Origin of the sequence: Anabaena sp. FACHB-1391 (genome assembly GCF_014696755.1) — a bacterium.
GTDB lineage: Bacteria > Cyanobacteriota > Cyanobacteriia > Cyanobacteriales > Nostocaceae > Dolichospermum > Dolichospermum planctonicum.
On record NZ_JACJQS010000011.1, the window covers coordinates 57,672 to 115,342 of the forward strand.

A 57,671-nucleotide genomic window follows, 5' to 3' on the forward strand; every position below is an offset into this window, starting at 1 on the left:
CTGCGGGAATTACTCGCACTTCCTGAAATTATCGTTATTCCCGGTGTTTATGACTGTTTGAGTGCAAAATTGGTAGAAAAAGCGGGTTTTGATGTCGCTGCTACTAGCGGTTTCGGTATTGCTGCTTCTACCTTGGGTTTACCTGACTATGGTTTTCTCACGGCTACGGAAAATTTTTACAGTATCGGCCGGATAGCTAAGTCAATTAATATACCTTTAATCGCCGATTGTGATACGGGTTATGGTAACGCTTTAAATGTCATGCGAACCGTCCAAGATGCGGTTCAATTGGGTTTAGCAGGAATAATTTTAGAAGACCAAGAATGGCCGAAGAAATGCGGTCATTTTGCAGGTAAACGAGTGATTTCTATGACTGAACACGCGGGAAAAATCCGGGCTGCGGTAGAAGCGCGAGGTGATAGTAGTTTGGTGATTATAGCCCGAACTGATGCCCGCGGTCCTTTGGGTTTAGCAGAAGCTATTGACCGTGGTCAATTATATATTAATGCTGGTGCAGATGTGTTGTTTGTGGAAGCTCCCCAATCTGTGCTAGAGTTGCAAACTATAGCCGCTGCTTTTCCTCATGTACCATTAGTTGCAAATATTGTTGAAGGTGGTAAAACTCCGCCAATTTCTCCTCAAGAATTGCAAAATTTGGGGTTTAAAATTGTCTTTTTTCCTCTCACTGCACTCATGGCTGTCACTGAAGTCATGAATGTGTGTTTCCGTCATTTGAAGGCACAGGGAACTACTGATAATTTACCGGGTTTGATGAATTTCCAAGATTTTCAAGAACTCATGAATGTTCCTGAATATTTAGCTATAGAACAGTCATATCAACCATGATTTAATATTAGTAACCTTGACTACTTTTAGTATTTTTTTTAGTGTTCTCAATAAACGGCAAAACATATTATAATATTGTTACATATTTGTTAAGAAAGGTTACACGACTCTTAACAAAAGGAAATATTGTTTATGGTTGTTCCACGCGAGAATAATGCACCACATCAGGTTGTTATCATTGGTGGTGGGTTTGGTGGATTGTATGCGGCAAAGGCTTTGGCTAATACCAATGTAAATGTGACTCTGATTGATAAACGCAATTTTCACTTATTTCAGCCGCTTTTATATCAAGTTGCCACAGGTACATTATCACCTGCTGATATTTCAGCACCATTACGATCTGTATTCAGCAAAAGCAAGAATACAAAAGTGTTTTTGGGAGAAGTAACTGATATTGACCCCAAAAAACAACAAGTTATTTTAGGCGATGAAACCATACCTTATGATACATTAATTGTAGCCACAGGTGCTAACCATTCTTATTTTGGTAAAGATCACTGGAAAGAATTTGCTCCTGGTTTGAAAACTGTGGAAGATGCAATAGAAATGCGGCGGCGGATATTTTCAGCATTTGAAGCAGCAGAAAAAGAAACTGATGCCAAACAACGCCAGGCTTTCTTGACTTTTGTGATTGTAGGCGGAGGTCCAACCGGTGTAGAATTAGCCGGTGCGATCGCCGAATTGGCATACAAAACTCTTAAAGAAGATTTCCGCAACATTGACACATCAGAAACGAAAATTTTACTATTACAAGGGGGCGATCGCATTCTCCCACATATTGCCCCAGTATTATCCAAAGTAGCAGTAGAATCTTTGCAAAAGTTGGGTGTGGTTATTCATACCCAAACCAGAGTTACGAATATTGAAAATGACATTGTTACCTTCAAGCAAAACGGTGAATTGACAGAAATTCCCTCAAAAACTATATTATGGGCAGCTGGTGTTCAAGGTTCGGCTCTGGGGAAAATCCTCGCAGAACGTACAGATGTAGAGTGCGATTTCTCTGCAAGAGTCATTGTAGAACCTGACTTAACCATCAAGGATCATAAGAATATCTTCGTCATTGGAGACTTAGCCAACTTCTCCCATCAAAATGGTAAACCCTTACCCGGTGTTGCACCCGTAGCCAAACAAGAAGGAGAGTATGTAGGTAAACTCATTCAACTCCGACTTCAAGGTCACACTTTACCACAATTTAATTACAACGACGTGGGTAGTTTGGCGATGATTGGGCAAAATTTAGCTGTTGTAGATTTAGGCTTCATTAAACTCACAGGTTTTATTGCTTGGGTATTTTGGTTAATAATTCACATCTACTTCTTAATCGAGTTTGACACTAAAATAGTAGTCATAATTCAATGGGCCTGGAATTATATTACTCGTAATCGTCGCTCTCGATTGATTACAGGGAAAGAAGCTTTTTTAACACCGCAAACTGTTAACAATAGTAGTCATTCTCCGACTACAGGAAAAAAGCAACCAGTCAATCTCTAAGATTTGTGGTTTTTAGTACCACCGCATTAACCTGGATTAAAAAACCCGCCATTCCTCTCAACACTGAATCCAATTAGGTGAGGTGGATGTTGGGTTTCCTTGCGTCAACCCAACCTACAGGGTAAAATCAAGATTATTATGATACTTTCATCAGATGAATCAACCAATTTTTCACATACAGCAGTTCCCAGTATTATCAAGTACAGATATTAATAATAAAACTCTTGTGGTGCGGGCATACTATGGCTAACGCCACGCTACGCGAACGACCAATCTCAGTACAAGTCTTGCCCGCACAAGGTGTACCTCACTCAAAGCTACTTGCTGTAAATTATCAAAATCAAGTTGAAAATCAAGTTGAAAATCAAGTTGCATGAGTTCAAAAGCCTCAGACAATTTTCCTTCTTCTATATAAAAAACTTCCCTATCAAATGACATATCTAAATTCCAGTAATAATACTTTTATACATAATTTCAACTCTCTCAAATATCCCTCTGTCACCAGTTTCTGGATTATCAGGATGATATATTTTAGAAAGTCTATAATAAGCAGATTTTATTTCTTCTTTTGTAGCTGTCTTTGGATCTAGTCCAAAAACCTGCCAAGGTTTGAAGTAGTTAAATATACAGCGTTTTCCGCTCTGATGAAGTACAAAGTTGAATCATGAAACTCTTGTGGTGCGGGCATCTTGCCCGCTAGATATGTACCTCATAACACCGGGAAGTGCTGTATTAATCCCATTAATACAGCCATATCCTTGTTGATTTTCTTCTCCTGATAAAATACCAACAAATTTACGATATAGCATTTCTCATGTTAATTTTAAAGCGAAAGTCAATCTTTTCCATCCCATCTGTTGCCATTATAAAAGCACCACAATTCTTTAATTCCTGCGTATTTTTCACATTAAATCTATAATATACAGCTTGCTTTAATTCCTCTATTTTAAGTGATACAACAGTTATTTTTGATTTTGGTTGAGAACTTTGGATAATAAAACAAGCAAATTGCTCCAAGATTTTAGTATCAACCCGACTCACCTTGGAAAGACGAATAATTTCATCATGTACTTGTTGGTTTAGAAGTAGTGGAGTCATTTCTTTTCGGCTACATCTTTTAACTCCGGGTTTCCATTCAATCAATGTCCCCAGTAGGGGCGAACGGCAGTTCGCCCGTACAAACACATCGTTTCCATTCAATTAATGTCCCCAGCGAGTGGCGACAAGCCCTGTAGGGGCTTTCCTGCCGTTCGCCCTACCCCTATGCTATTACTATGAAGTCTGCCGCCGTTAAAGTTGTCGGTATATTCAACAAATCCGCAAAAGTCCCACCAGTTCCTAAACCCGCTGCAATCCCATTTTGATTGTAGAATAAGTAACCAGTCTCACTACTATAAACAATAAACGCAGCTTGAGTATCAACTAAAGCATCATCAATAACCACCGCCAAATCACTAATTTGACTCAAACCAGTATTTGGATTTACAACACTTTGAAGAGCATTAAAAGTGGTTTTACTCAAGACAAACTTATCTCCCGTAGTAAAATCAGAAATCAGGTCTAAGCCAATATCACTAGCATCATAGGCTCTACCACTACTATAAATAAATCGGTCAGTCCCCGCATCACCAGTGAGAATATCATCACCCACACCTCCCGTTAAACTATCATTACCGCCATTACCTCGCAGATTATCATTCCCTAATCCTCCCACTAAGCTATTATCAAGGGGATTACCCGTTAACCTATCAGCACCATTACCACCAATAATATCTTCTATAACATTATTAGCAGCAAGAGTTAAACGAAGATTATTAGTAACAACCGTTTGAGTTGTTGTTACTCCTAAATTCAGAGTAGCAGCCCCAGTTGTACCAGTTAAGTCAATAACATCAACTCCACCCGTTGGAGTTTCCTGAATAGTATCACTACCCAAGGGTGTGGTGGCATCAAAACGATAGGTATCATTCCCATCACGACCTTCTAAAGTGTTGTTATTACTGTTTCCTGTGAGGATATTGTTACCTATATTCCCAGTGCCATTAATAGCATTAGCACCAGTAAGTTGCAGATTTTCTACATCAGCAGGTAATGCGAAAGATCTACTGTCTTCCATGGTATCCGTAATAGTGATCACAGTATTAGCATTAACAACCACAGCCCCAACAGGATCAGACAATACTAAATTAAATGTTTCATTGGGTTCGTTGAAGCTGTTATTAACAATGGTAATATCACGAGGTTCCGTAGTTGCACCCGCAGGAATAGTTAAAGTCCCACTCACAGGAATATAATCACTATTGGCTGTGGCTGTACCCGCAGTGATACTGTATTTAACGCTAACATCTTTATTTGAAGGGGTGCTAAGGGTGAAAGTCATAGTTGCTTTACTATCACGTCCTTCCACAACAGTGAGATTATTCACAGTTAAAGTTGGAACATCATCATTCGTAATCGTACCGGTACCTACTCCAACTCCTATGGTGGCATTAACAGGGTTTGAAAGATTGACTTTAAAAGTTTCGTTGTCTTCTACCAACGTATCCCCATTAACAATAACAATCAGAGGTTTAATGGTTTCACCGGGGTTAAATGTAATTGGTCCCGTTTGGGTAATATAATCAGTACCAGCAACAGTATCAACGTCACTCGTTTGATAATCAACGGTAATGGTTTGACTACTGGGGTTAGAAAGAGTCACCGCAAAGTTAAAGGTTGTTGTCCCACTATCACCTTCCATTAAAGTCACATCACTAATACTGATTTGCGGTTGGGGGTCATCATCAGTAATGGTAACTGTAGCAGATTGATCCGTGCCTAGACTATAACCTGTACCGGGGTTGAGGGTGAGAATAACATCTTCATTACCTTCAAATATGTTATCATCCGTTGGAGTTACATTGACAGTTGTGGTATTGCTATTTACCCCAAAAGTTGCTGTTGCGGGAGAAGTGTAGTCAGTGCCATTAATTCCCGTTCCTGTTAAACTAAAGTAGACGGTGAGGGGAATGTTAGTTACGCCTTGACGAGTTATGGTAAAGACTCCAAGGTCGGGAGTAGTACCAGGTGGGGTTTCTGCCGCGTCCGCATCAGTCGCAATGACGGTTATAGCAGTATCATCATTGTGAATTTTACCGTAACCTTCTCCATCTTTAATCAAAGCCCCAGCAGGATTTAAGAGGTTGACTTTAAAAAGTTCATCGTTTTCTGCTGACGTATCCCCATTGACGGTAATATCCACAGTCTTACGAACTTCACCGGGGTTAAATATAATTTGTCCGTTTTTAATAAGATAGTCAGCATCAGCAACAGTAGCATCAAGGTCACTCGTTTGATAATCAACAGTAATAGTTTGGCTACTGGGGTTGGTAAGTGTCACTTCAAAGGTCAAGGTTGTTGTCCCACTATTACCTTCTGTGACATTCGCATCATTAATACTGATTTCCGGTCGGGGGTCATTATCAACAATGGTAATAGTAGGACTATTACTCGTTCCCACTGTGTAACCAGTACCCGTTAACAGGTTGAAAATTACCGTTTCATTAACTTCAAAAATTCGATCATCAGTAGGATTAACAAAAATAATGGCTGTACTACTCCCAGAGGCAAAGGCAGCAACACCGTTTAATGTACTGTAATCTGTACCATTGGTAGCTGTTCCTGATAAGCTGTAATTAACAGTAAGAGGTCTAGTAGTGCTACCCGTGCGGTTGAGTTGGAAAATACCCGGAGCTCCTGACTCCGTAGCTTGAGTATAGATGGGAGTAACAGTCACACCAGGCGAGTCATCGTTTCTAATTATGCCGATACCTTCATTTTTTCCCAAAGTAGCATTAACAGCATTGGTCAACAGAACAGTAAAGGCTTCGTTAATTTCACCAACTGTATCACCATTAATGGTAATCGGTAGGGTTTTAGTTGTTTGTCCAGGAGTGAAAGTAATAGTTCCGGTTGTGGCTACATAATCATTATTAGCAGTTGTGGCATCATCATCAACGGTTTGGTAATTCACGCTGATAGTTTGACTGCTGGGGTTAGAAAGACTGACAGTAAAAGTAGCATTCCTTGTACCGCTATTGCCTTCAGTGATAGCGACATCATTAATAGAGACTTGGGGAATAGCGTCATTATCAGCTATAGTTACCGTGGCTGTTTGAGGAGTTCCCAGAGTATAACCAGTGCCAGTAGCCAGAGCCAGAGTTACAGTTTCGTTACCTTCAAAGATGAGGTCGTCCGTAGGTGTAACCGTAATGGTTGTAGTCGTACTTCCAGCGGGAAAAGTAGCAGTCCCCGTTAATCTCAGATAGTCTGTACCATTAGTAGCCGTACCGCCAATAGTATAATTAACCGTTAGAGAACCACTAAAATTAGAACGACGCAGAGTAAAACTCCCAGGTGTATTATTTTCGTTGGCGTTAATGGGTGTACTTACCACAGAAATTACGGGCAGATTTTGTTCTATTGCTACTGCTTGTCCAGCTAAAGTAACTACAGCCTGGTCATTCTCAGTTTGCAAACGAGCGATATCCCACGGACTCAAATCTTCTCCCATTACCACCGCAGCAAAATATTCACCTTCATCTCCGGCGGTGTCTTGGTAATTCAGGATACTATCAAGATAATGCCCGTATTCTTCCAGAAATACCGCTGTAATAGCGTTTAAATCAGCGGTTTTGATTAATTCCTCCGATAAATAGAGGGTATTGGTAGCCGCCGCAAAAGCACCTCTAGCGTTGTTTATTTGACTACTAAGGATAATTTCTAAATTGGGTAACGTGCCAAAATTCCCAGTTAACCAAGCCTGTTTTAGTAGTACAGTGTCTTCTCCTGTAACACCAAATATTTTTTGTAATGAAATATCAAAATCAGTACGACCAGCAAACTTACGTAATTTAGTCAGAGCGGTTTTAAGGATAGATTGCCAATTATGATTAGTCATGACAGTATACACCTGATAAGTTGTTAATATTCTAAACTAGTAGTTAGTGATTTTTCCAGAAGCAGATCAATAATTTCCCGTATTAACGATTATCTATAGCTGCTTATTAGCATATACAGTCATAAACAATAGTTGTAGAATGCGTCAGATATCAACAAGGATACCCAAGGAATGGGAGAAGAAGGACTTGTTACCACATATAACTCTGGGTTTCCATTCAATTAATGTCCCCAGCGAGTGGCGACAAGCCCTGTAGGGGCTTTCCTGCCGTTCGCCCCTACCCCTATGCTATTACTATAAAGTCTGCTGTCGTTAAAGTTGTTGGTGGATTAAACAAATTTGCAAAAGCCGCACCAGTTCCTAAACCCGCTGTAATCCCATTTTGATTGTAGAATAAGTTACCACTCCCACTACTATAAACAATAAACGCAGCTTGAGTATCAACTAAATCATCATCATCAACTACCGCCAAATCACTACCTTGACTCAAACCATTACCTAGGATGCTTTGAAGAACATTAAAAGTAGTTTTACTCAAAACAAACTTATCTGTTCCTGTAGTAAAATCTAAAATCAGGTCTAAGCCAATATCACCAGCATCATAGGCTCTACCACTACTATAAATAAATCGGTCAGTCCCCGCATCACCAGTGAGAATATCATTACCCACACCTCCCGTTAAACTATCATCACCGCCATTACCTCGCAAATTATCATCCCCTAATCCTCCCACTAAGCTATTATCAAGGGAATTACCCGTTAACCTATCAGCACCATTACCACCAATAATATTTTCTATAACATTATTAGCAGCAAGAGTTAAACGAAGATTAGTGGTAACAACCGTTTGAGTTGTTGTTACTCCTAAATTCAGAGTAGCAGCCCCAGTTGTACCAGTTAAATCAATAACATCAACTCCACCTGTTAAGGTTTCCTGAATGGTGTCATTACCTAAGACTGTGGTAGCATTAAAACTATAGGTATCATTCCCATCACCACCTGCTAAAATGTTGTTAGCACTGTTTCCTGTGAGGACATTGTTACCTGTATTCCCAGTGCCATTAATAGCAGCAGTACCAGTCAGAGTGAGGTTTTCCACACCAGCAGGTAATGTCAAAGTTGTAATACTTTGGATGGTATCCGTAATAGTAATCACAGGATTGGGATTAACAACCACAGCCCCAACAGGATTAGACAATGCTAAATTAAATGTTTCATTGGGTTCGTTAAAGTTGTCATTAACAATGGGAATAGAAAGAGTTGCCGTAGTTGCCCCCGCAGGAATAGTTAAAGTTCCACTCACAGGAGTATAATCAATATTGGCTGTGGCTGTACCCGCAGTGGTACTGTAATTAACGCTAACCCCTTGGTTTGAAGGGGTGCTAAGGGTGAAAGTCATAATTGCGTTGTTGTCAACCCCTTCCACAACAGTGAGATTATTCACAGTTAAACTCGGAACATCATCATTATTAATCGTAGCAATACCTTCTCCATCTGCTATAGTGGCATTAACAGGGGTTGAAAGATTGACTTTAAAAGTTTCGTTGTTTTCTACCAACGTATCCCCATTGACAATAACACCCACAGTCTTACTGACCTCACCAGGGTTAAATGTAATTGTTCCCGTTTGGGTAATATAATCAGTACCAGCAACAGCAGAAACGTTACCTGTTTGATAAGCGACGGTAATGGTTTGACTACTGGGGTTAGAAAGTGTGACAGCAAAGTTAAAGGTTTTTGTGCCACTATCACCTTCTGTTAAAGTCACATCATTAATACTGATTTGCGGTTGGGATTCATTATCAGTAATGGTAATAGTGCTACTATTACTCGTTCCCACCGTATAACCAGTACCCGTTAACAGGTTGAAAATTGCCGTTTCGTTACCCTCAAATCTCGTGTCTTCAGTAGGATTAACAAAAATAATTGCTGTACTACTCCCAGATGCAAAGGTAGCAACACCGTTTAATGTACTGTAATCCGTACCATTGGTGGCTGTTCCTGATAAGCTGTAATTAACATTGAGAGATTTAGTTATGCTACCCGTGCGGTTGAGTTGGAAAATACCCGGAACTCCTGACTCCGTAGCTTGGGTATAAATAGCAGTAACAGTCACACCAGGCAAGTCATCATTTCTAATTATGCCGATACCTTCATTTTTTAACAAAGTAGCATTAACAGCATTGGTCAACAGAACAGTAAAGGCTTCATTAGCTTCACCAACTGTATCACCATTAATGGTAATCGGTAGGGTTTTAGTTGTTTGTCCAGGAGTGAAAGTAATAGTTCCGGTTGTGGCTACATAATCATTGTTAGCAGTTGTGGCATCATCATCAACGGTTTGGTAGTTCACGCTGATGGTTTGACTATTGGGATTAGAAAGACTAACAATAAAATTAGCACTCCTTGTGCCACTATTGCCTTCAGTGATGGTGACATCATTAATAGAGACTTGGGGAATAGCGTCATTATCGGCTATAGTTACCGTAGCTGTTTGAGCAGTTCCCAGAGTATAACCTGTGCCAGTAGCCAGAGTCAGAGTTACAGTTTCGTTACCTTCAAAAATGAGGTCGTCCGTAGGTGTGACGGTGATAGTCGTGGTGGAACTTCCAGCAGCAAAAGTCGCAGTCCCCGTTAATTGCGAATAGTCTATACCGTTGGTTGCGGTGCCAGTAATAGTATAGTTAACAGTCAAAGAATTGATATTGCTTTCGCTACGAGTCAAGGTAAAAACTCCTGGGTTGGGAGTAGTACCTGATACGGTTTCTCCGGCATTAGCATCTGTAGCAGCAACGGTAATTTGAGGAATAAAATTAGCTTGATATATCTCATAGTCTGTACCATCCAAGCCATACCAAACTATGTTACGTGAAATTTGGGGAACAGAATCTTCATAGCTGTTATTGGTGAGTTGAATGGTACTTGTACCATTGTAAAGGTAAATCTCATAGTCTGTACCATCGTAGCCAGACCAAACTACATTGTTACCTGAGATTGCGGTAGCATAATCATTATAAGGGTTATTGGTGAGTTGAGTGGTACTTGTCCCATTGTAAAAGAAAATCTCATAATCTGTACCATCCCAGCCATACCAAACTACATTGTTACCTGAGATTTGGGGATAATAATCATTAATGCTGTTATTGGTGAGTTGGATGGTACTTGTCCCATTGTAAAAGAAAATCTCATAATCTGTACCATCCCAGCCATACCAAACTACATTGTTACCTGAGATTTGGGGATAATAATCATTAATGCTGTTATTGGTGAGTTGGATGGTACTTGTCCCATTGTAAAAGAAAATCTCATAATCTGTACCATCGTAGCCCCACCAAACTACATTGTTACCTGAGATTGCGGGAGAATCATCATTGTAGTTGTTACTGCTGAGTTGAGTGGTACTTGTCCCATTGTAAAAGAAAATATCACCGCCACCAGACCAAACTACATTGTTACCTGAGATTTGGGGTGCAGAATCATCACGGCTGTTACTGGTAAGTTGATTGGTACTTGTCCCATTGTAAAAGAAAATCTCATTGTCATAGCCATCCGAGCCAGACCAAACTACATTGTTACCGGAGATTTGGGGAGAATCATCATTGTAGTTGTTACTGCTGAGTTGAGTGGTACTTGTCCCATTGTAAAAGAAAATCTCATCGTCATAGCCATCCGAGCCATACCAAACTACATTGTTACCGGAGATTGCAGGACTAAAATCACCACGGTTGTTATTGGTGAGTTGAGTGACTACAATATCGTTATCTGTAATCGTTAGAGTAGCAGTACTATTCGTCCCCAGGGTATAGGTTGTTCCCGTTGCCAAAGTCAGAGTAACGGTTTCGTTCCCCTCATATAAATTATCATTAATAGGGTTAACTGCCACTGTGGCAGTTGCACTTCCCGCAGCAAAAGTCACTGTTCCTGATAAACTACCATAATCTGTACCATTGGTAGCCGTACCGCCAATAGTATAATTAACCGTCAGAGAACTACTAAAATCACCAGTACGGCTGAGAGTAAAAACCCCAGGTGTACTATTTTCAATAGCATTTGTAGGAGTAGTTCCCACAGAAATCACAGGCAGATTTTGTTCTATTGCTACTGCTTGTCCAGCCAAATTAACTACAACTTGATCATTCTCAGTTTGCAAACGAGCAATATCCCACAGACTCAAATCTTCTCCCATTACCACCGCAGCAAAATATTCACCTTCGTCTCCAGCGGTGTCTTGGTAATTCAGGATACTATCAAGATAATGCCCGTATTCTTCCAGAAATACCGCTGTAATAGCGTTTAAATCAGCGGTTTTGATTAATTCCTCTGATAAATAGAGGGTATTGGTAGCCGCAGCAAAAGCACCTCTAGCGTTGTTTATTTGACTACTAGGGATAATTTCTAAATTGGGTAACGTGCCAAAATTCCCAGTTAACCAGGCCTGTTTTAGTGGTACGGTGTCTTCTCCTGTAACACCAAATATTTTTTGTAATGAAATATCAAAATCAGTGCGACCAGCAAACTTACGTAATTTAGCCAGAGCAGTTTTAAGGATAGATTGCCAATTATGATTAGTCATGACACTATACACCTGATAAGTTGTTAATATTCTAAACTAGTAGTTAGTGATTTTTCCAGAAGCAGATCAATAATTTCCCGTATTAACGATTATCTATAGCTGCTTATTAGCATATACAGTCATAAACAATAGTTGTAGAATGCGTCAGATATCAACAAGGATACCCAAGGAATGGGAGAAGAAGGACAAAAATTAGGATTTATTAGCTACAACTTGCTTAATTGTTGCTCTTAAGAGATTGCGCCAATCAGGGATTTGTTTTAATTCAATTAAATCCGACATCTCAATTTTTATTTTTAGGTAGAAACTTTCTAAGAGCTTACTGTTTTTTTTGGTTGGTATAGCAACTATCAAGCTATAGAAGCCTAGAATTTTTTTTCTATTGTTAGAATACAGCAAACAGCATCATATTATGATGATGCTTATTATTATGGTGAATATAATTTTATTTGATATGCCAAAAAAAACCCGCGGGTGCAGCGCGGGAATTAAATTGTTTTTATTGATTAATAATAGTATAGCAAAAGTAGGTAAATTATGCAAGACAATTTCTAATAATTTTTTATTTTCCCATAAATCCATTATACACAATCCCGATAGAAGTTATCAAGATTCCAGACCTCATCTTTGGGCGTTTTGAGGGCGTTTCCATTCAATTAATATCCCCGACTTTGTAGGGGTGAACGGCCGTTCACCCCTACCATTTGCGGTTCCATTCAATTAATATCCCCAGCGAGTGGGGACTTTTGTTGAAACCATAACTAAGGATATAAACCTCTATCGGTTAAGGCTTGGGCGACCCTACCTACACCTAAAGTATAAGCAGCTAACCGCAAATTTACCCCCCTTACCTTTGACTCATGAATCACTTTACGGTAAGCCTGAACCATTAAATGTTCCATTTCTTTGTTAACTCGTTCTTCGTCCCAGAACAGGTAGGAAAGACCTTGTACCCATTCTAAATAACTCACTACCACACCCCCAGCATTGGCTAAAATATCTGGTAAAACGGTAACACCACGGGCTTCTAAAGCTCGGTTAGCTTCTAAAGTTACCGGACCATTAGCAGCTTCCGCGATAAATTGCGCTTTGATTTGATTAACATTCTCTTGAGTAATTTGGTTTTCTAATGCAGCGGGAATTAGTACATCACAGGATAAAGTTAGCAAATCTGCATTACTAATAGGTTTACCTTGGGGAAATCCCACTACACTGCGGCGGTTTTCAGCAGCGTAAGCCTTAACAACGGGAATATCAAGACCAGCTTCAGAAAATATACCTCCAGCACCACTGGAAACAGCGATAATTTTCGCTCCTGCTTTATGTAGCAATTCTGCCGCAGCACCGCCCACATTACCGAAGCCTTGAATCGCTACCCGCGCTCCCGCCAAGGATTTACCATGATCTGCTAGGGATTCACGGATGATAATCATTACACCGCGTCCGGTAGCCATTTCTCGTCCTAATGAACCACCAATAGATAGAGGTTTGCCTGTAACTACTCCTGGAACAGAATGACCCACATTAACAGAGTAAGTATCCATCATCCACGCCATTTCCCGCGCTGATGTTCCCATGTCTGGAGCAGGTATATCTACCGATGGTCCAATGTCTTTAATTAATTCACTAATATAACGGCGGCTAATTCGTTCTAATTCCCCGACAGTGAACTTTTTGGGGTCTATGGGAATTCCCCCTTTCCCACCACCGTAGGGAATACCTAACAATGCACATTTCCAAGTCATGAGCATGGCCAGGGCGGAAACTTCCCGTAATGTCACCGCCTCATGGTAGCGAATACCACCTTTATATGGTCCTAAAATATCCGAATGTTGTACCCGGTGTCCGGTCAAAACCCGCACATCTCCATTATCCATTTTCACAGGTATGGAAACTGTGACAACTTTGCGGGGATAACTAAGTATTTCTACGATACTTGCATCTAATTTCAATTCTTTAGCAGCCCATTGTAAATAGCTACAAGCTTGATCATAGGGGCAAATATGCGCCGGAGAATCACTTTCCATAAGTGGGAGAGAGGTTGTTACCATAATATTTATTCCTGAGTATAGTATCTTGTCAACTGGATTCATAAGGTTAGCTTACCCTGTTTTTTGAGAAATATATAAATTTTGTAGTTTTTGTTACAATTATATTTTTTAATTATATTTTTATTTGTATGATCTTGTTGGGTTTCGTCAACCCAACCTAGGTTAAATGAATACAGCAGTTTCCGATATTATAATGATAAAACTCTTGTGGTGCGGGCATCTTGCCCGCACAAGGTGTACCTCATAAAAATGAAATCTGCTGTATGATCTTGTTGGGTTTCGTCAACCCAACCTAGGTTAAATGAATACAGCAGTTTCCGATATTATAATGATAAAACTCTTGTGGTGCGGGCATCTTGCCCGCACAAGGTGTACCTCATAAAAATGAAATCTGCTGTATGATCTTGTTGGGTTTCGTCAACCCAACCTAGGTTAAATGAATACAGCAGTTTCCGATATTATAATGATAAAACTCTTGTGGTGCGGGCATCTTGCCCGCACAAGGTGTACCTCATAAAAATGAAATCTGCTGTATGATCTTGTTGGGTTTCGTCAACCCAACCTAGGTTAAATGAATACAGCAGTTTTCGATATTATAATGATAAAACTCTTGTGGTGCGGGCATCTTGCCCGCACAAAGTGTACCTCATAAAAATGAAATCTGCTGTATGATGTTGTTGGGTTTCGTCAACCCAACCTACATTAAATGAATATTTCTGGTGTAAAACTCCCATGTAAACCGTAGGGAATATGATGTTTTAGACCTAGTTTTGCAATTCTACCTTTTGCCAAATTCTGAGCATCTAAAATCACTATCTCTGAACGATGATTTTCTGCATTGTAAACTACAACTATAATCCAACCATCATCTTCTTGTTGAGAATGTGCGCGAGGAACAAAAATTGGTTCTCCTACAAATCCTCGCGGTGCTGTACTCCAAAGTTGTTTTGTTCCTGATTCTAAATCTACCTTAAAAATGGCTTGTAATGGTGCATTCAATGTTGATTGATGAGCCGCAGCACTGTATAAATAACGGTATGGTTTACCTACGTGACGCGGGTGTATGGTGGGAAATTCAGTGGTACGAGTATCTATTAACTGATTTTGGACTTGATTCTCTAATAAATTGAGATGAAATCTCCATATTTGCGGAGGTGAATTTTTATCAAAATCAGTTTTTCGATAATCGCTATTGGGTTCAACTTCCATTAATGATTCATAACAAATAGAATCAACGATAATTTCATTTTCTAGTTCAAAAGCATTAACATGATGGAAAATGAAACCTGCTTTGGTCTCTAAAATTTTGACTTTTTCCATGGGTGTATTTGTGGTGCGAGGAATAATGATGATTTTTGTGGGTTGATTTTTTTCAACTTTAATACATTCCGCTGCACCACATATTCCTAAAGCAAAAGGTATGGGGTTAAATTTAACGGGATTTTGGAAAAAGATACAGTAATTTTCTGTAATTACAAAATCATGAATAAAACAAAAACCAGGAACTTGATGATTTTTTTTGCTGGTAACTTCTCCCTGGGTATTCAATTCAAAGATGGTAATTGTGGTTGATAATCCCGGTTTTATGGCAAAGTTAACTAATATCCCACGGGGATCAATTCGTGGGTGGGCGCTAAAGGCTTCTCCCTGGGACAAGACACCGTTAAAATATTCATTTCCTAAGGTTTCTAAGGTGTGAGGATTGAGTAAATAGGGTTCAGCTGCTTCCCATAATGCTAGGAGTTTTTTACCCCAATAAATAACGTTGGTATTGGCAATATTTTTGAGTTTAAAATCGAAAATATTAGCTAACCAACCACCGGGTTTTTGTGTGCCGAAAACCCCCCGATAAAGAATTTTTTTTGCTTTTTGTTCTGCTAAATAACCTGCTGTTTGTACAAATCGGTTACGAAAATGAGCGCGGCCATTGATAAATGTAATGCGGCTGATCATACCGTCACCATCAAAAGGATGGTGTAATCTTTCTCCATTTATATCTAATAAACCTGATCCATTTCTAAATAATGTTCCCGCTAATTCTGGGGGTATTTCTCCTTCGATATCATCAATCCAATAGTCATATTCTTCGGGAAGGGATTCATATCCACCTTGCCAATCTTTGATGGTATAGGATTTTTCTACAACTTGGTGATCTTGTTGGTGATCTTGGGTTTCTAATGTTTGCATTTTTTTGGTTGACTGTCCTGAAAGACTATATTGATGAACTATCATCAATTTCTATTGTACCATCTGGTAGCCAATTAATGAAAAATATGGGAATTAAAGAACTCAAGTTAGTAATGATGATTAGTAACCATAATAAATCAAATTGATTTTCTGTGATTCCTAACCATTTCATCATCATAGACCCTAACCAATAGGAAACTGTTCCTCCTAAATTAAATATAGACATTATTAAGGCAAAAAATGTGGCTTCTATGCCGGGAGGACAAAGCTTTGTTGCCAAGACTAGGACGGGCATAAATACAATTTGTCCAATCACTGTAATAACTAAATTATCACCTAAACTAAACCAATGATCATTTATTCCTAAAAGTCTATTGGTATGAGTTACTAATAATAAGGTTGTCATTCCTAAAGCGGTGGATATAAGAATACCCCAAGTAAAGATAATTTTAAAGGAGATAGTTTTAAAGTAACGCTGAAAAGCCCACACTCCCACTAAAGAAGCAAAACTTGTTATTAATCTCACTCGTCCTAAAAATTCTGGTTGAAATTGTAGTTCGTTGGTTGTAAAATAGAAAAACGCTGATTCGGCATTTGGTGTAGCGTGCCAAACAAATATAAATACTGTTGGTAGTAAAACTGCTTTTTTTGTGATTGCTTGACGTATTTGTACTAATTGATATTTAATATGATCGTAATTGTTTTTTTGATCATCTTTGTTCATGGGTTTTTCTGTAATTAACCAAGCGACAAATGAGGTGATTATAGGAAATAATGCCGTGATTAAAAATACTGTACGAGTGGTAAAGTATTCTAAAAGTAGGCCGCTAAAGTAAGCTGTACATAAGCTACCAATGGCTGAAATAGCCCAGCAAAGAGATTGTAAAGAACCTAATTTTTCTGCTGATTCTGATCTGGCTCTTTCCACTACTATGGAATCAACTATCACATCACTAAGAGCAACGGAAAAAGAAGAAAGGAGAATCATCATTGTTGCAATTGAGCCACTATTAACTATTGTTCCTAAACTCAACCAAGCTGCACTACCGATAATTCCCGATAGGAATATATAAGTTTTTCTATGGTAGCCAAATAATGGTAAAATATCAGCAATAAAACCATATAATGGTTTAATCATCCAAGGTATGGTACTGATACCGATAATTGCGGACATTTGTACTGGACTTAATAACAATTCATCTTTGAGAAAAAAGCTAACAGCTAACCGGGATAACATTAATATCCCTTGGACAAAATATATAGTCAGAATTGCAATTAACTCAGGAGTAAGTTTATTTCCTAAAAGAATTTGCTCAATTAGTGAATCTTTAAGTTTTGGCAATTTGGCAGATTCATTTAACATTGAAATCAATATTTTTTAATTTTCATTTACTTCTATATCATATCGAGATTTTTAAAATATTGTCTAAATTGTCTAAATTGTCTAAATTGTCTAAATTGACCTTAATTACATTCCACAAATCTCAAAGCATATTTGCAAGGTTATAAACTATACTAAAATCCCTGTTTCTGCCCCTCTTTTACCTCTTCATTGTCACAAAACAGACCTTTTGCCTCTCCTCGCAAGCAAGCAGGGCGTTTTCATTCTCGAAGGTAAAGAAGAAAAGAATAGTGATCTTTTCTTGATCAAATCAAAAAGAGATCACTAGTGTTTCAATTTTTAAATAGTGAATTGCTAAGTATCTTTTCCTTAACCTAACCTACAAGATCGGCGAACTGCTTGCAGCAGCGCAACGCTTACGCACTTTTTGGTAGGATGTGTTAGCGATCACGTAACGCACAAATATTAAGATCAAAATGCGCTGCTTTGGTACAAAAAACTGAAATTTTGGATGATAATTCTATTTAATCCAGATTTCTAAGCTTGTTGTTGGGTTAGGGCAATGATTGTCTCTACTGTAAAATCAGAAATGTTATCTAAAGTAGGAAGTTGATCATTTCCTGCATAAATTAAGGGTAATTCCTGTTTTTCCCAAACCCAAATTTGTCGGCGTTGAATGTCAATTAACCAAGCGAGTAGAGTTCCGTTACTTAGGCAATGCAAAATTTTACTTTGTAGATCTAACATACTTTGATTGGGAGAGCGAATTTCAATTAGCCAGTCGGGTGAACCTTGAAAGGGTCCATCTTCATCGGAAAGTCGATCCCGTTGAATGATAGCAATATCAGGAACAGGAGAAAGGGGCGGAACAATGCAACGGAGTTCTTGAATGGCTTCGTAGGATTGGGTTCGGTTGTTAATTTGGTTAACTAGGTTACGTTGAAGACGGGAATGAAAAAGGGTGGGCATCGGTTTTTGTTGGGCTTTCCCTTGAATAAACTCCCAGGCGGGTGAGCTTTCAATGTTGGGTTGTTGGAGAAAGGCTTCTAGGTTGTCTAAGGTGTTTGTACGAGGAGGAGATTGCATTGTAAATTTATGATTTTACTGATAGTTAATTTACAAATTATTTTTCGGCGATCGCCTTATAACTTTAGCCGATCTGTCGGGTGAAAAGTAGCCATCTTTATGTTGCGTTATATTATGTTGCCTTACATCCCACATTCTGCACCCGACAGGGGCAGCGATCGCACTTTTTAGTAGGGTGTGTTAGCGCAGCGTAACGCACCGATACCTCCCATACTTATGTTGCGTTACATTTCATTAACGCAGCCGACAAGATCGGCGATCGCACTGTTTCTCATTTTGTTTTGTTACGCAAAGCCTCATTCTCAGAAAGCTTCGCTTCTATCAAATCTTTCTTCAGATTTCCCCACTCTACTGTATTAGAATTTGCGGGATTCGGGATGAACTGACCTACTAGAATGTCAACACCAGTAGAATCCTTGAGCCATAACCCCGATCCTTCAGGAACATTCATACGGCCTATATGATACTCTTGGTTAATCGTACCAAATGCGGTTTGTAATCTAGAGCTAGGCTTTGTCATACCCATATTTGTTAGCGGATCTTCCTTATTCTTCTTCTGGTCAGCCGTCAGTGTTGTCAACATACCCTGATCGACCTTGGCTCTGGCAATAAATTGAGTCAGAATCTCAATCTTTTTGGACAAGGAAGTAAGCATCTGGCCTGAATCCTTCGCTCCAGCTTTTTCTGCTAGTGTTTGCAATAAAACTGGATCACCAATAGTTGTTTGGATATCTAATAGCTTGTTCTCAGCCCAACTTTTGACGTTGCCGTGAACTGGTACTTTAACGTCAGCTAATTTATTCTCAGGAATTGCTATTTTCATATAAAAGACATTTGGCACAGCTTTAAGCGTCCGTCCTTTATCATCAGCAGCAGTATCATAGACATATGAGCTATGAGCATCTGCTTTTGCCATTGTTCCATCCGCCTTCAAAGTGCCTGCTTGATAACCTCCATAGTCAAGCCCAAAATTGGCAGTAGCTTCTTCCCCAGTAAGTCCTTGATCGTAGTTCTTCTCATGGGCAACTGACCCGCCCACTAATGTCCCCTGTTTATGATTCTGCTTGATTTCCAAAATAGTTTGGATTGTTGAGTCGGGAATGATTTTGTTGATTGTCATGCCAGGCAGTATGTATGACATAAACTTTGAGTTGACAACGATGAGATTCCACATCTGTTCATCTTGAAGATCTTGCCCGCCATTTGCTAACTCTAGTACGCTCGCCGAAGCAGTATCATCGTATTTGGTCAGTCTGACTAGATTCATTAAAGTCTGCGACATTACTTCAGGTGCTGCTTGACCTTCACCTGCTGTAAAATTATTAACATTTTCATTTCTTCCGTCCCCTCCTCGCGCAAGTTCCTCTGCCATCCCTTGACCATGCTTCTTACCAGCTACGAGTTTTTGCTGACTAGCTTTTGAGCCAATGTGTTTTTCTAACATAGCGATTACACTGGGATCAAATTTTCGCTGTAGGGATTGTGTGAATGCAGAGTTCGTATTAATTGATGTGGAGTTCTGTTCTACTTGACGCTGTACTGCTCCACCATTTTGCTGTACTACATGGGTTAACTCATGGGCAATCAGTTCCTGCCCACCCCGACTTCTTGGCTGATATTCCCCCCGCTTAAAAAACAAATCCTGTCCGGTTGTAAATGCCCGCGCACCCACTGCACGGTTCAACCCATCCGCCCGCCCATCCGTATGCACCCGCACCTCACTAAAATCCGCCCCCATCGCCTCACCCATCTTCAACCGCATCTCAGGGGCTAACGGTTGCCCTCCCCCCCGCGCACGATTAATTTCCGATTCCAAATCGCTTGATACTTCCCCACCCGCGCTCATCTCTTTTCGTTGAATAGGAGCGATGGGCTTCAATTGTAATTCATCCTCATCTTCCTTTCGTTGGACAGACTGCCCTTCGGTTGATGAATTAGAAACAGGAGCATGGATTCGTTGCACCACCTGAGCCGCCACCTGATCCGCCTCTTGCTCATAGCGGTCATTCGCTTCACCAACCACCATCTTTGCCTGCATGGGAGCTAAGGAATGGGATAAACCGCGAAAACTCGGTTTCCCTTGGATCATTGACTGAAATTGACCCGATTGCGAAAAATCCGACCCGATTTGTTGCCGAAAAGCCGCACTCGCCGCCCGACTGCCATAAACTTCCTGAAACTCATCAATGGGATCGCGGACAGAAGCACGAGAAGCAACATTCGATACAGCTTGCTCTGCTTTAGATAGAGAATGCTTGTGAAGTCTCGTTTGCACCATGACTCTTTTCTCCCGTTATCTCAAAAAATTGATAAAAGCTGAATAATGTCCCTGATTTTAGCATTAAACTACTCAACAGCAGTTAAAATATCAATATCTTAACCCAAATTAATGCTTCCCCATCTTATCCCCTTCCTGCAATGGTTAGACCAAAAACTTGAAACCGCGATCGCCAATCTGGATGACGCAGAAAAAACCGTTAACCCCTATCATGACCTGTTACAAATCACCCCAGAAACCGCCGAAAAAATAGTAGGAAAAACTCTGGATCAATCGTCTTTTGCAACAGAAGATAACCCGAATTTAGCGATCGCTGTTATTGCTGACACTCCCTTACATTGGCTACAAAAAACCTATCAATTAGATGATATTGAAATTAAAATCATGGCGATCGCTTTGGCTGTTGAACTCGATCGCAATTATGAAAAACTCTATGCCTATCTCCAGGACGATGTGCGAGCCAAAAGACCGACGGTTGATCTGGCTCTTAACTTAATTTGTGCGAATATTCCCGAAAAACTCACCTATCGCCGCTATTTCCAGCCGGACTCTACCCTCATACGCCATCGCTTGTTGCAACTCGTTTCCCCTGTTGACCATAGTTCCCTACTCGCCCAGGAATTACATCTAGACCCGCAAATTACTCAATATTTATTAGAAATCCCTGGGCTAGATGCTCGATTTAAAGATTACGCCCTGATGATTGAACCTCAAACCGAATTTACTGCCCTAAAAAGTCCCCCAGGCTTACTCCGACTCATCCAAGACCATTGGCAAGGGAGTAAACCTCTAAAACTCTATTTTCAGGGCGGAGATTCCCTAGAAAAACAAACCCTGGTTCAATCCCTAACCAATCAGATCAAAGCTTCCTTACTGATCGTTGATTTGCCAAAAATGATGGCGGCAAAAGTCAATCAAGAAACGGCTTTGTTTCTGCTATGGCGACAGGCTCAACTGCAACAAACCTGGCTTTATTTAGCGAATATCGATCCACTTTTTCAAAATACTGAAAATATCGCCTTTCAAGGTCTTTGTAGAGCATTAAGGGATTATCCCAGCCTGGTGATTTTGTCGGGAGAAATGCCTTTTCCCAGTAGTCCCTATCCCTTGGGTTTATTAACGATTCCCTTTACTCTGCCTGATTTTGAACAACGGCGGGATTGTTGGTTATCCCATTTAACGCCCCTGGGTATAATGTTAAACCCTGCCGAACTGGACTCTTTGAGCGATCGCTTTCGTCTCTATTCCCATCAGATCAGGAATGCGGTAGCAATGGCTAGTCAACAGATGCTCTGGGAAGGTTATCAAGACAAGGAATCTCAGGGGAAGGAGAAGCCTAAATCGAGTTATCTATTTGCGGCTGCGCGTGCGGAATCTGGGTATGCTCTGATTACCCTAGCCCGGAAAATTGAGCCAAAGTATGGCTGGGAGGATATTATTCTTGAGTCTAACCCCGCTCATCAACTCCGAGAACTTTGTAATCAAGCCAAACAACATCATTTTGTCATGGAAACCTGGCAGTTTGGTGAGAGATTATCCCTGGGTAAAGGGTTAAATGCCTTATTTTCAGGTGCGCCAGGGACGGGAAAAACCATGGCAGCGGAAGTAATTGCCCAGGATTTACAGTTAGACTTATATAAAATTGATCTGTCTCAAATTGTTAGTAAGTATATTGGCGATACGGAAAAAAATCTTAGTCAGGTATTTGATGCGGCCACTAATTCTAATGCTATTCTGTTGTTTGATGAGGCTGATGCCCTGTTTGGTAAGCGTTCTGAAGTCAAGGATGCCCGCGATCGCTATGCGAATATGGAGACGAGTTATTTGTTACAAAAAATGGAAGAGTATGCAGGAATTGCGATTTTAACGACTAATTTTCGCCATAATTTAGATGAGGCTTTTACGCGCAGATTACGGTTTATTATTGAGTTTTCTTTACCGACTCAGGAGGAACGTCGTCGAATGTGGGAGCTTATGTTGCCGATGAATACGGCTATCTGTCAGGATTTAGATTTGGATTTTTTGGCTGGTCGTTTTGAGTTAACGGGGGCGGATATTCGCAATATTGCACTGCGGGCGGCTTTTTTGGCAGCGGGGGATGAGAATCAGGACAACAGAGCGATCGCTATGAACCATATTATTAAAGCGATCCGTCTGGAATATCAGAAGCAAAACAAAATTTTAATGACGGGGGATTTAGGCGACTATGCCTAGATAAAGCTTTGTAGGATATACAGCAATTTCAGATTGAGTGAGGTACACTTTATGCGGGCAAGACTTGTACTGAGATTGGTCGAAGTATGCCCGCACCACAAGAGTTTTATCATTAATATCTGTACTTCAGAATACCGGTAACTGCTGTAATATATTATGTCCTTTTTCTGTAAGAGATCTAATGACAAACTGCCCTATTTTCATCGTCAAAATAAACAATTTTAGTTAATAATTTCTACGGGAGTTTCTTGAACGGGTTCTAAGGTTTCATTAACTCTGTTAATTTCTTCTTCTAGGATTTGAATTGCTCCACTAATTCGCAGTAATGTATCCCGCAGATTGGACTGTTTACTTTCTAGTTCTGTCATCATTTTTTGACCCGCTTCAAATTCGCTTTTGAGTTCGGTTAGGCGTTTTTCGAGTTGTTTTTTCATGGTGTTAGGTTGCTTTAACTTTGAGGTTGGTGGTCATAAATGTACCCGTCCCTGAATATTGGGGGGTAGCATCGGGGATTGGTCCGGCTGGTGTGGGTTGTTGGGCAGGAACAGCGACCTGGAATTTAGCGGTAAAAGTGGCTCCTTTGAGGAGGACGGGTTTACCGCCTGATTTGGTTTTCGTTGCTTTTTGGTTGCCCCCCAGAGATTGAATAGAAAGAATGCCCACACCAGGAATACTATATTGGGGGGTCATGTAGGGGCAACCAGGGACGATTACTGTTTTTTCGTCGCCATCAACACAAATCAGTTTACCGTTAATTTTACCTTTGCCTGTGCCGATTAAGTCCCCTGGGCGGACTGTAACAATTGCTTGTCCAAAGGCGGGGTTAAACATGACTTTATCCCCTGTGATCAAGATAAAATCAGCCATTGGTTTCTATAATTCTAATTGTTCTGGTTTGATAAAGTAATGCCTTCTTTATGAATATTTCTTAGTAGAAGGCCAGAGCGATTTATAAATTGTTCTTTATCCATAAATAATTGATTGTTGACAGTGACAGTTTTCATAAAATTCAATAGCAATAGGTCTCGAGTTATTTATTACAAAAAATGGAATAGTATGAAGGAATTGCCATTTTAACTACTAATTTTTGCCATAATTTAGATCAGGCTTTTACTCGAAAATTACGGTAGTTTAATAATGAAAGCCAACACATAAAACGGTGGCATATTTTCATGGGATTGACCGGATCCATTATTTTGAATTGATATCCCAGTTGTTACTGAAGTAGTGTCTTTACTCATGGTCTCACCAGTACCACTGTCGCCTTTTGACAGTTCGCTGCTATAGTTTCCGTCATCAGTTCCCGGAAGTTGTCTACTAGCTGTCCATCTATGGGAGTGCCCTGGATCTGTTATGCCATGATTGTGAGCGGGCATTTCTGCCACTGTCAAAGTATGACGTTCTACCCCACCAGTCATCCCTTTTGTGCGATTTGTTAGTCCATTACCCTGACCACTACCCAAAATAAATCGTCCCCGTAAATCAGGTCTGCCTGCTTGCCCATCACACAAAGCCCACCCCCCTGGAATACTGATTTCATCTCCAGACCACATGACAATCATTCCTGTAATGATGATCATGCGAGTGATATCTAATGTCGGAATGCGAGCAATATCTAGCACCCCAGCATTAATATTTGACGCATTAATATTACCTGTAATCGTACCAGTAACCCTTAAATTACCACTAACTTCTAATTTTTCGGATGGAGTTGTTGTGCCAATCCCGACATTGCCATTACTATTAATAACCATCCTATCATTATTATCAACCCGAAAACCAATGTATCCATCACCAGCTTTCTTATTGATCAGCGTATAAGTACCTGTACTATTTTGTAACAAGGCATAGCTGTTTAGACCTGCCTGACTGCTGTGCGAAAAACCAGCCCATCCAGATCCATGACCAAGATCACCTAAAAATACATTATTTACTTTTAAATTGCCAGCAAAAGAGGACGTTCCTGTCCCGTTTACAGTTAAAGAACCATCCGCTCCTGTCGTTAGTGCCATTCTTTCATTATTACCGTTATTATCTCGCCAAGAGTGTTTTCCATTAGCCGCGTAAAATAATGTCCCGCCATTTATGCCTAAACCATAGCCAGTCCATAGCTGAAGCTTCAGGTTATTGGTAATATCTGTATCTGAAAATTCAATTTTTTGATTTCCTGGTACAGTTATTTTGTTACCTGCTGTCAGACTGCCAGTAACTTTTAAATTGCCACTAACTTCTAGTTTTTCTGATGGGGTTACTGTACCAATGCCGACATTGCCACTTGGTTTAAGTCTCATAATTTCTGTACCGTTTGCAGCCCCTCCAGACAGTACATGAATAAATCGCAAATCATCTTGTGGATCATCTCCCCAAGCAATAACAGCATCTTCTCGGTTTGATCCTTCATCTTTTAAACCAATAAAAAGATTATCACTATCCGAAAGAATACTTATGCCTCGCGTCATCCAATCACGCGTTCCCCCAGTAGCATCCTGACCAATTTTCAAGACATTTGTAACTGTTAAATTTCCTGAAATAGTTCCAGAAGTAATTTTATCTGCTGACAAATTAGGAATACGCTCAACAGCTAATACTCCAGAATTAATATTTGTCGCATCAATATTACCTGTAATTGTTCCCGTTACCGTTAAACTACCATTTAAAATCGCTACGTTAGGATTAGCATTTCCTCCTGATCGCAGAGTTAAATCATTGCCAGTTGCATTAGGCAAAAAGATTCCTGAATAATCACGAACAGTTAAATCTAACGTCAGAACATTATTAACAATAGAAATTTTAGCTAACTTCACACCATCATTGGGAGTTGTAGCCGCAAAACCAATGGTTGGGACTTCTTGCCAGCGAGTGAAGTCTTCTTGTTGTTTAACCTGTTTTTCTTCTTTATAACTAATATATAACTCTCCATTCGTCAGGGGAGCAAACTTAGAAAAAGAAGTATCCTTTTTCAGGATAATTAAATCTCCATTGCTATTAATACCAGATCCAGATTTTATTTGGACTTCTTGCTTATCCTTGATCACCTCTACTTCCAATCCTTCAACAAGGCCTGAAACATGAAGACTTTGCCGATGATATTTTTGGCGGTCAATTAGATATTTTTGTTCAACCTCAAAATCATCTTCTAATAAAAATTGACCAGGGAAATAGTTAGGGCGGGCATCAACAAAGTTGGTAAAATCGGTTTTTGATTTAGGCATGGCTTGACTCCTTAAAAATGAATTGTCAGAATAATTTAATTAATGGTTAAAGTTACTGAGTTCCTAAAATGGTAAAAACAGTGCCTTGTTTATCTGTGTTAATGATTTTTCCATCCTGATCTTGATAACAAATTTTTAAGATATCTTTAGGAGGAACAGCAGCTAGGTTTAAATCTTCTTCAAACAAGGTAAAAACTGCTGGAACTAGATTAATATTCATTTTAACACTAACACGAACTTTTCCGCTAGTCTCAACATTGTTAAGATTTTTAACGGTCAACTTTAACTTATCTGAAATATCGAGAAGCTGTGGGTAACTAAGCTGGCGTTTAATAGACATCTCCGAAAAAGAATCTAAAACCCTTAACCTGTCTAGTCCAAAACCTGATTTCCGGAGATATCTAATGGTCATTTTATTGCCTTGAACAACTGTTTCCGGCGTTAATAAATGATAGTTGGAATTTTCATCTTGAAAACGAAGATCAATTTGGTTGATGATATTTTCTGTGATTGCTGGAGGTTGATTAATTTGTACCGTAGCCTCTAATTCAAAAATTTGAATTATGGGAGAGTCAAATAAAGTGAAATTATAGGGATTTGTCCAGAGAGACTTGGTAATCTGCATCCCAGAAAAATCAGGAGATTGGGCTTGTTTAAGAATGGTATTACCTCCAATAATATTACCTGATTTATCTTGACTACAAAGTTTGAGAACGGGTAATAAATTCAATGATTGTTCTAATAAGATAGTCTCTTTCTGATTACCATTAAGATCCATAAAAAGCGTTATTTTTAAACCTCCTACAAAAAGATTATCAGTTTGATTAGACAATATCACATTAAAACCTGCTAAATTATCTAAAAATTGTTGATAGGTTATTTTTTGTTTAACGTAAAAAGCCTGATTATCTGTAACAATTAAGGGAGAATAAGGAGTAATTTCAGTTGTATTTCCTTGAATTTTCACAACTAACTGCCTAGACAAATTAATAATTTTCTCTGGCGCGGTTTGCTGAGGAATAATCGCAACTTCTAATGTAAAATCTTGGGTTTGAAGGTCATTAAATAATTTAAAGGGATAGTTAACCTGCGATCGCCGGGTCAACTGCATTGTCGGCACAAGAATTTTCAGCGAATAAAAGGTATGGGCTGGTTTTTCTTGATCGATAATAGCTTTTGCAATCCTAGACTGTCGCCAATACTTTTCAGGATCGCGGTCATTTAACGTTAATTGAACCTGAAAATAATTCGGGAAATTATCAAATTGGTCAAAAATTTCAACCTTATCGCCAAAACCTGAATTGACTAGATAGAGCTTTAAAACCGAAGCCAAGCCTTCTTTTGTCCCTCTTATCCGATATAGTTTCACGATTTCCGTGATAAATGCTCGCTTAGTGCTAGGTTCCCAGTCATCTCGTAAACTTAAGGCCACCCAACCCGCTAACCAAGGCAAAAACTGCTCTGGCGTTTCTTGGGGATGAAAATAAGTCTCAATCCGATTAATAATCTCTTCTAATCCAGGGACATTTTTGCTATTTCCTTGAATGATTTTTTCATAACTGGGTAAATCCTTCACTCCCGAAAGAATCTTTTCAAAAGCCAATAAAAACCTACCCATAAAGGGATCTTCCTCAAGAATGGCAGGTAAATATTGCAGATAGCTACTGACTAAGTTAGACTTCTCTGGATTCATTGCCGATTTTCACCTCGATTGTAATTGTTGCAGTTTGCAAATTGATCAATTGGTCATCATCTAACCTAATTTCCCTAATTTCAGTGACGACCGTTTCAGATTTTTTTTCTGAGTTAACTATTTGAGTTTTTTCTTCTGGGTGAATAATTAATTTTTTTACATAATCTACCCCAGATAAATTATCCAACAGTTGATACAATTCTGATATATAAACATTGCGACCAAAGGGATAGCCCTTGCCCTGCCAATATTTTCCTGATTGCCAAGGATGAAAATAATATTTTAACGCTTCCTGAGCATTTTCTTTAACATCTTCTGGCTTGATGCCATCTTCAATCACTAATGTTGTTTCCAGATTAACTGATATATATTTGGGATTAACTAGATGAATACGGGTGGTTAATAACCTTCGCTGATCGAGAAATTTAAAGAGATTTGGATAGGCAGCAGTTTCTGTGCTGGTGATATGATCATCATCTTTAACAACAACTAGGGTAATATGACCTTTGGCGTTAGTTTGATTTTGATTCCTCAGAGGTAAACAATTAACCCTAGCGATAGATTCTGCTTTGGTAAAATCCTGTGAATTTTTCCACTCTTCAAGAATGAGTTTCTCGTAATCTTCTTCCGTGACAGCCCGATAGGTGTTTCTTAATTCTAATAAGGTTTTTCTAATTTCTAGCTGGAGTTGTTTCTGTTTTTCTTCAGTAGATTTGTTCGGTAAAGTCCATTGTTCTCCCTTTAATAAACTCACAAAACTAGCATAATTTTGATCGGGAATTTGATTAATTTGATAAAGGGTCATTTCTGTTAACCAAGCAAACAATTCAATTAGAATAATTCCCGTATCTGTTGGATTATGGTCAGTCCATTCAGGATATTCTAAGGGAATAAGCGCGATCGCCTCTTGCACCAAATCATCATAGCTCTGATCATCTAGATTAGGTAAGGGTAAATTCATAATTTAATTTCCTCCAGACGATTGCAAATGAATAATATGATGCCCCGAAAATATTAATGAGTCGGCCGCTAGTTCTGGTGATTCGGGGTCGGGATTAATCTCCAATAAATCCACATGATCAACCCCAGAAATGGACTGAATGAGTGCGTAAAAATCAGACTTTTGGGGATAGCGTCCAAATCGCCAACCGTCTCCACTTCCGCCCGTCAGGGGATGTAAAAAGGCTTCTAAATGCCGATTAATCGTCTCTCTGAGCCGATCTAATCCTTGGTAAGTCGTGGGTGTAATGGTGGCAGTTACAATGATTTCTTGCCATTGGGGAACGGTGACAGTTAGATCTAACATCGCCTCACAACGCGATTGGATATAGCCTTCGACTTTTTCTAATAAAGCTAAACTAGGATTGGGTTGACGTTCTTTGCTATTAGGTAAGACTATTAATTTAACTTTTCCCGAATCCTGATTAATTGATAATAGCATTTTTTTAAATTCATCGGGGTTGGTAATTTGTGTCCTTTTACTGTTGATATAATCATTAAGTGTTATGTCTTTCTTGGTCGGATCTAACCACAAACCTCCATTTAATGCACTAAATTCTGGAGTCATTAAATCTGGTGTAATTAATTTAACTCTCTTCACATCCGTAGAGGCTTCATAGGCTAAATCTTCTATATCTTGAAGGGTGACTGCGCGATTTCTGTGCCGTAATTTTTGCGGAACTCTTTCTTTGAGGCGTTCGAGCTTTTCTTGATTGGCCCCCCCAGCCGCCGCTTCTAAATTGACAACTCGATCAATATAGGGAACAGTGGTTTTAAGTTGATTGACTGATTGGGAAACGAGATTTCCCTGTTCACCACCGCCAGTACGATAAAAAGAAAGACGAATATTATTACGACCCCTGGGAGGAATCATCCCTGATTGTCCATCACCAAAGCTAATTTTTCCTGTCTGACGATCTAATAAATAATGGCGATCGCTCTCCGTTGAACTATAAAAATCGGGAACTTCTTGCCATGTTACCCAAATTTCTTCAATCTCTCCTAAATTATCTCGAATCACTGTCAATTTATCCGAATCAAATTGTTCAGGAATTTCATTTTCTCGAATTTCTAATTTTTCTCCGATTAAAATCGGTGAATAACCGGCAGTAAAAGTTTGGTGAGCTTCGTAATTACTTGAACCTAATATTTCTGCTTGGATCGTAGTTGCCTGAACTGCCCAGGTTGTATTGGTCAAAATTTTATTTAAACGAGGCTGAATCGAAAAATTTCCCCCTTGCCAACGGACTCTTAACCAGTATAAGTCCTGATTAAATATCATTGATTTGGTGAAATCGCTAGGAGCAATAAATTGAATTAAGCCTCTGTGAGAAAATGCTTTTGTTTGATCATTGACTCCCAAAGTTTGCCAACCCAGAAGGCTAAAATATTCCCAAATTAATTGAGGATTACTTCGAGAAATTGCTTGAGATAATTCTTCAGGAGATGGAGGATTTACCTGAGCATAAAGAGTAACTGTTTGATTGCCAAAAGGTTTATCAAACCCTAAATATAAACTAGGATTTTTATCAATAGTGGGGATAAATGGTCGAAAATGACAATCAATACGGGTATCTTTTAAGTATGTTTGACTGAGACTTGCCGCTAAAATAAGTTGCTTAGTTTGAGGATTGATATACTCGATTTGATGAATTTCTGGATTAGGCTGAGAGGGGAATGTTAAAAATTCTCCAACTGCCAAACCTTCAACTTGATTAATACTGACTCTCTGACTACCCTGATCTATTTTATCCGTTAATTTTATATCAAACTTTTTCGGATGGGAATAATGAAGATCATTATAGGCAAAATAAATCGCCTTTTCATTAAAATTAAAGTTATAGGTTAACTTAAGAGATTGGATGATCGGTGGGTCATAATTCGGAGGAACGGTTTCAGAGATGACATATCTTAAGAAAATTTTTGTTCCTTTTACTTTGGCTTGGGGATTAGTAACTAATGTTTCTAAGGTTAATTGGTTATTACTAAGACTTTGAATTTTATATTCTTCTCTTTTTTCACTATTATTTTCTAACCAGACTAATCGGATCATATCACCAGCTTTGAAAAAATCTGATGCTGTACCTACGATAGAAATCGTTTTATTATCATTAGTGACACTATCAACGATAGCCACCTCATTATAGATGGCATATTTTCTAATAGTGGAAGCTTGTCCATAAAGTCCTTGGGTAATTCTAGCGCGAATCCAGTAACGAGTTTCTCCATTAACTGTACTGGGTGAAGGAATTTGCTGGGGAAACTTTAATGTCGTAGTTATTGGACTATTTTTAATCAACTGAGGTGATGAATTCATCCACAATTGATTTTCACTTTCTTTCGTTTCAATTTTTTTCCATTCTCCCTGTTCTTGTATTTCCCAGGTAATAGTTATATCAGCAGAGGCTAGATTGGAGGTATAGCTTAACTCAAAAGTCAATGTGATATTTGCGCCAGGTTTAACAAACCTATCATGTAAGGCAATATAAAAAGTATCATTTAATTTGGGTTCTTCTCCAAAGGGATAAAAATTCTTACTCTGATCTAAGGGGGTATCATTATATAAACAAACTTCAGGCATGAGATTTACTTGATTAATCTGTGTGCTACCTTGAATTTGATTAATAATGGGCAAATTATTGGGTAAAGAATTTAATTTTAATTTGGCTTGTAGCCATTTTCCTGATTTTCCATTAATTTCAGAGACAGAAGGAAGTGTAATATCAGCAAAATTTAAGATACACTGGCTGTCTTTAATCCTTGAGTTAGGACGAGAAAGATTTTGCCACTCTAGACCATTCCAATAAGACCAATCTAAAGATAAATTTAAATCCGCCATACTTTGGGGATTATTTGTTTCTATAGTCAGGCTTAAATTAGATAATTCAGGCAAATTAAATATTTCATGACAAGTTATATAAAGAGAATGCTGAATCGGGCGATCGCCTGAAAAAACCAGAAAGGATTGATCTTCTTTTCCTGTGACAAATAAGGTATAGTCACCATATTTATCTTGATTGGGTTCTCGTACAAATACCGCTTTTAATTGAGCAGTGGTAACAATAAGTTCCTGCTCAGTTTCAAAAATAATTTCCTCATCATTGCCTTCCAGGGGAGGTGCAGAAATTTGGGTATAGGCAGGAACAAATGCCCCCACTGGACTGGCTTCGGCTAAATAAAAAGTTAAGGGAACTTTTGCGGGTTGGGGCGGCTGTAATTGTCCGCCAATTAAATCGAGAAAGGCCAGAAAATTTTTCTCAGGGACTTGATTGAGGCGATCGCTAATTTTTGTTACCATACGACCAAAAATGCGAATTAAAGCTCGACCCACATCCATTTGCCCTAGGGGAGGGGCTTTCCATCCCTGTTCAAGACTCGAAGTAAACTCTTGAACAAAGGCTTCTGTTTGTTGGACAATCTCTTCATAGGTACGTTGGTCAATTTTAGGCGGTAAAGAAGTCATATTTAATCCTCCGTAGTAGGTTTAGAATAGAGAAATAGTTGTTATTGATCTAAGTAAAATGGATAAACTAAATTAAAAATATTGTTAGTAGTGCGAACCTGATAGTTTATTTGGATCAAAATAACATGAGGTTGACTCGCATCAGGAATGGTATCAACATCTAAAACATCAATACGAGGTTCCCACTCAATTAAGGCCTCTCTCACATCGCTGACGATTTGACCGATGGTTCCGAGATTATTGGGAGAAAATACCCTTTCATAGATACCGCAACCAAAATTAGGACGCATTACCCGTTCTCCCTTAGCTGTACGGAGAATCATGATCATAGATTGACGAACTGAATCCTCATATTTTTGGGTTTTAATTTGACCTTTTTCATCAATCTTCACCGGGCTTGTCCAACCCACTCCTAAAAAATCAATATCCATTACATCACCTCCAGGGAATTATTATTAATTTTTACACCTGCTGAACACTTAATACCTAAGCCGGAGGACGCTTCCAGTGCGTACTTAGATTTAGCTTTTATAGTACAATCTTTTCCCGTTTCCAATTGATAATTTTCCTGGGTTTTAATTGATAAGTTCTTACATTCTATCGCCACATCATTATCACTACTTTTTAAGATAATTTTTCCGCCTGTTTCTATGGTTAAATCTTTTTCCACCTTGATATTCATCGTATTTTCTTTGGAATCAATAATAATTTGATTCTTCCCTGTTTTATCTTGAATAATAATTTTCTCTTCTCCCTCAGTGTCATCTAGGATAATAGTGTGACCACTGCGCGACTTAATCATTCTTTTATTATTTTTTCCATCTTCATTCACTTCAGGTGGCGTATCTTTACCATTCCATAATGAACCAAGAATGTAGGGAAAATTCATATCACCATGCTCGAAAGCCACTAAAACTTCGTCGTCAACTTCGGGCAACAAAAATAAACCCCGATCTTTCCCTGCCATTGGACTAAGGACCCTAGACCAATCACTTTCATCATTTTCTGATAACCAAGGGAACTTAACCTTAACTCGACCCATTTTTTTAGGATCTTGATTATTGGTGACGATCGCAATAGTCACACCATAAAATTTATGATTTTGTTCCTTTGCCATTAATAAGTCCATTCCCATCATGTCGCAGTCCTCCTAGCTGTAAATAGAGTTTGATACCCTTGATCGGGTGAAAATTTGTGTTCTGTGGTCGTCACGTAGTAAAGACCGCTAAATCGCTTACCGATACCTTTAACTTCGATCACTTTGCCGATTCGTAAATCGGGATTCCCCAAACTACTTCCCTCCGCTATCACATAGGCGATCGAAATATCTCGAAATTGTCCTAAGGCCATTTCGTCGGCTTCTGCTTTTGTTGACATCGGTTGATCGACAATTGTGTTACTAGATTTTCCAAAGGTGCGGATCATCTGAGATCCTGTTTTATCTCCTCCCATTTTACTGTTTTCTTTGCCCACCCCCGCCTTACTCACCACAACTTCTTTGTCTTGAGGATTCCAACCTCTAACTTCTACCTCAGAAACTTGATTTAGACTACTTAAGCGAGGAAAAAATTCAACTAAATCCTCCTTATAAGTAAGTGTTAAGACCTTACCCGCAGAATTTTTATGGGGACGAAAATACAAGTCTTTTTTGTCAACAACCACCTCATAACCAATGCGCTCGGCGCGAGTTTTTAAAAAATCCCAGTCAGTTTGATTATGTTGTAAGACGTATTCTAATTTTACCTTACTATCAGTAACTTTGGCATTCAATCCTCTGGATCTAGCAATTTGGCTAGCAATTTCACTATCTTTTACTTTGAGAAAAGATTTTGTCTGATTACCACGTAATAAACGATGGCGTAAATCATGGCCTCTCACTCCCAATACGGGTACTGATTCTTGACTAAATTCTGGTTCTAAAGCAGTAATTTCTCCCGTAATAATTGTTTTGAGATCCTTTGCATATCCCATTTGAATTTCTACTGCATTACCAATTTCAAATAAATTATTATCTGCCCAGGTTACTTTTTGTTTGACTAAATCCCAACTGGCAATTTTTAATTCAAACATACTCGGTACTTCCATATCTTCGGAAATAGATACTGAAATCAAATCGGCATCTACTTCAGGGGATAGAGAACTACCGTTAATTAAGATTTTTTTATTTGGGTTCAATAGGTCGGCATTACTTGGCATAGCTGATCTTAATTTTATGAACTTTGAAGATTATTAATTCGTAAAGGGGGAATTGTTAGCACCATTCCTGGATTTAAAATTCGAGGATTAATCAAGCGATTTTCTGCGGCAATAATTCGCCATAGAGAGGGATCACCATATTCTTCTGTGGCAATACTACTGAGACTTTCTCCCTCTTTTACAATCCTCACGGGATCATCAATCGGGTTGCCAATTTTGGCTTTTATCCCTGGTTCTTGCCACTCTTTAAACGTACAATCTAAGGTAGCACGAACAGGGGTTCCATCTTCAAGAAAGTGGGTTAGGGTTTTAGTGACACTTATTAAAAAACCATCGGGTAATAAAACACTGTCCTTTCCTGATATTGTCCCCCATACTAATCGGCATCGCGGAGGACGTTTTAAGTTGAGATTAACCTGTGCCAAATTGTAAATGAGTCTCGTATAATTTTGAACATTTTTATTGGGTTTTATCTCAAAGGTAGTATCAAAAAATAAATTAATACTTAGAGTTGCAGGATCTTCAAAAAAGTTATAAGTTCTTTTGTATTTATGAAATTCAACTCCACCTCCTGATTTAGTAACAGTAATCTGATTCGGGTTAAAGGGAACTTTGATCAGCAAAGGAAATTGACCAGGTTTTTGCCCTTTGCTTTTCTCGGCATAAATTTTTAATTTTTCTAAACTCATCGTTTTTGTCCTCTGCGTTCACTTTCGATTACTAAACGTCGCATGATTTTCCGCTCAACTTGATCGGCGATCGCCTCTAGATTAACTTTTGGTGGAGTGGTTTGCATGGGAGAAATTCTGGTTTCTGTGGGAGGAGATGATACCGCAAAAACTTTAGGAACTTCTGGACTCTGTTGTGGCGATTGCCTGTGAATATCAAAGTTAGTAGAACTGGGCAATGATGGAATTCTAGAAGCCAGGGGTAAGGGAGCCGCGATCTCTGGGCTATCAACCCTAGTTTTTACGTTAATTGTAGGCATTTTTGACGAATTAAATGGTGGCATGGGCAGTTGCTTTTGTATATTTTCTGAAGGGTACTGATGAGAAATTTTAACCACAGGTAATTTAATTTTTCTTTGCTCTAAGATCATCGAATCTATTAAAAATTCTTCAGTGATAGGTTCTTCTAAAGAGCGATTAAATCTTTGCTTTCTATTCTCAGAATAATTAATTAGGGAGGAATTGGTTGATGATATAGGCAGACTTAAAGGACGCTCTTGAATAGACTTATTTTCAGATAATAACTTAGAAGAATTTTCTGGTAATAATGGATTAACAATTAGATATTTTCTCTCCGAAAAATTAGAATTTCTATCAATAATTTTGGTAATCGCTAATGGATCTTCCCTTTTAAAACCATTATTGATCAAGGAATATGTCTGATTTGACGATAAAGAATTATCTATGATCGCTAATGGATGAACAGTTTGATGTTGGCTTAAAGAAATACTGTTTTTTTTGTTAATAGAATCAGAAGTTTCTGATTTAAATTTTCCAGTAATCATAGTAGATGAACTTGCGATCGCCTCTAAGGATTCTGAATTAGTCACTAGCGGCATTTCTATCGCGGGAGCAATTTCATTCCCTGTTGATGCTTGAATTACTATAGGATTGGCAGTATTAGGTTCTCTGTTTTCTGTCAAATAATTACTCGCTGCTGAGGGTGTTTGAGAAGATGCTGTTTTTGCTTGTATGGTTTTCTCGGTATTTGATGCTAAATTGTTAGTCTGATTGACTGTCAAAGTTTGATTATTTTCTGATTGTTGTCCGGGTGTTACAGGGGTAGAATTAATTGATAAAGGCATTTCTATCGCAGGAGCAATTTCATTCACCGTTGATGCTTGAATTACTATAGGATTGGCAATATTAGGTTCTCTGTTTTCTGTCAAATAATTACTCGCTGCTGAGGGTGTTTGAGAAGATTCTGTTTTTGCTTGTATTGTTTTCTCGGTATTTGATACTAAATTATTAGCCTGATTTACTGTCAAAGTTTGATTATTTTCTGACTCTCTCAAAGCAGGTAAAGCATAAACAATTGGTACAGAGTCTACAGACATTTCATTAAGCCCTTGCCAACGCTGTAGATATTGACTTAATAGGGGTAAACGATTCAAAAAGCGATCGCAACGATCAATAATTTTTTGGCCAATATCCTGCTTAATAATGCCAGGTTGCTGACCTAAAAGAACTAACCGCTGCAACAACTGAGGATTTAATGAATCTTGCCAGTTTAATGAAGAATTTTCCATGAAAATACCTATCTTTCCTTAGTAATCCCTTGATGAACGAGTTCGATCCGTTCGATCGCAATTTCGTCACTACTAGCATTGAACGTTGGCCCTTCCCATTTAACGGGATAGGCATTTTTAAAAGTCCACGACAAAACGGGAATCCGTTGACTATTTAATAAAAGAATCGTGCCATTTTTTTGCTCAATAATGCCTTTACTGGTCGCTTTGTACCACGTAAAAAACAGATCATTACTGACTAATCCTCGTGTAAAAACGAGATTGGGATAGGTTGTATTTTTAGGAAATTGATGAACAAAACCATTCACTCCTCCTTCCTCATAGGATTCAAGCTTTATTTCACTGCTTAAGCCTGTTATCTCCGTAAATCCACCCTCGATCACTCCTCCGATTTCCACTTTAAAGTTGTAACTTTTATAAGGATCGTGTTCTTTTAAAGAACGATTCGATCCTTTCTTTAAAGCATCATTAAGTTTTGTAAATAGGGGATTCACTGCACGCTCCTTGAATTTAAGAATTGTTGAGTTGTTCGTTGATTCGTGCGACCTGGGCAACCCATTGTTGGCGATCGCGGTGTTCCATCATCATCACTTGGTCATGGGTCCAATGAAAATAGTAGGCAAGATAGGCTACCTCCTCCAGTAAACGCTCTGGGGGGTAGCGACTTACTCCCCCAGAGGAACGGTCTCCACTTCAAATTCCCCTTGGCAATGGGGACAGGCAACCAATAAACGACTATGACCATTTTGATTAATTCGTTGATAAAAATCCTGCAAATAAATCAAATCTCCCGAAAATAATTCTTCGATCACCTTGGTATTAATTTGCTCTAATGCTCCCAGTTTGGTAATTACCCGCGCTAAGAGAATAATGATCAAATAGCCTGGATTTTTTTGCACTCTGGGATCTCGTAGAGGGGCAATTTCATCCTGGGCTGTGGAGAGACGCATGGTTCCCTCACGGTGGAGATTTCCATGAGCATCCAGATACCCCTGGGGAAGAATAAAGGAAAATTCGGTTTGTAGCATAGATAATTATCAATTATTTAAGGCTGATTAACTGACAGTAATGCCTTCGTGAACTAATTCCAAGGTTTCGATTGCGACTTCATCGGAAGTGGCATTAAAATCGGGGGCGTTCCAGGTGGTTGGCCAACAATTTTCTAAGTTCCAACGTATTTTTTCTTGTCCCTGATTATCAGCTAAAATGATGGAGACGTTGCGTCGCTCTGCTGTGCCGTCCTGTAAAGTTTTATGCCATTTCCAGAGTTCTTGGTTATCGGTAATGCCGCGTTTGAGAGAAATGTTGCCGTAACTATTGAGGCCTGGAATTTGGCGTTGGGTTAAAGTTTTGTCCGTACCTTCTCGATAGGTTCCCGCTGCGCGGGTAGCCGTTAATCCGCTACATTCCCGAAAACCAGCATGGATAATGCCATCCCATTCCACCCAGAAATTATAGCCACTATAGGGGTCATGGGCATTAACAACGTTAGGCATGATTAGATCTCCGTATTGTTTAATAAATTTTAGTCGCTATCTTGGTTGATGATTTTATGCAAAATTATTTTGCTAATTTAGCAACCTAAACTAGGGCAATACTATTTCCCGTTTGTACCAAAAGAAGTTGAATAAATTCTCCTGGAATGGTAGGAGCTAAACCGATTTGTGCGATCGCTTTTCCCATTTCCCGACTTTCGGGTGGATTGGTGATTGCATCACATTTTACATAAAATGCTTGCTCGGTAGTTTCTCCCTGTAAGGCTCCTTGTTGCCAAAGAGATTCACAGTAAATGGTCAATTCTCGCTGTATGCGTAACCACAGGGAAAAATCATTGGGTTCAAATACAGTATCCCCTAAGTTGAATTCAATCCAACGTTTAAACGTCAAAAAAAGACGACAGACATTGACATATTTCCATTCAGGCAAATCACTCAGGGTACGAACCCCCCAAACCCTTAGTCCCCGTCCCCGCAAACTACGAATGATATTAACCCCCGCTTCTTTTGCTTGATTGAGTTGGATTTGCTGCTCTGGTGTGAGGGAAAAACTGAGATCAAGAATGCCTTCAATGACTTGGTTGGCTGGGGCTGTGTGAACTCCACCCGTTCGGTCAGATTGGGCATAAATTCCCGCAATATGGCCACAGGGAGGAATGGGATTTTCTCGATTTTCAATCTTGAGCCAAGGCGCGTACAATGCCCCATGATTGCTAATTAATCCTTGTTTTTGCCTGTTTATGGCTTGAACCTCAGCACTATCAACAGCATCTAGAATAGCAAAGCGATCGCCCATTTTTTCACAATGGGATAGAATTTCCCGTTGCATTTCTAAAATATCCTGAGTATCACCCTTCACGATGTCGGGAGCGCAGACTAAATCAATGTTTTCGACAATTTCACTCGCTTCTAATCCCCTTTTCAAAGCATCTAGGGTATTATCGGGCAAAGGCATAACATAGCAAAGACGACCGCCATTTTCAAAAAAGCCTCGAACCGCATCCCCTAAATACCCATCTTTCTTAGGACTCAAAAATTGTTCAAACTGACCCAACAGAGTTAGTCGTTGAGGAAAATAAACTTTCTCCTGATCACCAGCAACACCGAAAAAAATAGGAACTCCCGTGAGTAATTGGGCTTCAGGAGCAGGACTAATTTCCGTTAAATAAACGCCAGGAATTTTAGATTGGAGTTGTTGCATTTTATTCTTTAGTGCCAGACCACTGACTCAAACGAAAGATCACAAATTCAGCAGGTTTAACCGCCGCAACCCCGATTTCTATCACCACTTGACCGAGATCCCGTAGAGCAGGAGGATTATTCTCTGCATCGCATTTGACATAGAAAGCTTCCTGGGGAGTTGTTCCAAATAAAGCTCCTTTGCGCCATTCTAAAGTCAAGAAAGCAGAAATATTACGACGGATTTTTGCCCAAAGTTCAGGGGTATTGGGTTCAAAAACAACCCATTGCGTCCCTTTATCAATGGAGTCTTTCAAATAACAAAAATGACGACGAACATTAATATATTTAAACTCTAAATTTGCGTCACCGCCGAGGGTACGCGCCCCCCAAACCAGGATATTGCCATTGAGTTTACGAATAACATTGATACCCTTAGGATTAAGCCTATCTTGCTTGGCTTTACTGATGTTAAATTGCAAATCCAAAGCACCTAAAAGAGGCACATTAGCTGGGGCTTTGTGAACACCTCTTTCTCCATCAACCCTGGCATAAACCCCCGCAATATGTCCACTGGGCGGAACAAAAATGTTGGTCTTTGTGGCAGGGTCGTAAACCTGTATCCAGGGAAAATAGAACGCCGCATAGTCAGAAGTAAATTCAGGCACTGTTGGCTTGGTTTCACTGCCTAAATTAATATCAGTCTTACAATCAAGGATGGCAATGCGATCGCCCATCCTAGCGGCATGGTCTTTAATTTGGCCAATAATCTTGGCATCAGTTTGTCCGGGAGCGACAACAATACTGATTTCATCAATGGCTTCAAAATCATTCAAAACCCCATCTACATCCTTGGTATCGGATACCCAGGTGACATAGGCCCGAGTTCCGCCATTGCGAAAGAAACCATAAACCGCATGGGCAAAAATATTCTGCTCTGGATTGTCCTTGGTAAAATCCCCAAAAAATTGTTTAAATTCAGTGAAATTAGTAATTAATTTGATTTCACCTGATGAAACTGAAGTCCAGTAATCAATTATAATTTCGGACTTGTCAGGGGGAGCCGATGTAAATTCAATGTTGGAAATTTTGTCATTTGTTACATTGTTTAATTTAAATTCACTGTTTTTGGGTATTGATTCAGGCAAAGTAACACTTTCTTTGTCCGTCGCTACTGGGTAATTTTTCAGCGAAAAAATCTTCTTGTTACCATCCCCAACGCCTACTTTTTCCTGACTAATTTTGTTGATGTAATATCCAGCAGGGGACTTACGTTGAAAAATACCGATAAATCCAGCAACACTCGTTCCTGCTCCCGCAATCGGTGCAGAACCAGAAGACACCTCTTCAACATAGACACCCGGCGATAAATAAGTCGGCATGGCTTAAACTCCTGAGTAGTGTAGTTTAGAAAACTGTAAAATATTTTTGGGAGAAAGTGTTAAATCCTGCAACAAAATTTTACAATCTTTGGGTTTTATCCGGGTAAAATCCCTGATTTAATCAGAATAGCGTCATTAAATCCTCAATTTTAGTATCATCAACGACAATACACTACTTAAGTAATATCCTCGAAATCTTAACATTCAACACTTCTGATATGGGCTATCATACAAATCCAAGATTAAGCTTCCCCGGTTTTCTAAACCGGGGATTTCTGAAGAGTCCACAAACGAACTTTCTTAGGCTGACTTAAACAGCCTCTATGGATTCCGCTAAGATCAATTCCTAGCATCACCATTACTTTTCTCAAGATATTAGCAGCACCATTAGCATCTGCATTAATTTTGAATCCATCAGAAGTTTTATACACCCCACGACTAACTCGTTTCCCAGTCGCTTTCCACCCCAGGGGTTTTTCACCGAATTTAGGCATATTATCACCGCCGAGAAACGATGATTGGGAAGTATATGATTCTTCTGTTTCCATAAAATCTATTCCGTATTGTTTACATAGTTGAGCAATACGGTCTTTTAATTTTGCTGTGGGAATTTGGACAAACTTCTGATTATTTTTAGCACCTAAGTCAATACCATCTTTCTGTCCTTTATTCCATCCAAAAACAATAGTACCAATTTTGTTGTCAATGCAGTGGTTAACGACTATCCTTGCGGCTTTATTCACTGCATTACGCATTTGTCGGTTTCTTTTTTCGGTAATAGCAGTTAATCTATTAGTCCAAAATCCCTGCGGTTTATCGCTTTTAAGTTTAGCTACTGATTTGTTGTACCACTGATTTAAACTTTTTAAATGAATTCCATCAACAATAAATGATGTTCCTAGATTAGAAACACAGGTTAACCAGTTGTTTAGCCCATGGTCAATCCCTAAAACATTTTTCTTGTCAACATCAGACCTTACTTCATTTACTTGATAGACTCCGCATAAAATTGTCTATTTCTAGGCAGAATACGTACTTCTCTGATTGATTTAAAGTCAAGATTAGATGGTATGGGCAAATAAAAACAATCCATGTTAAACCATGCTTTAACTTTTGTTCCCAAAGGAAATCTAATCATCCCATCAATTAACTTTAATGACCTGCCAGTAAAAGTAGCCACGGTCATCACGCTTTTACAGGAATTAGGTAATTTTGGTTTCTGGGAAACTTCACCTTTCTTTGCAGTTTTAACTAACCCAATGTACGACTTAAAAGATTCAGATACACTGGCCAATATTTGCTGGGAAGTATCAGAATACAATGCCTGGTAATGAATGTTTTTCTGATAAGTTCCTAGTTGCTTGTGCAAATCTGCTCTACTAGGAATACAACCAGTTTGAAAATACATCTGTCTGGAATAGTAAACACCGCAATTTATCAACCTTTTAGCTTGTGTACAAACGTATTCTAAAATTGCTGTTTGATTAATATCAGATTTAACGAGAACTTGTTGACATCCGTAAATTGTTCGACTTCAATGTTTATTGATTTAAAAAGTATAGCTGAGGTATGATTCACTTGTCAGATGTTATCAAAAGATATATCGAAGATCCGCATCACGGTTAATTATCACAGCGAATAAATTCGCCGTTGGCACTTCCTCCACTGTCTAAAGCCAACTGGCTTCCGTGCCTTTTTTGCGATTTTCTTGTGATTGAACATCCTAGACAATAATCTCCGACAAACTCAAGACGGCTAAAATTAACCAGATGAGTTTTTCTGCTGATTTCTCTGGACACTAGAACTCTCTAAGGTGACCTTGCTTGTTTTTATTAATGGCACTTCTTCTTGTTCATCATCAACAACATAAGGGACGGGAATTGTTACAGTACAATGAATGGAAGCCTTGGGTTTTCCTCCTATTGCTTGCCAAAATTCACCTAGATTTTGAACTTGTCCAGATCGTAGTGAGATAATAGGTACGGGCAACTCTTGTTTTTTTAGTGTTCCCTGCAAAATTGTAGATGGAATATAACGAGATCTCACCAAAATTTGCATAATTTCTCCAAGTATTTGATGTTCATAGAGAAAAGGAACTTGATTACTATCGTCACGATTAGATTGAGGTCTATTAGTCCAAACAGTAATTAAATAAGAACAATCAACCCTAGTTGAAGCAAAAACTCTTTTTGAAACTCCTTCTGCTTTCATTGACATATCCCAACTTCTGACAGAACTACGCAGTTCAACATTTTCTCGTATATCATATAAAAAAAGGTTGATAATAGTTCCTTCGTTTTCAAGATCCTGACTAGGTGGCTCAAAACTAATTTTATAACCACGTTGGTCTATCACATCATTTTTTAAATTATTACTTAATAGTAATTTTAAGGTTTCATCTAAATCTTTTAACATCGCTTTAACTCCTTTTGCCTAAAGTGTCATAATTAAAATCTTAGGTGATTTTCTATTAAAGAAAACCTAGATACTTCTTGACTCAAAAATAATATTTACCATATTTATTTACCATATTATTTATTATTAAATTTTTTTTAAAAGTTTCAAAGCTTTAATTGGTAAAAACTAAACTCAGTTATATCCCATGAGCAGATTTATTACCGTGAAATATAATACAAGAAAATATAACATCATTCTTCAGATCAAAGCTTACCCCTTACAAAAATTTACATTTTTAAGAATTGATAGCCCCTGAGGGGGTGACGAAATCCTTTCAACCAATTATGCAGTCAGGGTTTTGAACGTTGGCGCTATGAAAAAAACACAAAAATCAGACTTGTGGGTTTTGGTTTTTACTCCAGTTGTTGATATTTGTAAAGTAATATTACAAACCTTGGAAAAATATTGAGAAATTGCTCACCTGGCAAACATAGCTTTAAGGTAGTAGCTATAGAAGAGAATTAAGGCCAATTTATAAAATGAACAAAAATAATCTTCAAAACTATCGGTTTGCTTGTACCTTGACCTTTGGTGATATATATGGCCAAATTATTATTTGGTTAATTACCATTACCATTAGTTTAGCATCTGCGTTAGCATTAATGGGCGCGAAACGACCTGTTTACGCTTTGGCTACGGTGGGTCTTGTGGTTCTCCTGTCTCTGCCTTTTTTACTTTTTGCCTTTGTGACAACTCTATTAAATAATATTGAATTGAATGCTGTAGAGCCGGAAACAAAGACTGAATCAACATAAACCAATGATTTGACCTGATTTGACTACAAAACCCTATTACCCTGTCTTTAGCAGGGCTTACGCAACTGGCATAATAGATAAAATCGTAGTCAGGAATTTAGTTCTATCTTTAGACCTGAATACAAACAAACGATGATAACTTTTGATAATAACTTTTTGTGACAATTGCGTAAGTCCTAATCAAGGACGGGGAATTTTTTATCATCTTTTATCATCTTTTATCATCGGTGATTGACAATGCTAGAACATGATGTAATTATTGTTGGTGGTGGTTTGGCTGGATGTCGGGCTGCGGTGGAAATCGCCCGCATTGACCCTAATTTAAAGGTGGCGGTAGTTGCTAAGACTCACCCCATTCGCTCTCATTCTGTGGCTGCTCAGGGCGGTATGGCCGCATCTTTGAAAAATGTTGATGATCAAGATTCCTGGGAAGCTCACGCTTTTGACACTGTTAAGGGTTCTGATTATTTAGCGGATCAAGATGCAGTGGCAATTTTAACCCAAGAAGCACCAGATGTGGTGATTGATTTAGAACATCTAGGGGTGTTGTTCTCTCGTTTACCTGACGGTCGCATTGCTCAACGGGCTTTTGGTGGCCATTCTCATCACCGTACTTGTTATGCTGCTGATAAAACCGGTCACGCGATTTTACATGAATTGGTAAATAATTTACGCCGTTATGGTGTCCAAATTTATGAAGAATGGTATGTAATGCGTCTGATTTTGGAGGACGGCCAGGCTAAGGGTGTGGTTATGTTTCATCTTGTGGATGGAGATGTTCAGGTACTACGAGCAAAGGCTGTGATGTTCGCTACAGGGGGCTATGGTCGCGTTTATAATACGACCTCTAATGATTATGCCTCCACTGGCGACGGTTTGGCAATGACGGCGATCGCTGGTTTACCTCTACAAGATATGGAATTTGTTCAGTTTCATCCCACTGGGTTGTATCCGGTGGGGGTGTTGATTTCCGAGGCTGTAAGGGGTGAAGGAGCTTATTTAATTAACGCTCAAGGGGATCGGTTTATGGCTAATTACGCCCCCAGTCGCATGGAATTAGCCCCTCGTGATATTACCTCACGGGCGATCGCTTATGAAATCCGTGCTGGTCGTGGTGTAAATACTGATGGTAGTCCCGGTGGTGCTTTTGTCTACCTGGATTTACGCCATCTGGGTAAGGAAAAAATTATGAGTCGTGTTCCTTTCTGCTGGGAGGAGGCCCATCGTTTGGTTGGTGTGGACGCTGTAACTCAACCTATGCCGGTACGTCCCACGATTCACTATTGTATGGGTGGTATTCCTGTTAATACTGATGGTCAAGTCCGTCATAGTGCTGATGGTTTTGTTGAAGGCTTTTTTGCCGCAGGTGAGACAGCTTGTGTCTCTGTTCACGGTGCTAATCGTCTCGGTAGTAACTCTTTATTAGAATGTGTAGTTTATGGCAAAAGAACCGGAGCAGCGATCGCTAATTATGTCCAAAATCGTCAATTACCATCAGTAGATGAAGCACGGTACATCAGGGAATCCCAGGAAAAAATTCAAGCTTTAATAGCACAACCTGGACAATATCGAATTAATCAAATTCGTCAATCTTTTCAAGATAATATGACTGAATATTGCGGCGTTTTTCGCACCGCAGAATTAATGGGTCAGGGTTTGGAAAAAATAGCTGAATTACAACAGCAATATTCACAAATATACTTAGATGACAAGGGAAAAAGCTGGAATACAGAATTAGTTGAAGCCTTAGAACTACACAGTTTAATGGTAGTAGGACAAACCATTTTAGCGTCGGCCTTAAATCGTCAAGAAAGTCGTGGCGCTCATTTCCGAGAGGACTTTTCTCAAAGGGATGATGTCAACTTTCTTAAACATACAATGGCTTATTATTCATCAACAGGTATTGATATTCAATACCGTCCAGTCACAATCACTATGTTTACACCAAAGGAGCGAAAATATTAATTAAATTAAAGTTATCATTCATCTGTTTAGTATGGTAATTGATAATTGATAATTGATAATTGATAATTTGCTGGTGCGAAAACATATTTTGCTCGCTTGTTACTTATTAATGCTAACACCCAATAACCATGGGTGTAGCATATTATTATATTTATAAGCGTAGAAAAAAGCTGTCTGATAAATAGTTAAAGCTCTTAGGAAATCCTAAAATGATAAAACTAACTAATTTCCACCCAGCAATTAACCTTTACAGTATATCTTTAGCTTATAACATCTCAAGCAAATTTTGTAGCCACCGAAATATGTTTATCTAAAACGCCGGTTACGTCTAATAGCAACTGCTTTACGTTTACGCTTTTCCAAAGGTGTTTCAAAGTGTCGCCGAGATTTTACATCAGCTAATATACCAGCTTGAGCAACTTGGCGTTTAAAACGACGCAAAGCCGAATCTATGCTTTCATTTTGTCCTAAAAGCACCTGAGTCATTCTTATCCTGCCCTTAATTGATTGATGATTTTCATTTTGAAAATTTTCATTCTCAAAAAGCATTTTATCAAAAACTTGATCAGAAATAAACTCTTCACAAGTTACTTAGGTTTGGGTTGAAAATTCGGTAATTCTACAGATGCTAAAGATTTCCGTCCCTTGGGTGGTCGTTGGGGATAAATCAATGGTGAAGGTGATTTATGTGCAGATGTATCAGATGTATTATGATCTAAAGATTGATCATCTGCAACATCTAACCAATAATCTTCCATTTCCACCTCTGTAGAAGTGATTGGTAATGCCGGCACTGGTGATAATAGCAAATTTTGCTGATCATGGTTTTCATTAGTAGCTAATGGATTAATTTCTAGCTTTACATCCTGATTGATTGTTATTTCTGTTTGTGGATTATTTTCCAGATTCAAGGACAGATTTTCCCAAATAAATGTATCATCGTCATCAGGATGATGAATATTTACCTCTCCTGCTGTTGCTTGTGAAATTACTTGAGGTAATGGACTAGTAAAAAGCTGATGGGTGATATCATCCTGTGGCAGACTTTCCGGTAATATTTCAGAACTAGCTACAGTTTCCACCTTACCCGTTATTGACTGGGAGATCAATGGTTCTTGATCGTGGCCATAGTCATCAGAAATAGTTGCCTTTGGTGGCATCCAGGGATTATGTATAGAATCGCTTGGAGAATCTGTAACTCCAGACCAAGGTTGAATAGGTTGAGCGTTGGGGAACAAAGATCGAGCTTTTCTAGAAAATCTAGTTTGTTTGTGAATAACATTGTATGGGTGATGACCATCATTCTCTACATAAATCCCATCACCGGGAATTGGTGTATCCAGACATTTTTCCAAAGCCGACTTAAATTGTAAAGTCTGTCGTTGTTGACGCATAAGTCTAGCCCGCAATTCACGACAAGTATTTTCCGATTGTAATAGCTGCTGGGACTGTTCACCATAATTACTTTGTAGCAAAGAACATTCCCGTTCTAAACGCGCTAAACGTTGTTGGCTAATTTCCATAAGGGATTTATAACTCTCTATACAGACTTCCTGGCGTTGAACCGTTTGTACAGATATTTCTAACTGTTGATATAAAGACTGAATTTGCTCACCCGCAGCGGAAAGTTCTTGAGATTGTTGTTTAAACATGGACTCAGTAACACTAGAGCGTGTTTTCTGCCATTGCAAAATTTTTTCTGCTTCCGCCAATTCCGTTTTTAACTGCTCTACTTGAGCGTATAAATCATTATTAGCTGTGCGTAATTCTGTATTTAAGTTTAGTAGTTGCTGAAATTCTAAATTGACCTGTGCCTGTTGATCAATGTCAAGTTCTGCAATCAAGTCCTGTTGGTTGCTGTCTGCCAATTTTTCCATAACTACGGTTTCGTGTTTATCATCTGTACTTAGCCGATAGCGTCGCGTTCTTGAAGGCTAATGGGAGGTAAATTTGTTATGCTCACTATGGTTATGATCCACAAATACCTAACCAATATCAATCCTTTGACACCAACAAAATAGTCAATAGATATTAAATCTACAAATTACGATTGTGAATTAGTTCCACCCTGGAATTGTAGGGGGCAACGGCCGTTGACCCCTACTTGTACCGAAAACTCCCAATCTAAAATCTAAAATCTAAAATCTAAAATTTTTTGGTCAGTTGTCAATCAATTAAGGTAGCCAATGGGGATGAAAGCCGACGAGGGGTAATTGTTCTGGTTTAATATCAATGTTAGTATTATCAGGGATGGGTAGCAAGGGCATTAACCAAAGAGTACTACTAGCAATCGGTTCACCATCCTCAGTTTTTAAGGTATTTGCAGGTAATGGTGTAGTATTATTGTTGATGGGAATTACTTGGTCAAATAATAAGCCTAAACCGTCAGGCGCTAAACTGGTTTGGACATTGCGTTGAGCAGCAGGTAGCAGTAGTAGTGGTTTTTGCATTCCTGTTTTCAAATCAATGGCCAGTAAATAAGGCTGTTCCAGATATTGTTCCTGAGAAATAAGTTGTGTCAGTAAGCAGTAAAGAGTGGGGGACGCAGGATCAAACTGACAACTAAGAATAGAGCCTTTAGTCTTTAATAATTGCTTTTGTACACCTTGATTGGTTACCAAAAACAAATCCCGCGTATAATCAGTATTAAATTTGACCATTGCCGCCTGGGAGCCGTCTTTAGAAAAGGCTTGTACTAAGCCAAATTGGGGAAGAAAATCTAGGGGTTTGTTGCTATTACCGTCTAAAGAAACAATTGCTGTTCCCTGACCTTGGGAAACTGCTACGGCTTTGCTGTCTGGTGTAATCAAAAAATCCCCACCCGGTTGTCCTTGTAAGCGTTTTGGGATGGGTTTTTCTGAATAAATATCATTGCTAGTAGGTAAATACCAGAGAGCAAAATCACCAGGGTTATCCCGTTTACCTCTTTGAATAACAATAGTTTCTCCATCTGCTGAAAGGTCAAATTTCAGATTTTGATATTCTTTGTTATCCAAAATCAAGTCAACCTTCCCGGCTGCTTTTGCTTCCTTACCAATTTGACTAGAAATACCCGTAGTAACAGTATAAATTTGGGCTGAAAGTAGGTCGGGATTTTGAGAAGAACGAGCAGAAAATACAATTTTTTCACCATTAGGGAATGGCTCAAAATCCATAACAATTAAGTCTTTGGGGGTAAGAACCTTTTTTTGTTCTTTGGTCAAATTATAAAGTACCAACTGCCCTGGAAATTCTTGACTAGTTCCAATATAAAGGATAACGCGATCGCGGGTGGTAAAACTACCATTAAAAGGCTGCATAACCCGGTTTTTTCCTTCTGCTTGGGAATATTTGTCTCTACCTTTTTCTAATTTAACTTGGTAAGTTGTGCCATAGGGGGCTGGTGTCAGCAGTGTATACACCATTCTTCTTCCCGCCCAACTAATTTTACCAGCCAAAGGTGGATCTATTTTCAGATTTTCCTCCACACTTTTGATATCCATAGGCCGACTAAAATTCAGAGAAAATGAAACATCATCCGCTCCAATTTGTTGTTTTTCCCAGGTAAAATTGCGGACAACAGGTTTGACAACATCACCTTTCCAGATGATTAACCCTATGAGCATACTTAATAATAGCATCAGGGCGATCGCAATTCCGTCTAATGGTTGAATAAATTTATAAGATTTGCTCATCTAACAATTTTGGATTTTGGATTTTGGATTTTGGATTTTAGATTGGCCATCTTTTGTATATTTAAGAAGCACAAGCAAAAGTTAAAGGGATCATCTACTGCTGATTAATAACTGTAGGGATTTTGAGGTTGGGGAATTTTTTTCAGAGAATTGGCCGCAATAGTTAATTGGCGCTTTTGGGCAATGGTTTGAGTTGTCATTTGTCCTTCCACTTCTAACCATGTATCAGGTGGGTATTGTTGACGAGACGAACTTGGTAATTGCACTGGTAATCCTACTGGATAAGCATCTGCGGCACAACAAGTGAGGATAAATCGGGCTAAAAATATATATTCTTGACTAACATTAGGTTGGTGAATCACAAATCCCTGCACCTTTACCTTTTGTCCCGTATATGCGTCTGGTTCAGGATATACATTTAGTGTTCTTACCCAGTCTACAAGCGATCGCTCCTCTGGACGAACCTGAGCGCGAAATGCTTGGGGTTGGACACGAGTTGCACCAATTAATTCTGTCACACCCCGATCCAAAGCTGTTTGACTAGCAAAAGCACGGGGTGTAATCATTAACCCTAGAATTGCGGCTGTTAATAGCAGGAAACTACCCCAACCAGGGGGAAATACATTAATGTGCAAAGCATTAGCCTTATCTAGTTGGCGGCGGTGTTTCCACAGTTGTAAACCTTTAAAAAAACCAATAATTAACAAACCTATACCACCGACAATGGCTAACCAAAAGTAATCAGGGTGAATTAACAAATACAGTTTACCTGTTAGCCAGTATTTCAACATTAAAATACCCCAAGCTGTAATAGCGACCACATCTAACCAGGGTATGAATTTATTTGAGGCTTTGATTTGAGAATTTGACATTTTGTCGGTAATAGGTGAAGTGGTAATACATTAGGACTTACGCACAAATTACGGAATAATCAACCACATATCGAAGCGAGCGAAAGCTGCACTAAGGCCTAGCAACCCTGGTGATAGCAGCAGAGGACACCAAGGAACAAGCGTTTCTCCAGTTTGCGTCAGTCCCATGATCTCAGATTACGTGCAAATTCATGAATAAAGTGAATAAAAGCGTCAATTGTCCGGCTAAGAAAAAAAGATAGATCAGAGCTTTCGGCTTAAAAATGGATAACATTAAACCAATACCTTTAATATCAATCATCGGTCCAAATACTAGAAATGCCAATAATGACCCGCTGGTAAAAGTAGAAGCAAAAGATAAAGCAAAGAAGGAATCAACCGTAGAACATATTGATACAACTCCTGCTAAAACTAGCATGGCTAAAATGGAGCTAACAGGACCTGCTCCCAGACTAAGAATGAGTTCACGGGGGGCTAAAACTTGGATAGCAGCAGCTATGGCACTGCCTAATACCATAACTCCGCCTAATTCCCGCAATTCTTGGACAATATTATCTAATACAGACTGGAGTTTCTCTGGTAAAGGTTTACTAAAGTTAGGAACTGTAGCCACTTCACTGTAATAATCATCTATGCGTTTTGGTTTTCCCGTTGTTCCACCCAGAATATAAGTTCCCGATTGCAATAAACTAGGCCTATTGGTTTGCAGTTGTAATTGGGATTGTTTTCCCCCGCGTGTTGTTTTTGCTTGAGTAGGGGGGTTAAATTTGAGGTAACGAGCTATACTTGGTTGCAAAAAGGGAATTAAGTCTGATTGAAAACTGAAAATAAAACCAATAATGGTAGCAATGGCTAGAGAAAATACCACTCTTAACACTACTATTTCTGGTTGATCACGGAATGCAGTCCAAGTTGACCAGATGACAATTGGGTTAATTGTCGGTGCGGCTAATAAAAAGCCCATTGCTACTGGTGTAGGTACTCCCTGCATTAATAACCGCCTAGCCACAGGTACATTACCGCACTCACAAACTGGAAACAAAAGACCCATTGTACTGCCGAATAAAGCCCCCAGCAGGGGATTTTTGGGCATTTTTTCGACCAATTTACTCTCATCAATAAAAAACAGTAGTACACTGGAGAAAAATACACCCAGCAGTAAAAAGGGCATGGCCTCAACTAGCAGACTGAGAAATAATGTAAAACCATTGTTCAGTTGATTCGTCATGCGTTGCAGTCAACAGCGGTTGGTGAGTTTTAGGGTTTTGTTTTGTCATATTACCCGATGGGGTAGCATCTGCCCAGGGGATTCACCCCCCAGACGGGATCAATAAATTAATAATAATAGCAGGGAATAGGCAATATGGAATAGAGTTGAAATTTTCAACCAAAAATATATATAAATAAAGTCGGGATTAGCATAGCCACGACTCTAAACGGGCGCCGAGACAGAGTAAGACTAGCAACAGTCAGCATCAGTCAGTGAAGCGTTAAGTGTTTCCCCGTCTCTTTAGAGCGGTGAGTATGTCAATCTAACTATATTTTTGTTATTTTAATGCTATGCTAATTCCTCAAAAACAATATCCTCATAAACCGACTCAATGGGAAAACTTAAATCAATACTTCGTAGCTCGATATTATCCCCCGACTGATAATTAAAAATCTCCCAATTACCGCGATCATTTTTGCGGTATAAATCAATCGCTATTTTCTCAGCATCAACCAAAACATAATCTTGCAAACTAGGATTGCGACGATACAATCTAAATTTATCCCCTCGGTCATAATTGGCTGTACTCGTAGCTAAAACCTCAACAATTAAACAGGGATATTGAATTGCTTGGGTTGCAGTGCGATCGCTATCTTCGCAAGTAACGCTCACATCAGGATAAACATAATCGTTCGTTTCCAAAATATTTACACGACAATCGGAATTACCAACCTGACAACCACCACCCTGTAAATGACATTTAACAATAAAAATAATATTACTAGCAATTCGTCCATGATTTTGAGTTCCCCCACTCATAGCGTAAATTTCACCATTAAGATACTCATGGCGAAGTAATTGTTTCTCTTCCCAGACAAAATATTCTTCGGGTGTTAACTTAGGAAACTTATCTTTTACAGCAATCATTTTTTGTTACCTCATCTGTAATCGACACAAAGTAAAATCGCATTACCAGACTTTCCTTAGCAGCCACTCAGCAGCCCCCCCATTGTTCCTGTTAGGCGATCGCTAGTAATAGTAATATTTCTGATTTTTAGGACAAAATACAACATCAATCATAGAAAAAAATAGAAAAAATCCGAATCAACCGATTGTGACATCAGGGGTGCGGAATGTGGGTTTAATCATCATCCAAACTACTCAAAAACAGGCGACCAAATTTCCGAAATTGCCACTTCCCAACCAGGTAATAAATCAGGAAGAGTTAAAATATCACCATCTTTGAAAATCACCGTTTCTCCATGACAAGAAACCTCTACAGTTCTTGTTTTGGGATTAATTAAAATCCCAACTTTTGCACCTAAATTCATAAAATCTTCAATCTTTTTTCTCAGTTTATCTAAGGAATCAGTTTTAGATTTTACTTCAACTACTAAATCAGGAACTAATTCTGCATAATCTTCCGTTGATTTTTTCAGGCGATTAGCACAAACAAAAGATACATCAGGCGCACGTAAATCAGAATTTGGTAATTTAAACCCCGCACTAGAACCAACTACACGCCCTAGTTTACGAGGTCTTACCCAGTTACCCAAAATTCGCGCAAACTCAGTACCTACTTCTTCCGATTCATAACCTGACGGACTCATAATAATGATACTCCCATCTACTAATTCCAGGCGATAGTCAGGATATGCTATCTGTATTTCTTCTAGTTCTTTGACTGTAAAAGACATGATCGTTTTCTCCTGAAATACTACTCCCCGTGATATTATTCATCATGCCAAATTTCTTCCTTCACCCTCACAGGCAATTTCGCTAAATCTGGCAACTCCACCGCCTCCACATCTGTGATTTTATCTTTAATATTAATAGGTATATTCACTGGTTGGCGTTCTTCCATCCAGCAACTAGCCACAGGTAAAGTTTCTTCTAACTCATCTAATGGCCGAGGAATCACCATAACTGCATTTAACTCACCAATGCGTTCCGCTTCAAACATTCCCGCTTCCACTGCTACAGCTACATTAGCCACTGAACCACGAATGATAGCCGTACATAAACCAGCACCAATTTTTTCATAGGAGGCTAAATGCACATCAGCAGCTTTCAGCATGGCATCACAAGCTCCCACCATGGCTGGAAAGCCGCGAGTTTCCACCAGCCCAATGGCTTGATTACTCAAACGACTGTATCTACCATCTTCCATGAATTTAGTCAGACGGTTAATCGGTAGAACTATATCTAAATTAGGATAGGGACGGGGAATGACCAAACTAGACACCAACTGTCCAAACTGTTCAGCAGTTTGTACACCTGCTTCTACAGCCAATCGCACATCCGCGATACCACCTCGGACAATAGCGGTACAATGACCACTACCAATTTTTTCATAGCCAACTAAGTGGACTCCAGCCGACTTTAACATCATGTCAGCCGTGCCAACTATAGCGGGGAAACTGAGAGTTGAGACTAAACCTAAAGCAGTATCTTTGAGGCTATCACGGCGACGTGGTGCATGAATATTGCTCAAAGCACTTTCATTATATGTTTCCATCTGCATTTTCCAGGATAAGGTTCGTATAGCGTCTTCAATCACAGAAGAATGAAAACTAGCATTTGAATATGGACTTGGGTTCACACTTCATACTTAACACTTAACCTGAAGAATTGTCAGAGTTTTGATTGCCCAAAGATTGTCTATGGGGAAATAATGTACTCAGCAGCCTATTTATGCTACCTTGTCCATAAATTTGTGTACCAAAAATATTGTGAGTTTCAAGATTCGACTGACTGGGTTTTAAGTTCTCAGAGCATTCTTCTGTAGAATCCGGGAGCGTAGTTTCTTTAGATGTAGAATCACTTACCACAGCGGTTTCTTCTACCGGAGGAGACTGGCTTTTCGGTGTGGGTGAAGGTGGAGATACGGGTGTAGATTGGTGTTTAAATTCCAGAAAAGCCGCCACCGAGAGTTGAGTTGAGGAGATTACTTGTTCCTCTTTCTCTGGTTTCTCTGGTTTCTCTGGTTGAGAATTAGAAGACTCCGGTTTTTCCGCTGACGGTTCAACAACCTGCCGACTAGTATCCCCCAAAATTGAACCAGGGGCAATCACTTGTCCTGGTGCTACGGAATAGTTAAAAACCGTTGTCGCTGCACCAATACAGGCATTAGCCCCAATTTTACCTTGACCAACCATCAAAAAACCGGCTCCCAGGTTTGCTCCTGCTTCTATTTCTAGGATACCCTCGCTCACTTGGAGAATTGACCCCATACCCAGGCATACCCCAGCACCAATCACAATTCTACTGTTAGTAGCTGCTTGGAGAATTATTCCCGGAGCTAATACCGCACTGGGATGAATAATCACGTCGCCATAAATATGTGTATCAAATCTATCGCTCAGTTGTAGCAGCGATACTGACATGAAATTACCTCGGAAGCCGGAAATGGACGATATATTAGCTAATGGGTAATGGGTAATTGGTAATGGGTAATGGGTAATAGGTAATTGGTATTAAATGATTATTGTCTCTTACCTCTTGCCCTTTCCCTCTTGCCCTTTCCCTTTTCCCTACTCCTATGGACGCTGAATAATTGCTTCTAATACGCGGCGTTTTGCTTTGGGGTCTGTCCCCACTAAACGCACATACTCGCCTGGATATTCAGAAACATACCCTTCTAATGTTGCGATCGCTTCTCGTTCAGATGTAGTCTGAATTTGACCCGCAACTGTCCAAGTACCTGTGCGGAAGCGGCGTTGGTCTACGTGTTCAACCGCAATTTTTGCACCACTGGACAACAATTGGCGCAATTGATCTACTGTTTCCGCGCTTAGACGGGTGCTGGTAACTGTCGCCGTTGCTGTCGCCGTTGCAGTTGCAGAATTTGTACTTGTAAATGATTTGGTGCTACCAGAAGACGCTACGAGTCCGTTTGGTCTTTGGATAATTGCTTCCAATACGCGACGTTTAGCTTTGGTGTCAATGCCAATTAAACGCACATAATCACCTTTATGGGACTCTATACACTCTTCTAAAGCAGAAATAACTGCTTGAGTAGATGTAGATTGAATTGGTTCACAACTATTCCAAGAACCTGTACGGAAACGTCGTTCATCTACGTATTCTGTGCCAATCTTGTAACCACTGGTCAAAAGTTGACGAATTTGATCTAGGGTTTCCGCACTCAATTTCCCACTACCAACGGCATTACCGTTACCATTACCATTGTAATTGCCAACGGATGCAGCAGCGGGAGCTTTAAAGCTAGATGTACCAGCGACTACACCATCAGGACGTTGAACGATTGTTTCTAATACCCGTCTTCTGTTGTTATCAATACCAAATAGACGCACATATTCACCGCTATGGTCTCGCAAACAGGATTCTATAGCAGAAACCGCCTCACCTAAAGACCGGGTTTCAATGGCTTGACAACTCTGCCAAGAACCCGTACGGAAACGTCTTTGGTCTACGTGTTCTGTGCCAATTTTAAATCCTTGTTCTAGTAGATAACGTAATTGATCTACTGTTTCTGTACTTAAGCTATAGCTGGCCACGTCACTGCTCCTTTCTAACTCTTCAATTTCAATACTTGTATAAGATTTATCTGCTGCAAGATTAAGTTCATCCCGAATGGGCGCAATACACTTGCTATCTGCGGCGCAGTGATAACCAGCCCGCAAAGCCTGATTAATTCCGACTACATGGTGAGCAAATTCTTGATCCTGCACCTGGACATCTGGTAATCTATCCGCTTGCTGCTGAGTAGTAATTATTGATCCAGATGCTACGTATTTACCCGGTGGAATTTCTACATCTTGAATTAATGCGTGCATCATAATAATGCACCCTGCACCTACTCTGGCATTAAATACCGTAGAACGAAAGCCAATAAAACAACTATCGCCAACGTAAGCAGGTCCATGAATTAGTGCCATGTGGGTAATGGAAGCACTTTTGCCAATCCATACCGAGTATTTCTGGCCATCATCACCAATAACTCGGCCTTGCTCCAACCCATGAATAACTACACCATCTTGAATATTAGTATTTTCACTAACACAAAAAGGTGTACCTTCATCTGCTCTAATGGAAGTTCCTGGAGCAATTATGACATTTGCACCTATATTGACATCACCAATTAGGTTACAAGAAGAGTGTACAAATGCAGTTTTATCGATATTGGGTTCGGCTAAACTCCTTGACCACGGGGTTGGGGGTGCCGCCGTGCTGCGGACTACCATTGCGAGATTCCTCCTGAAATAAGCTTTTTGTCAGTGGTCAGTTGTCAGTGGTCAGTTGTCGGTTTTTACTTCTTTTCTGTCACCTGTCACCTGTCCTCTGTCACCTGTTCCTGACTATCTATACTGGTCTTTTTTGCTGTAAATGACACGATCTTCAACATAAATGGTATCTATAATTGCCACCACTGCTGCATCTAAGGGTCGTTGTTCATTGCCCAGCACTTGACGAGCAGCACTGCCGCGACTGACAAGTACCCACTCATTCACTCCTGCCCCCACACTATTATCGGCTGCTACCTCGTATACTGGCAGGAGATTGCCATTTTCATCTACCAATTGCAACATCAGCAGTTTCACACCCCGCAGACTGGGATCTTTTTGGGTGCTAGTTACTGTGCCACGAACTCTGGCAATTTGCATGATTAATTATGGTCTTCTACCGAAAGGGCGAATTGTGTTCACACCTTCCCGGAATTGTTCTACATCTTCTGTATACCGAATTGGGAGGACATATTCTAAGTTTTCGTGAGGACGCGCAATGATGTGTGTAGATAGCACTTGTCCACCGTTAACACGCTTCACTGATTCTACCCCAGCACCTACTGAAGCTTGAACTTCGGAAACGTCACCACGGACGATAACTG

Annotated in this window: 46 protein-coding genes and 1 pseudogene (2 of these 47 cut by a window edge); 5 read left to right on the forward strand and 42 right to left on the reverse strand. The window is 39.4% G+C overall.

All coding sequences use genetic code 11. From position 1 onward, the window contains the following. Together H6F62_RS07445 and H6F62_RS07450 are read left to right on the forward strand one after the other, a co-directional pair. On the forward strand, positions 1-846 hold the 3' portion of the coding sequence (locus tag H6F62_RS07445; protein ID WP_137906645.1) for an oxaloacetate decarboxylase. Its footprint begins 18 nt before the window's first position; the window shows 846 of its 864 coding nt (coding positions 19-864); its start codon lies off the left edge, out of view; its stop codon occupies positions 844-846. Between the two features lie 132 nt (positions 847-978). Next, positions 979-2,340 carry an NAD(P)/FAD-dependent oxidoreductase gene (locus tag H6F62_RS07450; RefSeq protein WP_190371704.1) on the forward strand — a complete coding sequence of 454 codons (1,362 nt, stop codon included), beginning with the start codon at positions 979-981 and terminating at the stop codon, positions 2,338-2,340. Positions 2,341-2,586: 246 nt separating this feature from the next. On the opposite strand, the gene H6F62_RS07455 is transcribed toward H6F62_RS07450, so the two are convergent. The 10 genes from H6F62_RS07455 to H6F62_RS07505 form a co-directional block, all read right to left on the reverse strand. After that, positions 2,587-2,778, reverse strand: coding sequence for a hypothetical protein (locus H6F62_RS07455; RefSeq protein ID WP_190371705.1), 192 nt, complete (start codon positions 2,776-2,778; stop codon positions 2,587-2,589). Positions 2,779-3,002: 224 nt separating this feature from the next. Next, positions 3,003-3,149: a hypothetical protein gene (locus H6F62_RS07465; RefSeq protein ID WP_168357108.1), complete on the reverse strand. Its 147-nt coding sequence runs from the start codon at positions 3,147-3,149 to the stop codon at positions 3,003-3,005. Then, positions 3,136-3,540: a hypothetical protein gene (locus tag H6F62_RS07470; protein ID WP_190371706.1), complete on the reverse strand. Its 405-nt coding sequence runs from the start codon at positions 3,538-3,540 to the stop codon at positions 3,136-3,138. Before H6F62_RS07470 ends, H6F62_RS07465 begins: the two co-directional genes overlap by 14 nt. Before the next feature lie 61 nt (positions 3,541-3,601). Continuing rightward, positions 3,602-7,279: a Calx-beta domain-containing protein gene (locus H6F62_RS07475; RefSeq protein WP_190371707.1), complete on the reverse strand. Its 3,678-nt coding sequence runs from the start codon at positions 7,277-7,279 to the stop codon at positions 3,602-3,604. 283 nt (positions 7,280-7,562) lie between these two features. Continuing rightward, the gene (locus H6F62_RS07480; protein WP_190371708.1) at positions 7,563-11,852 is read right to left on the reverse strand and encodes a Calx-beta domain-containing protein; all 4,290 of its coding nucleotides are present in this window, start codon (positions 11,850-11,852) and stop codon (positions 7,563-7,565) included. Positions 11,853-12,613: 761 nt separating this feature from the next. Then, entirely contained in the window at positions 12,614-13,903 is a 1,290-nt protein-coding gene (locus tag H6F62_RS07485) for a Glu/Leu/Phe/Val dehydrogenase (protein WP_190371709.1), read from the reverse strand. Between the two features lie 702 nt (positions 13,904-14,605). After that, positions 14,606-16,090 (reverse strand): carotenoid oxygenase family protein, encoded by a 1,485-nt coding sequence (locus H6F62_RS07490; RefSeq protein WP_190371710.1) that lies wholly within the window; start codon positions 16,088-16,090, stop codon positions 14,606-14,608. 25 nt (positions 16,091-16,115) lie between these two features. Continuing rightward, positions 16,116-17,453 (reverse strand): folate/biopterin family MFS transporter, encoded by a 1,338-nt coding sequence (locus H6F62_RS07495; protein ID WP_190371711.1) that lies wholly within the window; start codon positions 17,451-17,453, stop codon positions 16,116-16,118. Positions 17,454-17,969: 516 nt separating this feature from the next. Then, on the reverse strand, positions 17,970-18,518 hold the full coding sequence (locus H6F62_RS07500) for a Uma2 family endonuclease (RefSeq protein WP_190371712.1): 549 nt from the start codon (positions 18,516-18,518) through the stop codon (positions 17,970-17,972). A 271-nt stretch (positions 18,519-18,789) separates the two neighbouring features. Then, entirely contained in the window at positions 18,790-20,796 is a 2,007-nt protein-coding gene (locus H6F62_RS07505; protein WP_199306401.1) for a DUF4157 domain-containing protein, read from the reverse strand. Between the two features lie 111 nt (positions 20,797-20,907). On the opposite strand from H6F62_RS07505, the gene H6F62_RS07510 reads away from it, so the two are divergent. After that, positions 20,908-23,010, forward strand: coding sequence for an ATP-binding protein (locus tag H6F62_RS07510; protein ID WP_190371713.1), 2,103 nt, complete (start codon positions 20,908-20,910; stop codon positions 23,008-23,010). A gap of 221 nt (positions 23,011-23,231) precedes the next feature. Here H6F62_RS07510 and H6F62_RS07515 read toward each other — a convergent pair whose 3' ends face one another. The 20 genes and pseudogenes from H6F62_RS07515 to H6F62_RS07600 all read right to left on the reverse strand — a co-directional run bounded on the left by H6F62_RS07515 (position 23,232) and on the right by H6F62_RS07600 (position 43,302). After that, the gene (locus H6F62_RS07515; protein WP_190371714.1) at positions 23,232-23,444 is read right to left on the reverse strand and encodes a hypothetical protein; all 213 of its coding nucleotides are present in this window, start codon (positions 23,442-23,444) and stop codon (positions 23,232-23,234) included. 4 nt (positions 23,445-23,448) lie between these two features. Then, positions 23,449-23,877, reverse strand: coding sequence for a hypothetical protein (locus H6F62_RS07520; protein ID WP_190371715.1), 429 nt, complete (start codon positions 23,875-23,877; stop codon positions 23,449-23,451). 254 nt (positions 23,878-24,131) lie between these two features. After that, positions 24,132-26,222 (reverse strand): hypothetical protein, encoded by a 2,091-nt coding sequence (locus H6F62_RS07525; RefSeq protein ID WP_190371716.1) that lies wholly within the window; start codon positions 26,220-26,222, stop codon positions 24,132-24,134. Between the two features lie 52 nt (positions 26,223-26,274). Continuing rightward, a complete protein-coding gene (locus tag H6F62_RS07530) occupies positions 26,275-27,915 on the reverse strand; it encodes a phage tail protein (protein WP_190371717.1) in 1,641 nt (546 codons plus the stop codon). Beyond that, on the reverse strand, positions 27,896-28,876 hold the full coding sequence (locus H6F62_RS07535) for a baseplate J/gp47 family protein (RefSeq protein WP_190371718.1): 981 nt from the start codon (positions 28,874-28,876) through the stop codon (positions 27,896-27,898). Before H6F62_RS07535 ends, H6F62_RS07530 begins: the two co-directional genes overlap by 20 nt. A 3-nt stretch (positions 28,877-28,879) precedes the next feature. Then, positions 28,880-32,377, reverse strand: a complete 3,498-nt coding sequence (locus tag H6F62_RS07540) for a baseplate J/gp47 family protein (protein ID WP_190371719.1) — start codon at positions 32,375-32,377, stop codon at positions 28,880-28,882. Between the two features lie 41 nt (positions 32,378-32,418). Continuing rightward, positions 32,419-32,808 (reverse strand): GPW/gp25 family protein, encoded by a 390-nt coding sequence (locus H6F62_RS07545; RefSeq protein WP_137906586.1) that lies wholly within the window; start codon positions 32,806-32,808, stop codon positions 32,419-32,421. Then, positions 32,808-33,515, reverse strand: a complete 708-nt coding sequence (locus tag H6F62_RS07550) for a phage baseplate assembly protein V (protein WP_190371720.1) — start codon at positions 33,513-33,515, stop codon at positions 32,808-32,810. The genes H6F62_RS07545 and H6F62_RS07550 overlap by 1 nt, the downstream gene beginning before the upstream one ends. Beyond that, positions 33,512-34,573, reverse strand: coding sequence for a phage late control D family protein (locus H6F62_RS07555; RefSeq protein ID WP_190371721.1), 1,062 nt, complete (start codon positions 34,571-34,573; stop codon positions 33,512-33,514). Before H6F62_RS07555 ends, H6F62_RS07550 begins: the two co-directional genes overlap by 4 nt. A 14-nt stretch (positions 34,574-34,587) precedes the next feature. Then, positions 34,588-35,262 carry a LysM peptidoglycan-binding domain-containing protein gene (locus H6F62_RS07560; protein ID WP_190371722.1) on the reverse strand — a complete coding sequence of 225 codons (675 nt, stop codon included), beginning with the start codon at positions 35,260-35,262 and terminating at the stop codon, positions 34,588-34,590. After that, a complete protein-coding gene (locus H6F62_RS07565; RefSeq protein WP_190371723.1) occupies positions 35,259-36,830 on the reverse strand; it encodes a hypothetical protein in 1,572 nt (523 codons plus the stop codon). Before H6F62_RS07565 ends, H6F62_RS07560 begins: the two co-directional genes overlap by 4 nt. Positions 36,831-36,838: 8 nt before the next feature. Next, the gene (locus H6F62_RS07570; RefSeq protein ID WP_137906581.1) at positions 36,839-37,324 is read right to left on the reverse strand and encodes a phage tail protein; all 486 of its coding nucleotides are present in this window, start codon (positions 37,322-37,324) and stop codon (positions 36,839-36,841) included. 16 nt (positions 37,325-37,340) lie between these two features. Then, positions 37,341-37,478: pseudogene (locus H6F62_RS21320) on the reverse strand (DUF6760 family protein); the annotation flags it as partial. Positions 37,479-37,495: 17 nt separating this feature from the next. Beyond that, positions 37,496-37,858, reverse strand: a complete 363-nt coding sequence (locus H6F62_RS07575) for a phage tail assembly protein (protein WP_137906580.1) — start codon at positions 37,856-37,858, stop codon at positions 37,496-37,498. 27 nt (positions 37,859-37,885) lie between these two features. Next, positions 37,886-38,326 carry a phage tail protein gene (locus H6F62_RS07580; RefSeq protein WP_137906579.1) on the reverse strand — a complete coding sequence of 147 codons (441 nt, stop codon included), beginning with the start codon at positions 38,324-38,326 and terminating at the stop codon, positions 37,886-37,888. 85 nt (positions 38,327-38,411) lie between these two features. Next, complete coding sequence (locus H6F62_RS07585) at positions 38,412-39,527, reverse strand: phage tail sheath subtilisin-like domain-containing protein (RefSeq protein WP_190371724.1); 1,116 nt, start codon at positions 39,525-39,527, stop codon at positions 38,412-38,414. A 1-nt stretch (position 39,528) separates the two neighbouring features. After that, positions 39,529-40,887, reverse strand: coding sequence for a phage tail sheath subtilisin-like domain-containing protein (locus H6F62_RS07590; RefSeq protein ID WP_190371725.1), 1,359 nt, complete (start codon positions 40,885-40,887; stop codon positions 39,529-39,531). 260 nt (positions 40,888-41,147) lie between these two features. Next, positions 41,148-41,897 carry a transposase gene (locus H6F62_RS21325; protein WP_347238701.1) on the reverse strand — a complete coding sequence of 250 codons (750 nt, stop codon included), beginning with the start codon at positions 41,895-41,897 and terminating at the stop codon, positions 41,148-41,150. Beyond that, positions 41,873-42,295 carry a hypothetical protein gene (locus H6F62_RS21330; RefSeq protein WP_228036401.1) on the reverse strand — a complete coding sequence of 141 codons (423 nt, stop codon included), beginning with the start codon at positions 42,293-42,295 and terminating at the stop codon, positions 41,873-41,875. Before H6F62_RS21330 ends, H6F62_RS21325 begins: the two co-directional genes overlap by 25 nt. A 353-nt stretch (positions 42,296-42,648) precedes the next feature. Further along, positions 42,649-43,302 carry a DUF4255 domain-containing protein gene (locus H6F62_RS07600; protein WP_137906576.1) on the reverse strand — a complete coding sequence of 218 codons (654 nt, stop codon included), beginning with the start codon at positions 43,300-43,302 and terminating at the stop codon, positions 42,649-42,651. A gap of 521 nt (positions 43,303-43,823) precedes the next feature. Between H6F62_RS07600 and H6F62_RS07605 the strand changes: the two genes are divergently transcribed. Both H6F62_RS07605 and H6F62_RS07610 read left to right on the forward strand, forming a co-directional pair. After that, the gene (locus H6F62_RS07605) at positions 43,824-44,099 is read left to right on the forward strand and encodes a hypothetical protein (protein ID WP_137906575.1); all 276 of its coding nucleotides are present in this window, start codon (positions 43,824-43,826) and stop codon (positions 44,097-44,099) included. Positions 44,100-44,336: 237 nt separating this feature from the next. After that, positions 44,337-46,064 (forward strand): succinate dehydrogenase/fumarate reductase flavoprotein subunit, encoded by a 1,728-nt coding sequence (locus H6F62_RS07610; RefSeq protein WP_137906574.1) that lies wholly within the window; start codon positions 44,337-44,339, stop codon positions 46,062-46,064. A 306-nt stretch (positions 46,065-46,370) separates the two neighbouring features. On the opposite strand, the gene rpsU is transcribed toward H6F62_RS07610, so the two are convergent. The 12 genes from rpsU to H6F62_RS07670 all read right to left on the reverse strand — a co-directional run. Further along, positions 46,371-46,550: a 30S ribosomal protein S21 gene (gene rpsU / locus H6F62_RS07615; protein WP_028084685.1), complete on the reverse strand. Its 180-nt coding sequence runs from the start codon at positions 46,548-46,550 to the stop codon at positions 46,371-46,373. 101 nt (positions 46,551-46,651) lie between these two features. Beyond that, complete coding sequence (locus tag H6F62_RS07620) at positions 46,652-47,941, reverse strand: hypothetical protein (protein ID WP_137906573.1); 1,290 nt, start codon at positions 47,939-47,941, stop codon at positions 46,652-46,654. A 297-nt stretch (positions 47,942-48,238) separates the two neighbouring features. Next, a complete protein-coding gene (locus H6F62_RS07625; protein WP_137906572.1) occupies positions 48,239-49,738 on the reverse strand; it encodes an Ig-like domain-containing protein in 1,500 nt (499 codons plus the stop codon). 104 nt (positions 49,739-49,842) lie between these two features. Beyond that, on the reverse strand, positions 49,843-50,610 hold the full coding sequence (locus H6F62_RS07630; protein ID WP_137906571.1) for a TIGR03943 family protein: 768 nt from the start codon (positions 50,608-50,610) through the stop codon (positions 49,843-49,845). Between the two features lie 172 nt (positions 50,611-50,782). Further along, complete coding sequence (locus tag H6F62_RS07635) at positions 50,783-51,838, reverse strand: permease (RefSeq protein WP_190371726.1); 1,056 nt, start codon at positions 51,836-51,838, stop codon at positions 50,783-50,785. A gap of 330 nt (positions 51,839-52,168) precedes the next feature. Then, on the reverse strand, positions 52,169-52,747 hold the full coding sequence (locus H6F62_RS07640) for a Uma2 family endonuclease (protein ID WP_190371727.1): 579 nt from the start codon (positions 52,745-52,747) through the stop codon (positions 52,169-52,171). 230 nt (positions 52,748-52,977) lie between these two features. Beyond that, positions 52,978-53,517 (reverse strand): Uma2 family endonuclease, encoded by a 540-nt coding sequence (locus H6F62_RS07645; RefSeq protein WP_137906568.1) that lies wholly within the window; start codon positions 53,515-53,517, stop codon positions 52,978-52,980. A 35-nt stretch (positions 53,518-53,552) separates the two neighbouring features. Next, the gene (locus H6F62_RS07650; protein ID WP_137906567.1) at positions 53,553-54,338 is read right to left on the reverse strand and encodes a BMC domain-containing protein; all 786 of its coding nucleotides are present in this window, start codon (positions 54,336-54,338) and stop codon (positions 53,553-53,555) included. A gap of 100 nt (positions 54,339-54,438) precedes the next feature. Then, positions 54,439-55,206 carry a transferase gene (locus tag H6F62_RS07655; RefSeq protein ID WP_137906566.1) on the reverse strand — a complete coding sequence of 256 codons (768 nt, stop codon included), beginning with the start codon at positions 55,204-55,206 and terminating at the stop codon, positions 54,439-54,441. Positions 55,207-55,359: 153 nt separating this feature from the next. Further along, positions 55,360-57,027, reverse strand: a complete 1,668-nt coding sequence (locus tag H6F62_RS07660) for a ribulose bisphosphate carboxylase small subunit (protein ID WP_137906565.1) — start codon at positions 57,025-57,027, stop codon at positions 55,360-55,362. Between the two features lie 114 nt (positions 57,028-57,141). Then, entirely contained in the window at positions 57,142-57,447 is a 306-nt protein-coding gene (locus tag H6F62_RS07665) for a EutN/CcmL family microcompartment protein (protein ID WP_028084695.1), read from the reverse strand. 6 nt (positions 57,448-57,453) lie between these two features. Further along, a protein-coding gene (locus tag H6F62_RS07670) for a carbon dioxide-concentrating mechanism protein CcmK (protein ID WP_015080435.1) crosses the window boundary here: on the reverse strand, positions 57,454-57,671 show its 3' portion. The gene runs 127 nt beyond the window's last position; 218 of the gene's 345 nt are visible here — the last part of the coding sequence; the start codon falls outside the window, past its right edge; the stop codon is at positions 57,454-57,456.

What these genes read in the sequence shown, in the direction of transcription:
- H6F62_RS07450 (WP_190371704.1), top strand. Translation starts at nt 979, where the DNA reads ATGGTTGTTCCACGCGAGAATAATGCACCACATCAGGTTGTTATCATT.
- H6F62_RS07455 (WP_190371705.1), bottom strand. Translation starts at nt 2,778, where the DNA reads ATGTCATTTGATAGGGAAGTTTTTTATATAGAAGAAGGAAAATTGTCT.
- H6F62_RS07465 (WP_168357108.1), bottom strand. Translation starts at nt 3,149, where the DNA reads ATGCTATATCGTAAATTTGTTGGTATTTTATCAGGAGAAGAAAATCAA.
- H6F62_RS07475 (WP_190371707.1), bottom strand. Translation starts at nt 7,279, where the DNA reads ATGACTAATCATAATTGGCAATCTATCCTTAAAACCGCTCTGACTAAA.
- H6F62_RS07480 (WP_190371708.1), bottom strand. Translation starts at nt 11,852, where the DNA reads ATGACTAATCATAATTGGCAATCTATCCTTAAAACTGCTCTGGCTAAA.
- H6F62_RS07485 (WP_190371709.1), bottom strand. Translation starts at nt 13,903, where the DNA reads ATGGTAACAACCTCTCTCCCACTTATGGAAAGTGATTCTCCGGCGCAT.
- H6F62_RS07490 (WP_190371710.1), bottom strand. Translation starts at nt 16,090, where the DNA reads ATGCAAACATTAGAAACCCAAGATCACCAACAAGATCACCAAGTTGTA.
- H6F62_RS07495 (WP_190371711.1), bottom strand. Translation starts at nt 17,453, where the DNA reads ATGTTAAATGAATCTGCCAAATTGCCAAAACTTAAAGATTCACTAATT.
- H6F62_RS07500 (WP_190371712.1), bottom strand. Translation starts at nt 18,518, where the DNA reads ATGCAATCTCCTCCTCGTACAAACACCTTAGACAACCTAGAAGCCTTT.
- H6F62_RS07505 (WP_199306401.1), bottom strand. Translation starts at nt 20,796, where the DNA reads ATGGTGCAAACGAGACTTCACAAGCATTCTCTATCTAAAGCAGAGCAA.
- H6F62_RS07510 (WP_190371713.1), top strand. Translation starts at nt 20,908, where the DNA reads ATGCTTCCCCATCTTATCCCCTTCCTGCAATGGTTAGACCAAAAACTT.
- H6F62_RS07515 (WP_190371714.1), bottom strand. Translation starts at nt 23,444, where the DNA reads ATGAAAAAACAACTCGAAAAACGCCTAACCGAACTCAAAAGCGAATTT.
- H6F62_RS07520 (WP_190371715.1), bottom strand. Translation starts at nt 23,877, where the DNA reads ATGGCTGATTTTATCTTGATCACAGGGGATAAAGTCATGTTTAACCCC.
- H6F62_RS07525 (WP_190371716.1), bottom strand. Translation starts at nt 26,222, where the DNA reads ATGCCTAAATCAAAAACCGATTTTACCAACTTTGTTGATGCCCGCCCT.
- H6F62_RS07530 (WP_190371717.1), bottom strand. Translation starts at nt 27,915, where the DNA reads ATGAATCCAGAGAAGTCTAACTTAGTCAGTAGCTATCTGCAATATTTA.
- H6F62_RS07535 (WP_190371718.1), bottom strand. Translation starts at nt 28,876, where the DNA reads ATGAATTTACCCTTACCTAATCTAGATGATCAGAGCTATGATGATTTG.
- H6F62_RS07540 (WP_190371719.1), bottom strand. Translation starts at nt 32,377, where the DNA reads ATGACTTCTTTACCGCCTAAAATTGACCAACGTACCTATGAAGAGATT.
- H6F62_RS07545 (WP_137906586.1), bottom strand. Translation starts at nt 32,808, where the DNA reads ATGGATATTGATTTTTTAGGAGTGGGTTGGACAAGCCCGGTGAAGATT.
- H6F62_RS07550 (WP_190371720.1), bottom strand. Translation starts at nt 33,515, where the DNA reads ATGATGGGAATGGACTTATTAATGGCAAAGGAACAAAATCATAAATTT.
- H6F62_RS07555 (WP_190371721.1), bottom strand. Translation starts at nt 34,573, where the DNA reads ATGCCAAGTAATGCCGACCTATTGAACCCAAATAAAAAAATCTTAATT.
- H6F62_RS07560 (WP_190371722.1), bottom strand. Translation starts at nt 35,262, where the DNA reads ATGAGTTTAGAAAAATTAAAAATTTATGCCGAGAAAAGCAAAGGGCAA.
- H6F62_RS07565 (WP_190371723.1), bottom strand. Translation starts at nt 36,830, where the DNA reads ATGGAAAATTCTTCATTAAACTGGCAAGATTCATTAAATCCTCAGTTG.
- H6F62_RS07575 (WP_137906580.1), bottom strand. Translation starts at nt 37,858, where the DNA reads ATGCTACAAACCGAATTTTCCTTTATTCTTCCCCAGGGGTATCTGGAT.
- H6F62_RS07580 (WP_137906579.1), bottom strand. Translation starts at nt 38,326, where the DNA reads ATGCCTAACGTTGTTAATGCCCATGACCCCTATAGTGGCTATAATTTC.
- H6F62_RS07585 (WP_190371724.1), bottom strand. Translation starts at nt 39,527, where the DNA reads ATGCAACAACTCCAATCTAAAATTCCTGGCGTTTATTTAACGGAAATT.
- H6F62_RS07590 (WP_190371725.1), bottom strand. Translation starts at nt 40,887, where the DNA reads ATGCCGACTTATTTATCGCCGGGTGTCTATGTTGAAGAGGTGTCTTCT.
- H6F62_RS21330 (WP_228036401.1), bottom strand. Translation starts at nt 42,295, where the DNA reads ATGTATTTTCAAACTGGTTGTATTCCTAGTAGAGCAGATTTGCACAAG.
- H6F62_RS07600 (WP_137906576.1), bottom strand. Translation starts at nt 43,302, where the DNA reads ATGTTAAAAGATTTAGATGAAACCTTAAAATTACTATTAAGTAATAAT.
- H6F62_RS07605 (WP_137906575.1), top strand. Translation starts at nt 43,824, where the DNA reads ATGAACAAAAATAATCTTCAAAACTATCGGTTTGCTTGTACCTTGACC.
- H6F62_RS07610 (WP_137906574.1), top strand. Translation starts at nt 44,337, where the DNA reads ATGCTAGAACATGATGTAATTATTGTTGGTGGTGGTTTGGCTGGATGT.
- rpsU (WP_028084685.1), bottom strand. Translation starts at nt 46,550, where the DNA reads ATGACTCAGGTGCTTTTAGGACAAAATGAAAGCATAGATTCGGCTTTG.
- H6F62_RS07620 (WP_137906573.1), bottom strand. Translation starts at nt 47,941, where the DNA reads ATGGAAAAATTGGCAGACAGCAACCAACAGGACTTGATTGCAGAACTT.
- H6F62_RS07625 (WP_137906572.1), bottom strand. Translation starts at nt 49,738, where the DNA reads ATGAGCAAATCTTATAAATTTATTCAACCATTAGACGGAATTGCGATC.
- H6F62_RS07630 (WP_137906571.1), bottom strand. Translation starts at nt 50,610, where the DNA reads ATGTCAAATTCTCAAATCAAAGCCTCAAATAAATTCATACCCTGGTTA.
- H6F62_RS07635 (WP_190371726.1), bottom strand. Translation starts at nt 51,838, where the DNA reads ATGACGAATCAACTGAACAATGGTTTTACATTATTTCTCAGTCTGCTA.
- H6F62_RS07640 (WP_190371727.1), bottom strand. Translation starts at nt 52,747, where the DNA reads ATGATTGCTGTAAAAGATAAGTTTCCTAAGTTAACACCCGAAGAATAT.
- H6F62_RS07645 (WP_137906568.1), bottom strand. Translation starts at nt 53,517, where the DNA reads ATGTCTTTTACAGTCAAAGAACTAGAAGAAATACAGATAGCATATCCT.
- H6F62_RS07650 (WP_137906567.1), bottom strand. Translation starts at nt 54,338, where the DNA reads ATGGAAACATATAATGAAAGTGCTTTGAGCAATATTCATGCACCACGT.
- H6F62_RS07655 (WP_137906566.1), bottom strand. Translation starts at nt 55,206, where the DNA reads ATGTCAGTATCGCTGCTACAACTGAGCGATAGATTTGATACACATATT.
- H6F62_RS07660 (WP_137906565.1), bottom strand. Translation starts at nt 57,027, where the DNA reads ATGGTAGTCCGCAGCACGGCGGCACCCCCAACCCCGTGGTCAAGGAGT.
- H6F62_RS07665 (WP_028084695.1), bottom strand. Translation starts at nt 57,447, where the DNA reads ATGCAAATTGCCAGAGTTCGTGGCACAGTAACTAGCACCCAAAAAGAT.